This is a genomic window from Burkholderia sp. YIM B11467, from assembly GCF_052952715.1.
The window spans coordinates 283,650-340,056 of record NZ_JBQVSQ010000006.1; the positions used below are offsets into that span (position 1 = coordinate 283,650).

Annotated in this window: 50 protein-coding genes and 8 tRNA genes (2 of these 58 only partly in view); 20 read left to right on the forward strand and 38 right to left on the reverse strand. The window is 65.9% G+C overall.

Annotated features, from left to right (window positions below; all coding sequences use genetic code 11):
• Positions 1 to 735 carry the 3' portion of a lysophospholipid transporter LplT gene (gene lplT, locus ACTRWB_RS22240; protein ID WP_048248660.1) on the forward strand. 573 nt of this gene lie to the left of the window's left edge, so the window shows 735 of its 1,308 coding nt (coding positions 574-1,308); the start codon falls outside the window, past its left edge; it ends in the stop codon at positions 733 to 735.
• A gap of 58 nt (positions 736 to 793) precedes the next feature.
• Positions 794 to 1,603: a bifunctional hydroxymethylpyrimidine kinase/phosphomethylpyrimidine kinase gene (gene thiD / locus ACTRWB_RS22245; protein WP_419684324.1), complete on the forward strand. Its 810-nt coding sequence runs from the start codon at positions 794 to 796 to the stop codon at positions 1,601 to 1,603.
• An 18-nt stretch (positions 1,604 to 1,621) separates the two neighbouring features.
• Here the strand turns inward: thiD and ACTRWB_RS22250 are convergent, their stop codons facing one another.
• From ACTRWB_RS22250 to tsaB, 4 genes are read right to left on the reverse strand one after another with little or no spacing between them, the layout of a single operon-like run.
• A complete protein-coding gene (locus tag ACTRWB_RS22250; protein ID WP_446903233.1) occupies positions 1,622 to 2,587 on the reverse strand; it encodes a DUF1853 family protein in 966 nt (321 codons plus the stop codon).
• Positions 2,584 to 3,597: a uracil-DNA glycosylase gene (locus ACTRWB_RS22255; RefSeq protein ID WP_446903234.1), complete on the reverse strand. Its 1,014-nt coding sequence runs from the start codon at positions 3,595 to 3,597 to the stop codon at positions 2,584 to 2,586. Before ACTRWB_RS22255 ends, ACTRWB_RS22250 begins: the two co-directional genes overlap by 4 nt.
• On the reverse strand, positions 3,584 to 4,084 hold the full coding sequence (rimI, locus tag ACTRWB_RS22260) for a ribosomal protein S18-alanine N-acetyltransferase (protein ID WP_446903235.1): 501 nt from the start codon (positions 4,082 to 4,084) through the stop codon (positions 3,584 to 3,586). The genes ACTRWB_RS22255 and rimI overlap by 14 nt, the downstream gene beginning before the upstream one ends.
• On the reverse strand, positions 4,081 to 4,848 hold the full coding sequence (gene tsaB / locus ACTRWB_RS22265; RefSeq protein ID WP_129512449.1) for a tRNA (adenosine(37)-N6)-threonylcarbamoyltransferase complex dimerization subunit type 1 TsaB: 768 nt from the start codon (positions 4,846 to 4,848) through the stop codon (positions 4,081 to 4,083). The genes rimI and tsaB overlap by 4 nt, the downstream gene beginning before the upstream one ends.
• A gap of 147 nt (positions 4,849 to 4,995) precedes the next feature.
• On the opposite strand from tsaB, the gene ACTRWB_RS22270 reads away from it, so the two are divergent.
• The 3 genes from ACTRWB_RS22270 to aceA all read left to right on the forward strand — a co-directional run bounded on the left by ACTRWB_RS22270 (position 4,996) and on the right by aceA (position 8,870).
• Positions 4,996 to 5,265: an acyl-CoA-binding protein gene (locus tag ACTRWB_RS22270; protein WP_446903236.1), complete on the forward strand. Its 270-nt coding sequence runs from the start codon at positions 4,996 to 4,998 to the stop codon at positions 5,263 to 5,265.
• A gap of 360 nt (positions 5,266 to 5,625) precedes the next feature.
• Positions 5,626 to 7,167, forward strand: a complete 1,542-nt coding sequence (locus ACTRWB_RS22275; RefSeq protein WP_193098646.1) for a DEAD/DEAH box helicase — start codon at positions 5,626 to 5,628, stop codon at positions 7,165 to 7,167.
• A gap of 395 nt (positions 7,168 to 7,562) precedes the next feature.
• On the forward strand, positions 7,563 to 8,870 hold the full coding sequence (gene aceA / locus ACTRWB_RS22280; RefSeq protein WP_446903237.1) for an isocitrate lyase: 1,308 nt from the start codon (positions 7,563 to 7,565) through the stop codon (positions 8,868 to 8,870).
• A 210-nt stretch (positions 8,871 to 9,080) separates the two neighbouring features.
• Here the strand turns inward: aceA and ACTRWB_RS22285 are convergent, their stop codons facing one another.
• Together ACTRWB_RS22285 and ACTRWB_RS22290 are read right to left on the reverse strand one after the other, a co-directional pair.
• Entirely contained in the window at positions 9,081 to 9,515 is a 435-nt protein-coding gene (locus ACTRWB_RS22285; RefSeq protein ID WP_048248914.1) for a universal stress protein, read from the reverse strand.
• A 159-nt stretch (positions 9,516 to 9,674) separates the two neighbouring features.
• The gene (locus ACTRWB_RS22290; protein ID WP_193098648.1) at positions 9,675 to 10,580 is read right to left on the reverse strand and encodes a LysR family transcriptional regulator; all 906 of its coding nucleotides are present in this window, start codon (positions 10,578 to 10,580) and stop codon (positions 9,675 to 9,677) included.
• A gap of 153 nt (positions 10,581 to 10,733) precedes the next feature.
• Here ACTRWB_RS22290 and ACTRWB_RS22295 point away from each other — a divergent pair, with 153 nt between their 5' ends.
• Both ACTRWB_RS22295 and aceB read left to right on the forward strand, forming a co-directional pair.
• On the forward strand, positions 10,734 to 11,495 hold the full coding sequence (locus tag ACTRWB_RS22295; RefSeq protein WP_446903238.1) for a haloacid dehalogenase type II: 762 nt from the start codon (positions 10,734 to 10,736) through the stop codon (positions 11,493 to 11,495).
• A gap of 67 nt (positions 11,496 to 11,562) precedes the next feature.
• A complete protein-coding gene (gene aceB / locus ACTRWB_RS22300) occupies positions 11,563 to 13,155 on the forward strand; it encodes a malate synthase A (protein ID WP_446903239.1) in 1,593 nt (530 codons plus the stop codon).
• A gap of 125 nt (positions 13,156 to 13,280) precedes the next feature.
• Here aceB and ACTRWB_RS22305 read toward each other — a convergent pair whose 3' ends face one another.
• Positions 13,281 to 13,694: a gamma-glutamylcyclotransferase family protein gene (locus tag ACTRWB_RS22305; RefSeq protein ID WP_343495567.1), complete on the reverse strand. Its 414-nt coding sequence runs from the start codon at positions 13,692 to 13,694 to the stop codon at positions 13,281 to 13,283.
• Positions 13,695 to 13,951: 257 nt separating this feature from the next.
• Between ACTRWB_RS22305 and ACTRWB_RS22310 the strand changes: the two genes are divergently transcribed.
• Positions 13,952 to 14,830: an AraC family transcriptional regulator gene (locus ACTRWB_RS22310; protein WP_446903240.1), complete on the forward strand. Its 879-nt coding sequence runs from the start codon at positions 13,952 to 13,954 to the stop codon at positions 14,828 to 14,830.
• A gap of 27 nt (positions 14,831 to 14,857) precedes the next feature.
• On the opposite strand, the gene ACTRWB_RS22315 is transcribed toward ACTRWB_RS22310, so the two are convergent.
• From ACTRWB_RS22315 to gltX, 9 genes are all read right to left on the reverse strand, one after another.
• Entirely contained in the window at positions 14,858 to 15,322 is a 465-nt protein-coding gene (locus ACTRWB_RS22315; RefSeq protein ID WP_048248684.1) for a GNAT family N-acetyltransferase, read from the reverse strand.
• A 173-nt stretch (positions 15,323 to 15,495) separates the two neighbouring features.
• Positions 15,496 to 15,572, reverse strand: a tRNA-Asp gene (locus tag ACTRWB_RS22320).
• A 73-nt stretch (positions 15,573 to 15,645) separates the two neighbouring features.
• A tRNA-Glu gene (locus tag ACTRWB_RS22325) sits at positions 15,646 to 15,721 on the reverse strand.
• Between the two features lie 65 nt (positions 15,722 to 15,786).
• Positions 15,787 to 15,863: transfer RNA gene (locus ACTRWB_RS22330), tRNA-Asp, on the reverse strand.
• A gap of 79 nt (positions 15,864 to 15,942) precedes the next feature.
• A tRNA-Glu gene (locus ACTRWB_RS22335) sits at positions 15,943 to 16,018 on the reverse strand.
• Positions 16,019 to 16,081: 63 nt separating this feature from the next.
• Positions 16,082 to 16,158: transfer RNA gene (locus ACTRWB_RS22340), tRNA-Asp, on the reverse strand.
• 78 nt (positions 16,159 to 16,236) lie between these two features.
• Positions 16,237 to 16,312, reverse strand: a tRNA-Glu gene (locus tag ACTRWB_RS22345).
• 140 nt (positions 16,313 to 16,452) lie between these two features.
• Positions 16,453 to 16,528: transfer RNA gene (locus tag ACTRWB_RS22350), tRNA-Ala, on the reverse strand.
• 127 nt (positions 16,529 to 16,655) lie between these two features.
• Positions 16,656 to 18,065: a glutamate--tRNA ligase gene (gene gltX / locus ACTRWB_RS22355; RefSeq protein ID WP_446903241.1), complete on the reverse strand. Its 1,410-nt coding sequence runs from the start codon at positions 18,063 to 18,065 to the stop codon at positions 16,656 to 16,658.
• A 280-nt stretch (positions 18,066 to 18,345) separates the two neighbouring features.
• On the opposite strand from gltX, the gene ACTRWB_RS22360 reads away from it, so the two are divergent.
• On the forward strand, positions 18,346 to 19,272 hold the full coding sequence (locus tag ACTRWB_RS22360) for a patatin-like phospholipase family protein (protein ID WP_193098653.1): 927 nt from the start codon (positions 18,346 to 18,348) through the stop codon (positions 19,270 to 19,272).
• A 148-nt stretch (positions 19,273 to 19,420) separates the two neighbouring features.
• On the opposite strand, the gene ACTRWB_RS22365 is transcribed toward ACTRWB_RS22360, so the two are convergent.
• The 18 genes from ACTRWB_RS22365 to cysS form a co-directional block, all read right to left on the reverse strand.
• Positions 19,421 to 20,095 (reverse strand): C40 family peptidase, encoded by a 675-nt coding sequence (locus ACTRWB_RS22365; protein ID WP_048248689.1) that lies wholly within the window; start codon positions 20,093 to 20,095, stop codon positions 19,421 to 19,423.
• Positions 20,096 to 20,223: 128 nt separating this feature from the next.
• Positions 20,224 to 21,846: an ABC transporter ATP-binding protein gene (locus ACTRWB_RS22370; RefSeq protein ID WP_446903242.1), complete on the reverse strand. Its 1,623-nt coding sequence runs from the start codon at positions 21,844 to 21,846 to the stop codon at positions 20,224 to 20,226.
• The gene (locus tag ACTRWB_RS22375) at positions 21,843 to 22,940 is read right to left on the reverse strand and encodes an ABC transporter permease (protein WP_129512460.1); all 1,098 of its coding nucleotides are present in this window, start codon (positions 22,938 to 22,940) and stop codon (positions 21,843 to 21,845) included. Before ACTRWB_RS22375 ends, ACTRWB_RS22370 begins: the two co-directional genes overlap by 4 nt.
• Positions 22,941 to 22,988: 48 nt before the next feature.
• Entirely contained in the window at positions 22,989 to 24,032 is a 1,044-nt protein-coding gene (locus ACTRWB_RS22380; RefSeq protein WP_048248692.1) for a microcin C ABC transporter permease YejB, read from the reverse strand.
• Between the two features lie 52 nt (positions 24,033 to 24,084).
• The gene (locus tag ACTRWB_RS22385) at positions 24,085 to 25,968 is read right to left on the reverse strand and encodes an extracellular solute-binding protein (RefSeq protein WP_446903243.1); all 1,884 of its coding nucleotides are present in this window, start codon (positions 25,966 to 25,968) and stop codon (positions 24,085 to 24,087) included.
• 141 nt (positions 25,969 to 26,109) lie between these two features.
• Positions 26,110 to 26,469 (reverse strand): hypothetical protein, encoded by a 360-nt coding sequence (locus tag ACTRWB_RS22390; RefSeq protein ID WP_193098657.1) that lies wholly within the window; start codon positions 26,467 to 26,469, stop codon positions 26,110 to 26,112.
• Between the two features lie 344 nt (positions 26,470 to 26,813).
• A complete protein-coding gene (gene cyoD, locus ACTRWB_RS22395; protein ID WP_193098658.1) occupies positions 26,814 to 27,146 on the reverse strand; it encodes a cytochrome o ubiquinol oxidase subunit IV in 333 nt (110 codons plus the stop codon).
• On the reverse strand, positions 27,147 to 27,755 hold the full coding sequence (gene cyoC, locus ACTRWB_RS22400) for a cytochrome o ubiquinol oxidase subunit III (RefSeq protein ID WP_446903244.1): 609 nt from the start codon (positions 27,753 to 27,755) through the stop codon (positions 27,147 to 27,149).
• Entirely contained in the window at positions 27,755 to 29,761 is a 2,007-nt protein-coding gene (cyoB, locus tag ACTRWB_RS22405) for a cytochrome o ubiquinol oxidase subunit I (RefSeq protein WP_446903245.1), read from the reverse strand. The genes cyoC and cyoB overlap by 1 nt, the downstream gene beginning before the upstream one ends.
• 3 nt (positions 29,762 to 29,764) lie before the next feature.
• Positions 29,765 to 30,652 (reverse strand): ubiquinol oxidase subunit II, encoded by an 888-nt coding sequence (gene cyoA / locus ACTRWB_RS22410; protein WP_343494650.1) that lies wholly within the window; start codon positions 30,650 to 30,652, stop codon positions 29,765 to 29,767.
• A gap of 271 nt (positions 30,653 to 30,923) precedes the next feature.
• Positions 30,924 to 32,453, reverse strand: a complete 1,530-nt coding sequence (locus ACTRWB_RS22415) for a complex I subunit 4 family protein (protein ID WP_048248701.1) — start codon at positions 32,451 to 32,453, stop codon at positions 30,924 to 30,926.
• Between the two features lie 492 nt (positions 32,454 to 32,945).
• Positions 32,946 to 34,328 carry a hypothetical protein gene (locus ACTRWB_RS22420; protein ID WP_446903246.1) on the reverse strand — a complete coding sequence of 461 codons (1,383 nt, stop codon included), beginning with the start codon at positions 34,326 to 34,328 and terminating at the stop codon, positions 32,946 to 32,948.
• 204 nt (positions 34,329 to 34,532) lie between these two features.
• Positions 34,533 to 34,626, reverse strand: a tRNA-Ser gene (locus ACTRWB_RS22425).
• Between the two features lie 113 nt (positions 34,627 to 34,739).
• Complete coding sequence (locus ACTRWB_RS22430) at positions 34,740 to 35,990, reverse strand: aspartate kinase (protein ID WP_048248705.1); 1,251 nt, start codon at positions 35,988 to 35,990, stop codon at positions 34,740 to 34,742.
• A gap of 343 nt (positions 35,991 to 36,333) precedes the next feature.
• Positions 36,334 to 37,755 (reverse strand): tRNA lysidine(34) synthetase TilS, encoded by a 1,422-nt coding sequence (gene tilS / locus ACTRWB_RS22435; protein ID WP_446903247.1) that lies wholly within the window; start codon positions 37,753 to 37,755, stop codon positions 36,334 to 36,336.
• Positions 37,756 to 37,801: 46 nt separating this feature from the next.
• Positions 37,802 to 38,773, reverse strand: a complete 972-nt coding sequence (locus ACTRWB_RS22440; protein WP_048248707.1) for an acetyl-CoA carboxylase carboxyltransferase subunit alpha — start codon at positions 38,771 to 38,773, stop codon at positions 37,802 to 37,804.
• Positions 38,774 to 38,876: 103 nt separating this feature from the next.
• Positions 38,877 to 39,704, reverse strand: a complete 828-nt coding sequence (locus tag ACTRWB_RS22445) for a DNA-3-methyladenine glycosylase family protein (protein WP_193098663.1) — start codon at positions 39,702 to 39,704, stop codon at positions 38,877 to 38,879.
• A gap of 43 nt (positions 39,705 to 39,747) precedes the next feature.
• Complete coding sequence (cysS, locus tag ACTRWB_RS22450; RefSeq protein ID WP_446903248.1) at positions 39,748 to 41,145, reverse strand: cysteine--tRNA ligase; 1,398 nt, start codon at positions 41,143 to 41,145, stop codon at positions 39,748 to 39,750.
• Between the two features lie 233 nt (positions 41,146 to 41,378).
• Here cysS and ACTRWB_RS22455 point away from each other — a divergent pair, with 233 nt between their 5' ends.
• The 4 genes from ACTRWB_RS22455 (at position 41,379) to ACTRWB_RS22470 (ending at position 44,125) form a co-directional block, all read left to right on the forward strand.
• Complete coding sequence (locus ACTRWB_RS22455; RefSeq protein ID WP_164991958.1) at positions 41,379 to 42,101, forward strand: tetratricopeptide repeat protein; 723 nt, start codon at positions 41,379 to 41,381, stop codon at positions 42,099 to 42,101.
• A gap of 40 nt (positions 42,102 to 42,141) precedes the next feature.
• Positions 42,142 to 42,717 carry a peptidylprolyl isomerase gene (locus tag ACTRWB_RS22460; protein ID WP_031399425.1) on the forward strand — a complete coding sequence of 192 codons (576 nt, stop codon included), beginning with the start codon at positions 42,142 to 42,144 and terminating at the stop codon, positions 42,715 to 42,717.
• An 88-nt stretch (positions 42,718 to 42,805) separates the two neighbouring features.
• Complete coding sequence (locus tag ACTRWB_RS22465) at positions 42,806 to 43,297, forward strand: peptidylprolyl isomerase (protein ID WP_048248715.1); 492 nt, start codon at positions 42,806 to 42,808, stop codon at positions 43,295 to 43,297.
• 27 nt (positions 43,298 to 43,324) lie between these two features.
• Complete coding sequence (locus ACTRWB_RS22470) at positions 43,325 to 44,125, forward strand: UDP-2,3-diacylglucosamine diphosphatase (protein WP_419684365.1); 801 nt, start codon at positions 43,325 to 43,327, stop codon at positions 44,123 to 44,125.
• A gap of 48 nt (positions 44,126 to 44,173) precedes the next feature.
• On the opposite strand, the gene cysE is transcribed toward ACTRWB_RS22470, so the two are convergent.
• Both cysE and ACTRWB_RS22480 read right to left on the reverse strand, forming a co-directional pair.
• Positions 44,174 to 44,947: a serine O-acetyltransferase gene (cysE, locus tag ACTRWB_RS22475; protein WP_446903249.1), complete on the reverse strand. Its 774-nt coding sequence runs from the start codon at positions 44,945 to 44,947 to the stop codon at positions 44,174 to 44,176.
• 299 nt (positions 44,948 to 45,246) lie between these two features.
• Entirely contained in the window at positions 45,247 to 46,083 is an 837-nt protein-coding gene (locus tag ACTRWB_RS22480; RefSeq protein ID WP_446903250.1) for an RNA methyltransferase, read from the reverse strand.
• Positions 46,084 to 46,318: 235 nt separating this feature from the next.
• Here ACTRWB_RS22480 and ACTRWB_RS22485 point away from each other — a divergent pair, with 235 nt between their 5' ends.
• The 4 genes from ACTRWB_RS22485 to ACTRWB_RS22500 all read left to right on the forward strand — a co-directional run bounded on the left by ACTRWB_RS22485 (position 46,319) and on the right by ACTRWB_RS22500 (position 53,351).
• Complete coding sequence (locus ACTRWB_RS22485; protein ID WP_048248720.1) at positions 46,319 to 47,122, forward strand: inositol monophosphatase family protein; 804 nt, start codon at positions 46,319 to 46,321, stop codon at positions 47,120 to 47,122.
• Positions 47,123 to 47,609: 487 nt separating this feature from the next.
• On the forward strand, positions 47,610 to 49,232 hold the full coding sequence (locus ACTRWB_RS22490) for an NAD(P)/FAD-dependent oxidoreductase (RefSeq protein WP_446903315.1): 1,623 nt from the start codon (positions 47,610 to 47,612) through the stop codon (positions 49,230 to 49,232).
• A gap of 209 nt (positions 49,233 to 49,441) precedes the next feature.
• A complete protein-coding gene (gene mutS, locus ACTRWB_RS22495) occupies positions 49,442 to 52,099 on the forward strand; it encodes a DNA mismatch repair protein MutS (RefSeq protein ID WP_446903251.1) in 2,658 nt (885 codons plus the stop codon).
• A complete protein-coding gene (locus tag ACTRWB_RS22500; RefSeq protein WP_205704363.1) occupies positions 52,080 to 53,351 on the forward strand; it encodes a hypothetical protein in 1,272 nt (423 codons plus the stop codon). The genes mutS and ACTRWB_RS22500 overlap by 20 nt, the downstream gene beginning before the upstream one ends.
• Here the strand turns inward: ACTRWB_RS22500 and ACTRWB_RS22505 are convergent.
• Positions 53,331 to 53,873 carry an FKBP-type peptidyl-prolyl cis-trans isomerase gene (locus ACTRWB_RS22505; RefSeq protein ID WP_048248723.1) on the reverse strand — a complete coding sequence of 181 codons (543 nt, stop codon included), beginning with the start codon at positions 53,871 to 53,873 and terminating at the stop codon, positions 53,331 to 53,333. The genes ACTRWB_RS22500 and ACTRWB_RS22505 overlap by 21 nt on opposite strands.
• Before the next feature lie 32 nt (positions 53,874 to 53,905).
• Here ACTRWB_RS22505 and ACTRWB_RS22510 point away from each other — a divergent pair, with 32 nt between their 5' ends.
• From ACTRWB_RS22510 to ACTRWB_RS22520, 3 genes are read left to right on the forward strand one after another with little or no spacing between them, the layout of a single operon-like run.
• A complete protein-coding gene (locus ACTRWB_RS22510; protein WP_343494643.1) occupies positions 53,906 to 55,126 on the forward strand; it encodes a cupin domain-containing protein in 1,221 nt (406 codons plus the stop codon).
• Between the two features lie 56 nt (positions 55,127 to 55,182).
• A complete protein-coding gene (locus ACTRWB_RS22515) occupies positions 55,183 to 55,428 on the forward strand; it encodes a hypothetical protein (RefSeq protein ID WP_075122947.1) in 246 nt (81 codons plus the stop codon).
• The gene (locus tag ACTRWB_RS22520; RefSeq protein WP_034195863.1) at positions 55,358 to 55,621 is read left to right on the forward strand and encodes a hypothetical protein; all 264 of its coding nucleotides are present in this window, start codon (positions 55,358 to 55,360) and stop codon (positions 55,619 to 55,621) included. The genes ACTRWB_RS22515 and ACTRWB_RS22520 overlap by 71 nt, the downstream gene beginning before the upstream one ends.
• Before the next feature lie 114 nt (positions 55,622 to 55,735).
• Here the strand turns inward: ACTRWB_RS22520 and ACTRWB_RS22525 are convergent, their stop codons facing one another.
• A protein-coding gene (locus ACTRWB_RS22525; protein WP_446903252.1) for an MBL fold metallo-hydrolase crosses the window boundary here: on the reverse strand, positions 55,736 to 56,407 show its 3' portion. Its footprint extends 105 nt past the window's final position; 672 of the gene's 777 nt are visible here — the last part of the coding sequence; the start codon falls outside the window, past its right edge — the gene reads right to left on this strand; its stop codon occupies positions 55,736 to 55,738.

Sequence of the window (56,407 nt, forward strand, 5' to 3'; positions counted from 1 at the left end):
ACGGGCGCCCGCTATCCGAAGCAGGAGCGCGGCCCGGTCAAGCTCCTCACGGATTTCGCCGACTGCTTCATGGTGCTGTGGCGCGACAAGCTCGGCCAGATCTCGCTGGCGGTCACGACGCTGTTCTGGGGTGCCGGCGCGACGCTGCAGTTCATCGTGCTGAAATGGGCCGAGGTGTCGCTCGGCATGTCGCTGTCGGAAGGCGCGATCCTGCAGGCCGTGGTCGCGGTCGGCGTCGCGGCCGGCGCGATCGCCGCCGCAGCCCGGATCCCGCTGAAGAAGTCGCTGTCCGTGCTGCCCGTCGGCATCATCATGGGCATCGCGGTGATGCTGATGGCGTTCTACACGCGCGACCTGTTCCCGTCGCACTGGGCCGTGCACTTCGGCCACATGCGCATGCCCGTGTACCTGATCGTCGCGTACCTGTTCCTGATCGGCGTCGGTGCGTTGTCCGGCTACTTCGTCGTTCCGATGAACGCGCTGCTGCAGCATCGCGGCCACGTGCTGCTGTCGGCCGGCCACTCGATCGCGGTACAGAACTTCAACGAGAACCTGTCGGTGCTCGTGATGCTGTGCCTGTACGCGGTGCTCGTGTGGCTCGACGTACCAGTCGGCGTCGTGATCGTGCTGTTCGGCACGTTCGTCTGCCTGACGATGTGGCTCGTGATGCGCCGCCACCAGGCGAACCAGCGTCAGTTCGACTCGGTCGCGCTGATCGGCGAATCGCGGCACTGACGCTACACTTCCCGTTTCCGTCCGTCGGCGCCGGTCTTCGAACCGGCGCGTTGCCCTCATGACGCACCCGATACCCAACATCCTGACGATCGCCGGCTCCGATTCGGGCGGCGGCGCAGGGATCCAGGCCGACCTGAAGACGTTTTCCGCGCTCGGCGCGTACGGCGCCAGCGTGATCACCGCGCTGACCGCGCAGAACACGCGCGGCGTGACCGGCGTGCACGCGCCGGACGCCGCGTTCGTGACCGCGCAGCTCGACGCGGTGTTCGACGACATCCGCATCGACGCGGTCAAGATCGGGATGCTTGCCAACGCGGCGATCGTGCACGCGGTGGCCGACGCGCTGCGGCGTTACGCGCCGCGCTTCGTCGTGCTCGACACGGTGATGATCTCGAAGAGTTCGCACGCGCTGCTTGCGCCCGACGCCGTCGACGCGTTGCGCGACGCGCTGCTGCCGCTGGCGACCGTCGTCACGCCGAACCTGCCGGAAGCGGCCGCGCTGCTCGGCGACACGCCCGCGACCACGGAAGACGACATGGTCCGCCAAGGCCGGGCGTTGCTGCAGACAGGCGCGCGCGCCGTGCTGATGAAAGGCGGCCACCTGCCCGACGCGGCCGCGAGCCCCGACTGGCTCGTCGATGCCACGCACACCGTGCGGCTCGACGGCCCGCGTGTGCCGGTCAGCAATACACACGGCACGGGCTGCACGCTGTCGTCCGCGATTGCCGCGCTGCTGCCGCAGCAGCCCGACCTCGAAAGCGCGGTGCGCGAAGCGAAGGCCTACCTGACCGGCGCGATCGCCGCGAGCGGTCACCTCGACGTCGGTCACGGCGTCGGTCCCGTCCATCACTTCCATCGCTGGTGGTAAGCGCTCGCTGACGCGGCGTCAGCCGTCCTGCGCCGCGAATGCCTGCGCATGCGCCGGCCAGTCGTCGGGCACGACGAAGCCACGCGCCGTCTCGCGCCACGTGCCATCGCAGCCCTTCTCGTGGATGCCGATCAGTGCGGGCGCCTGACGCGTCGTCAGCACGGGCGGCAGCTCAAGTGCGGCTGCAAGCGGTTCGAGTTCGAAGCCGGCGTCGGCGGCAACCCGCCGCGGCGCGAGCCACGCAAGCCGCGGCAACACGCTCCATGCAACACCGGCACGCTGCGCGGCCGCCCACGTCGGCCACTGCGCGTGCGTCAGCCAGAAACCGCGCGGGTGATCAGGCGCGATTTCCGCGGACACCGGCGGCAACGGCACGCCGTGCGGATAGAACAGCCAGCCCTTGATGAACATCTGCGCATCGGACGGCGCACCGTAGCCGAGCAGCGCAAAGCCGTCGCGATCGCCGAGCCGCAGCTGGTGGTCGAGCAGCCGGCTGCGCTTGCGGTCGAGCCGGTCGACGAGGTTGGGCCCGACGAAGTCGGCGAGCGACGCGCCGTCGCGCACCGGTGCGCACAGATAGCACTTCACCGCGAGCTCCCAGTGCAGGCGCTGCCCGTCCGGCGCATCGACGAGAAAATCGACTTCGCCGAGCGTCCGGCCATGGCTGCGCAGCGGGAGATTGGCCGCGACGAGCTGCAGCGACGGTCCGTGCGTGAGGAAGTACTCGAGCAGGCATTCCGCATAGCGGCCGAGCCGTACGGGCCGTAGCCCGTCGAGCGCGCGGCGCAGCGGCTCAGGCTGAGCATCGAGCGCGGCGAGCCACGCTTGAACGGCCGACCATCCGGCCGCATCCGGCCACGGATGCGCGAGCGGTGCGCCGGGTGCCGCGGTAAGCAGGCTCGGGCTCGCGAGCAGCCAACCCAGATCGCGCACCGCGGCGTCACGCAGCGTATCGACGAATGCGAACGCCGCGCCGGCCGTCATTGACCGGCCGGCCCGTTCGCGTCGGCACCCGCCGCGCGCTGGAACGTGTCGCGCGCGAGGCACAGGTCGGCCCATGCCTTCGACTTGTCCTGCAGGCTGCGCAACAGGTACGCCGGGTGGTAGGTGACGATCACCGGCACGCCTTCGTACTCATGCACGCGGCCGCGCAGCGACGCGATGCTCGCGTCCGTCTTCAGCAACGTCTGCGCGGCAAAACGACCGAGCGCGACAATCAGCTTCGGCTTCACGAGCGCGACCTGGCGCTGCAGATAAGGCTCGCAGCTTGCGACCTCGTCCGGTTCCGGATTGCGGTTGCCGGGCGGCCGGCACTTGATCACGTTCGCGATATACACGTTGTCACCGCGCTGGAGCGACAGCGACTGCAGCATGTTGTCGAGCAGCTTGCCGGCCTGGCCGACGAACGGCTCGCCCTGCTTGTCCTCGTTTTCGCCGGGCGCTTCGCCGATCAGCATCCAGTCCGCTTCGCGGTCGCCGACGCCGAACACGGTGTTGGTTCGCTTCTCGCACAGCCGGCACTGCGTACAGCCAGCCACGCGCGCGGCCAGCGCATCCCAGTCGAGCACGGCAACCGGCGTTTCGGCGCGGCGCGGTTCGGCAGCCGGCACGGGATCGCCCGGCGGCGCCGCGTCGAACCACGCGAAATCGTCATCGCCGGCAGGCGGTGCGTCGTCCATCGGCGGCATCGCATCGGCCGAGGCGGCCGGCACGGGTGCGCGATCGTCCTCGGCCACACGGCGCGCCGGCGTGCCGGGCTCGCTCGACGGCGATGCATCGGCCGCACGCACGACGGACGGCGGCGCATCGTCTTGCGAAGGCGTACGCGCCGCGCGCGCCGGCCGATCGGCGGCGACCACGGAGGTGTCGCCCACCGCACCGGTTTGCGCCGCGGCGGGCGCATCGACTGCCGCGCCTTCGTCCGCGCGCTGCCCGCGCCGCACCCAGATCTGCGCGAGGCCCATTTCCTCGAGTGCCGCTTCAGCCCACGCCATGCGCGTCCCCCTCATCCTTGTTCAACGTCAGACGCATCACGATCGCGTCCTCCCGGCTGCGATGCTTCGCCGGATAGTAGTTCTTGCGCCGGCCGATCGTCACGAAGCCGAAACGCTCGTACAGATGGATCGCGCGCGTATTGGACGGCCGCACCTCGAGCAGCACGCCGTCGAGCCGCTCCGCGCGCGAAATGCGCACGGCCTCGCGCAGCAGCGCAAGCCCCGCGCCCGCGTGCTGCACGGCCGGCGCGACGCACAGGTTCAGCAGGTGCATCTCGTCCACCACTGGCATCAGCACGCAGTAGCCGACGAGCGAGCCGGTCACGTGCCGCAGGCACACGCCCAGATAGCCGTTGCGCAACGAATCCTCGAAGTTGCCGCGGCTCCACGGGAATTCGTACGCGACCTGTTCGATCGCGACGACCTCGTCGAGATCCGCGTCCGTCATCGGCGCCAGATAGCGGTCGCTCAGCAGTACGCCCGTCATCCCTTCGCTCCGCCCGTCTGCGCGGCGCGTGCCGCGACACGCTCGGCGGTCGTCTGCGCGACCTTGTCGCGCACGTATTCGGGCGCCGCCTGATCGGCCGGCACCACACGCCCGGCGCGGAACGCGCGCAGTGCGGCATGCGCGACCGCCAGCGCATGCGGCAGCGCATCGCCGTCGATCACGGCCGCGCGCGCCGCAGCCGGCAGTTGCGTGCCGAACGCGGCAGCCGCGTTTCCCGCGAGCGTGAACGGCGCATCGGGCACGCCAACGGCACCCGGCGCGTCGAGCGAGGCCGGATGCAGCGTGCGCCAGTCGCCGACGCTGTCATCCCACTCGAAATCCGCCCAGTAGGCTTCGTCCATCCGCGCGTCCAGCGCGGCAAGCACGCGCGTCGTGCCGGGCGCGCGCAGCCGCGCGTGCTCCGCGCACGCGAGCAGCGTGCCGATCGGCACGACCGGCAGCCCGCCGCCGAACGCGAGGCCCTGGGTAATGCCCGTCGCGGTGCGCAGGCCCGTGAACGAGCCGGGGCCCGCGCCGAACGCAATCGCATCGCAATCGGCGAGCGTCAGCCCTGATTCGGCGAAAAGCGCCTGGATCGCCGGCAGCACGCGGGTGCTCGACACGGCGCCCGTCTGCTCGTGGCGGACCCAGGTTTGCGGGGTGGAAATGGCGTCATCGGCTTGAGCCGAGCGCAGCAGCGCGACCGAGCAATATTCGGTCGACGTATCGATGGCGAGGAGCACTGTTTGCGTCATGGCCGACATTGTAATGCGGCGCCCCGCTCCCACGGGCGATCGGGCCCGATCTGCGCGTGCGCGCGGCGCCGGCGGTGGTTTGGAAGGATCGCTCGACCCCGCGCGGCGGTCCGCTTGTTAAGATCGCCCGACCTGAAACCCTTACGGAGACACCCGATGAGCGAACTCACCACCCAATTCGACCAGGCCCAGATCGACGTCAAGCAACTGACGGAACGACCGGGCAACCTGACCCTGCTGCGCCTGTATGCGCTCTTCAAGCAGGCAACCGACGGCGATGCCCATGGCGACAAGCCGGGCTTCACCGACATCGTCGGCAAGTACAAGTACGACGCCTGGGACGCGCTGAAAGGCACGTCGCAGGAAGCGGCGAAGCAACAATACGTCGAGCTCGTCGAATCGCTGAAGAACGGCACCGCATCCTGACCGAATCGGTCCCGCCGCAATAGGCAATCAAATCAGTGGCGCAGCGCAGCAAATTTCTTTATAATGCGGCCTGCGTCACCTCCCGCGCTCGGCTCGCAAGCCGTTCCGGCCAGACGCCTCGTAGCGTTAAGCTCCAATCCGGTTTAGAACCTGTCCCCTCCTGCTTCGACCCTCGCGGTCGTCACTTATCAGGCTGGCGGCCCCGCTCCTGAAGCGCGCCGCACCCAAAACAGCTTCTAATGCCTCATCCGCCGACTGTTCGGCGGATTGCACCCGTTTCCCGATTTGCTCGCTGAATCCGACGACTTGGGTATGCGCGATTGGCGCCGACGTTTCACCCACTGTGTTTCAAGGATTGTTATGACTTCGAGCATCAACTCCAGCCCGCTCAACGCGATCGCCGACCAGGCGCTCGGTCTCGACGACGCCGCCGTACCGGCCGCGGTCGAACCGGCGTCGGACGAGCCGAGCTTCGCGTCGCTCGGGTTGTCGCCGGAGATCGTCTCCGCGCTGGAGGCCGCCGGCTATGTGAAGCCGACGCCGGTCCAACAGCGCGCGATTCCGGCCGGCATCGCCGGCCGTGACCTGCTGGTGTCGAGCCCGACCGGTTCGGGCAAGACGGCTGCATTCATGCTGCCCGCGATCGAACGTTTCGCGCAGCTCCAGAAAACGCTGGCGCAGCAACCGCGCGCGCCGCGTGAGCCGAGCCAGGGTGACCGCCGTGTGCGCCGCCCGCAACCCGTCGCGCGCCCGAGCCTGCTCGTGCTGACGCCGACCCGTGAACTCGCGATGCAGGTCACCACGGCCGCATCGAACTACGGCAAGCACCTGAAGCGCCTGCGCACGGTCAGCATCCTCGGCGGCGTCGCCTACGGCCAGCAGCTGATGCTGCTCGCGAAGAACCCCGAAATCCTGGTCGCCACGCCGGGCCGTCTGCTCGATCACCTCGAGCGCGGCCGTATCGACCTGTCCGAACTGAAGATGCTGGTGCTCGACGAAGCCGACCGCATGCTCGACATGGGCTTCATCGACGATATCGAAACGATCGTCGCCGCCACGCCCGCGTCGCGCCAGACGATGCTGTTCTCGGCCACGCTCGACGGCAAGATCGGTTCGCTGACGAGCCGCCTGCTGAAGGACCCGGAGCGCATCGAGATCCAGCAACGCCTCGAATCGCGCGCGAACATCGCGCAGACCGTGCACTACGTCGACGACCGCGATCACAAGGATCGCCTGCTCGATCACCTGCTGCGCGACGACGCGCTCGACCAGGCGATCATCTTCACGGCGACCAAGATCGACGCCGACCAGCTCGCCGGCCGTCTCGCCGACGCTGGTTTCGAGTCGGCCGCGCTGCACGGCGACCTGCCGCAGGGCGCGCGTAACCGCACGATCCGTGCGCTGCGCGAGCGCCGCGTGCGCGTGCTGGTCGCGACCGACGTCGCGGCACGCGGCATCGACATCCCGGGCATCACGCACGTGTTCAACTACGACCTGCCGAAGTTCGCGGAAGACTACGTGCACCGTATCGGCCGTACGGGCCGCGCGGGCCGTTCGGGCACCGCGGTGAGCCTCGTGCACCACGCCGAGCAAGGCGCGCTCAAGCGCATCGAGCGCTTCGTTCGTGCACCGCTGCCGGTCAACGTGATCGAAGGTTTCGAGCCGCGCAAGGCACCTCCGCGTAACGGCGGCACCGGTGGCCGCGGCCGTCCGGGCGGTGGTAACGGCGGCGGTCGACGTTTCGGCGGCAAGCCGGGCGGCGGCAATGGCGGTAGTGGCCGCAGCTACGGCGGCGGCAATGGTGGCGGCTGGAGCGGCAAGCCGGGTGGCAGCCGTGACGGCGGCCCGCGTCGCGACGGCCAGCGCAGCGGCGGCCCGCGTCGCAGCAACTCTGCGTCGTAAGCACGCACGGGCGGCCCCTGGCCGCCCCACGGATGGCCGCCCCGCCAATCCAGACGACCGGCGCATATGCGCCGGTTTTTTTTCGCCCCGCCGCAGATTTCACGATGCGGAAAATTTTTTTGCGTCGTAAAAAATCATGTTGCGTGGCACAACATGAGCGATTGCGGGATGGGAAAATGCGTTTCTTATCCCGAAATTACAAATACAAGCAATTGATTTAAAACAATAAAAAAATTACACACTTCCTAAGAAAGCCCCTGTCTCGCTCCCGTCGATTTGCCTAGACTCTTATACAAGACTTCACGAGCCGGAATGCACCGCTCCCGGCTTCGCGAACAGCATCACCGCCGTCAGATTCGACCCATTAGGCAACACACAGCATCAAGGAGCTCATCATGTCGCGTCAGCAACAGGCACAGGAACTGCAAACGCAATGGGAAACCGATCCGCGCTGGAAGGGCATCAAGCGCGGCTACACGGCTGAGGACGTGGTCCGCCTGCGCGGCTCGATCCCGATCGAGCACACGCTGGCCAAGCGCGGCGCGGAAAAGCTGTGGCGCCTCATCAACGACGAGCCGTTCGTCAATGCACTCGGCGCGCTGACCGGCAACCAGGCGATGCAGCAGGTGAAGGCCGGCCTGAAAGCCATCTACCTGTCCGGCTGGCAAGTGGCCGGCGACGCGAACGTCGCGGGCGAAATGTACCCGGACCAGTCGCTTTACCCGGCCAACTCGGTGCCGCTCGTCGTGAAGCGCATCAACAACACGCTGACGCGCGCCGACCAGATCCAGTGGTCGGAAGGCAAGAACCCGGGTGACGAAGGTTATGTCGACTTCTTCGCACCGATCGTGGCCGATGCGGAAGCCGGTTTCGGCGGCGTGCTGAACGCGTTCGAACTGATGAAGGCGATGATCGAGGCAGGCGCATCGGGCGTCCACTTCGAAGACCAGCTCGCTTCGGTGAAGAAGTGCGGCCACATGGGCGGCAAGGTGCTCGTGCCGACGCGCGAAGCGGTCGCGAAGCTGTCGGCTGCACGTCTCGCGGCCGACGTGATGGGCACGCCGACCGTGCTGGTTGCCCGTACCGACGCCGAAGCGGCCGACCTGATCACGTCCGACGTCGACGACAACGACAAGCCGTTCCTGACGGGCGAGCGCACGGTGGAAGGCTTCTTCCGCACGAAGCCGGGCCTCGAGCAGGCGATTTCGCGCGGTCTCGCGTACGCGCCGCATGCCGACCTGGTCTGGTGCGAAACGGGCAAGCCGGATCTCGAGTATGCGAAGAAGTTCGCGGAAGCGATCCACAAGCAGTTCCCGGGCAAGATGCTGTCGTACAACTGCTCGCCGTCGTTCAACTGGAAGAAGAACCTCGACGACGCGACGATCGCGAAGTTCCAGAAGGAACTCGGCGCAATGGGCTACAAGTTCCAGTTCATCACGCTGGCCGGCTTCCATGCGCTGAACTACTCGATGTTCAACCTCGCGCACGGTTATGCCCGCACGCAGATGAGCGCGTTCGTCGAACTGCAGCAGGCCGAGTTCGCAGCAGCCGACAAGGGCTTCACGGCCGTCAAGCACCAGCGCGAAGTCGGCACGGGCTACTTCGACGCAGTGACGCAGACGGTCGAGCGCGAAGCCTCGACGACCGCGCTGCACGGTTCGACCGAAGACGAACAGTTTTTCGACGGCAAGAAGGTCGCGTAACACGCGCCAGGCGTCGCAACGATGCCGCCCCGTCTCGCGACGGCGCGGCATCGGCAACAGGACAACAATCAGGGAGGAGACGGCAGGCGCGCGATTCCGATCGCGCGACCGGCCGCGCGGCCCGCGGGCCGCCAGCAACGACGCGCGCCGGCTCTGTCCGGCGCGCCCTTTTTCCATGGCGCGACACGCATGGCCAAGGCCGGCACCGCCCTACCGATAGACGATCACCGGAATTTTCGTATGGGTCAGCACACGCTGCGTCTCGCTGCCGATCAGCAGGCTGCCGAGCCCGCGGCGTCCGTGGGACGCCATGAAGATCACGTCGCAGCCGCCGCGTTCGGCCGCCTCGATGATGCCGAGATACGGCGACGGATGCACGCTCGTCCATGTGTCGCAGGCGACGCCGGCCGCCTTCGCGGCCGCTTCGACCTCGTCGAGGTGCGCGCGCGCCTCGCGCTCGCTGCGCGCCCGGAAATCGGCAGGCGGCTCGATGATCACTTCGGAAAACGGCGAGTACGGATACTGCGGCAGGCACGCGTAGGCCGTCACGCGAGCGCTGACCGCGCGCGCCAGGTCGATCGCGCCGTCGATCGCCTTCTGCGACAGGTCGGAACCGTCGGTTGGAACGAGGATGTGCCGGAACATCGCGCCCTCCTTCGTCAATCGCACGCCGCGCGCCGCGAGCCCATCCGAGCCGGCCGCGACGCATCTGGCATGCCTGTAACGATTGTAGTGTGCGAAACCGCGCATCCGGCGCCCGAAGCGGGTTCGCCCTCATATCGGAAACGCGCGGGCACGCGCGGCCTACTCGCCCCAATAACCGGGCCGTTCGTACGTGTGCTTCAGGTAATCGAGAAACAGGCGCACGCGCAGCGGCAGGTGCCGGCGCTGCGGAAACACCGCGTGGATGCCGATCGGCGGCGCGGCGTACGCGTCGAGCACGCTGACGAGCCGGCCGGCCGCGATGTCGTCGCCGACTTCCCACCACGAACGCCACGCCAGGCCGTGGCCGGCGAGGCACCACTCGTGCAGCACCGCGCCGTCCGAGCATTCCATCGTGCCGTTCACGCGGATCGACACGACCTTGTCGTCCTCCTGGAACGCCCAGCCGCGTTGCTGGTTCGCGTTCGCCGCGAGCGCGAGGCAGTTGTGCCGCGCCAGTTCCGCGAGCGTGGCCGGCGTGCCGCGCCGCGCCAGATACGCGGGAGACGCGACGCACACGCGGCGGTTCTCGCCGAGCTTCAGCGACACGAGCGACGAGTCGGGCAGCTCGCCGAGCCGCACAGCGCAATCGAACCCTTCGTTGACGAGATCGACCATCCGGTCGGACAGGTCGAGCGTGACCGACACGTCCGGATGCTCGACGCTGAATTCCGGCACGAGCGGCGCGACGTGCCGCCGGCCGAAACCTGCCGGCGCGGAAATGCGCAGGTGGCCGCTCGCCTTGACGCCGCCGGCGGACACGCTCGCCTCGGCGTTCTGCATGTCGTTGATGATCCGCTGGCAATCCTCGAGGAACGCCGAACCCTCGAACGTCAGCGTGAGCTTGCGCGTCGTGCGCACCAGCAGCTTGACGCCCAGCCGCTCCTCGAGCGCGTCGAGGCGGCGGCCGATGATCGCCGGCGCGACGCCTTCCGCGTGCGCGGCCGCCGACAGGCTGCCTTTCGCCGCGACCGCGGCGAACGTTTCTATCTGTTTGAACCGGTCCATGACACGCAAGGACGGCGCTGCCGCCCTTCAAATAGCTTGAGCGCTCAAGATTAGGTATATGAAAGTAAAAGATCAAGTGATGATTTGCGTCTTTTTTAGCACCTACGATCACGAATAGAATCGGTCCGACCTCTGAAACTGGAGCGCAAGGCTATGTCGGCCACAACGACACTCTCCTCTCCCGACGCAATCCTCTTCGACGCATTCGGCACGTTGTTCGACGTGCGCGCGGTCGTGCCCGCGGCAGAACAGATGTTTCCCGGTCACGGGGAACGGTTGTCGCAGCTGTGGCGACGCAAGCAAATCGAATACTCGCAGCTGCGCACGCTCGCCGATCCGGCCGGCGCCCGCTATCGCCCGTTCCGGGACATCACGCTCGACGCGCTGCGGTTCGCCGCGCGCCGGCTCGGGCTCGCGCTGAACAGCGCGGCCGAGAAGCGGCTGATGGACGAATACGCCTGCCTGTCCACCTATCCCGATACGGTGCCCGCGCTGCGCAAGCTGCGCGCGCTCGAACCGCGCCCGCCGCTCGCGATCCTGTCGAACGGCACCCCGCAGATGCTCGACATCGCGATCAAGAGCGCCGGCATGTCCGGATTGTTCGATCGCGTGCTGTCGGCCGACACCGTGCGCGCGTACAAGCCGAGTCCGGCCGCCTACGCGCTCGGTACCGCCGCGTTCGGGCCGAACCCGCGCAACATCGTGTTCGTGTCGTCGAACGCCTGGGACGTCGCCGGTGCCGCGTGGTTCGGCTACACGACGTTCTGGCTCAACCGCACGGGCGCGCCCGCCGAAGAACTCGGCGTGCCGCCCGCCGGTACGGGCACCGGCATGGCCGACCTGCTCGCATTCCTCGCCACCCCGGCTCCGTCCGGCAGACCCGCAAACCGCACGCGCCCCGGCCCGGGTGCATGACGTTCGCCATGCTGCCGCCTTCCCCCTTCACCGAAACCGCAACTGACCGACCAAGGAGATGAGACTCATGAGCACCCCGATCACGCTGCCGCAAGGCATGGCGATCACCGGCGAAATCAAGCCGGGTTACGAAGCGATCCTGACGCCCGACGCACTCGAACTCGTCGCAGCGCTGCACCGCACGTTCGAACCGCGCCGCCAGGCGCTGCTGCAGGCGCGCGTCGAGCGCACGAAACGCCTCGACGCGGGCGAGCGCCCGGACTTCCTGGCGGATACCAGGGCGATCCGCGAAGGCGACTGGAAGGTCGCGCCGCTGCCGGCCGACCTGCAATGCCGCCGCGTCGAGATCACGGGCCCCGTCGAGCGCAAGATGATCATCAACGCGCTGAACTCGGGCGCCGATTCGTACATGACGGACTTCGAGGATTCGAACGCGCCGAGCTGGACGAACCAGATCGACGGCCAGATCAACCTGAAGGACGCGGTGCGCCGCACGATCTCGCTCGAGCAGAACGGCAAGTCGTACCAGCTGAACGACAAGGTCGCGACGCTGATCGTGCGTCCGCGCGGCTGGCACCTCGACGAGAAGCACGTGACGGTCGACGGCCAGCGCGTGTCCGGCGGCATCTTCGATTTCGCGCTGTTCCTGTTCCACAACGCGAAGGAGTTGATCGCTCGCGGCTCGGGCCCGTACTTCTACCTGCCGAAGATGGAAAGCCATCTCGAGGCGCGCCTGTGGAACGACATCTTCGTCGCCGCGCAGGAAGCGGTCGGCGTGCCGCGCGGCACGATCCGCGCGACGGTGCTGATCGAGACGATCCTCGCCGCGTTCGAGATGGACGAAATCCTGTATGAACTGCGCGAGCACAGCTCGGGCCTGAACGCCGGCCGCTGGGACTACATCTTCTCGGCGATCAAGAAGTTCAAGAACGACCGCGATTTCTGCCTCGCCGAGCGTTCGAAGATCACGATGACGGTGCCGTTCATGCGCGCGTACGCGCTGCTGCTGCTGAAGACCTGCCACAAGCGCAATGCGCCGGCGATCGGCGGGATGAGCGCGCTGATCCCGATCAAGAACGATCCGGAAGCGAACGACAAGGCGATGGGTGGCGTGCGCTCGGACAAGCAGCGCGACGCGACCGACGGTTACGACGGCGGCTGGGTTGCGCACCCGGGCCTCGTGCCGATCGCGATGGAAGAGTTCGTCAAGGTGCTCGGCGACAAGCCGAACCAGATCGCGAAGCAACGCGACGACGTGCAGGTCGAGGGCAAGAACCTGCTCGACTTCCAGCCTGAAGCGCCGATCACCGAGGCCGGCCTGCGCAACAACATCAACGTCGGCATCCACTACCTCGGCGCCTGGCTCGACGGCAACGGCTGCGTGCCGATCCACAACCTGATGGAAGACGCGGCCACGGCCGAGATTTCCCGTTCGCAGGTGTGGCAGTGGATCCGCTCGCCGAAGGGCGTGCTCGACGACGGCCGCAAGGTCACGGCCGAACTCGTGCGCGAATACGCAAAGGCCGAACTCGACAACGTGAAGCGTTCGGTCGGCGGCAACACGCAACCGTACGAGCACGCCGCGGCGATCTTCGAGCAGATGTCGACGTCGGAAGGCTTCACCGAATTCCTGACGCTGCCGCTGTACGAGGAAATCTGACGAAGCTGCCCGCCGCGATCGGCAGCCGGCCACGCGCCGTCACCGATCGCATGCGATGACGGCATGAAAAAAGCGCCCCGCGGGGCGCTTTTTCTTTGCGGTGCGAGCGTCTGCCGCGCGGCCGATCAGGCGGCTTCCCGCTCGCGCCGGTGCTGGACCCAGTCGCCCGACTCAATGCGCGGACGCCCGGCGACCGCGTGCGCGGCGATCGGATAATACAGGCAGGCGTACTGCCGGCCGCCGAGTTCGACGGTCACGTGTTCCGGCTTGAACAGCGAGTCGACGCCCGGATAGACGCGCTCGATCTCGTCGAGCACGGGGACGAGCTGCTCGTCGACCTCGTAGACGTCGCCCCAGACCAGCGACTTGCCGGCCGGCCCGGCGATCATCCCCGGATACGTGCCGAAATCGTACAGTTCGCCCGGCAGCGCGACCGCGCCGAGCAGCGTCGGCGCGGCAATCCCGTGCCTGGCGGCCGCATGACCGATGTCGTTGGCCTCTCCGGTTCTCAAGGTGCCGTAGACGAATACGTAGCGCATCGTGGTTCTCCTCTTCGATTCGTATGTTGCCGTGTTCGCGCGCGATTCGTGCGAAATCGCTCAAGCATGGATAGACCATCGCATCGGCCCGATGGTTCGAACCCGCACGTGCGCGCGGCCACGGCCGCCGCCGCAGATTCGCCAGGCTCCATACAAAGTTCATTTGAACACGGCATGATCGCCCGAAAAACCGCCGCATGCGCGCGCGCGGCACCTTCTAAAATAACGGCATCGCCGCCGCGCTGCCCGAACCGTCCATGAATCCGCCCGTCCCAGCCGACGTATCGAAACCATACGACGTCATCGACATCCCGCCCGAATTCGCGCCGACCGCCGTCCATCCGATGCGCGTGCGCGCCCGGCAGGTCGATGCCGGCCGCCGCATCCCGCTGCACACGCATGCGTGGGCACAGCTCGCGTACGCGTCGCGCGGCGTGCTGCGCGTCGCAACGACCGGCACGACCTGGATGGTGCCGCCGTCCCGCGCGATCTGGGTGCCGCCGCACGTGACGCACGAGGTCGTGATCGTCGAAGAGGCGTATCTGCGCACGCTGTATATCGACGAGTCGATCGTGCCGGGCGGGCTCGACGCGTGCCGGGTCGTCGAAGTGACGGGATTGCTGCGCGAGTTGATCGTCGCGCTCGACGCACGCGACCTGAGCGCCACGCGCGAACGCCTGCTGTGCGGGCTCGTGCTCGACGAGCTGAGTCACGCCGAACCGTTGCCGCTCGCGGTGCCGATGCCCGACGAGAAGCGGCTGCGCATGCTGTGCGAATCCGTACTCGCGCACCCGGCGCATGCGGAGTCGCTCGAACACTGGGCGAGCGAGGTCGGCGCGAGCACGCGCACGATTTCGCGGCTCTTCAAGCAGGAACTGGGGGTGAGCTTTTCGCAGTGGCGCCAGCAGGCATTGCTTGCGCGCGCGATCCCGCTGCTGAACCAGGGCCGCCCGCTGTCGCATATCGCGCGCGAACTCGGCTACCAGAGCCAGAGCGCGTTCTCGGCGATGTTCCGCCGCGCATTCGGCGAAAGCCCGCGCGCGTTCATGCTGCGCGGCTACGAGCACCGCGGTGCGGAAGGCCGCATCGCGGACGACGACACACCGGACGACGATGCGATCGACGCGATCGGCTGACCATCGCGTTCCGGACGCGTCAGCCGTTCAGACCGGCCGCACCATGTGACGGATCGATCCGAGTTGCGCAAGCCGCGACCCGGCGACCTGATACCCCATGCGCAAGTAGAGACGCGCGGCGGGATTGTCGACGAACACGCGCAACTGGAGTTCCTGCAGCCCGCGCGCACGCGCCCAGCGGTGCGACATGTCGAGCATGTAGGTGCCGGCGCCCTGCCCGCGATGGCCGGCCGCGATCTGCACGTCGCGGATATGCAGCGAGTCGCCCTCTTCGGTCACCCGCAGCACGCCGATGCGCTCGCCGTCGGCCTCGAGGATGAAGTTCTCGGATTCGCGCCAGCTCGCATAGAACAGGTCGCTGCGCCACACGAGCCCATGGCGCTTGTAGTAGCCGCCCATGTTGCCGTGCGTCAGCGCTTCGGCGAACGGGAAATCGCCGGGCTCCGCAGGCCGGAGCTGATACAGGAGTCGCAGGTCGGTCGGATCGAGCATCGCGCAGGGATCAGGAACGCATCCCGCCACGATATAGCGCAGTCGCGTGCGGATGCAATCGTGAATTTCTCGGAGCGGCTCGGTGCCTGAGACCCGGACGTCGCGCGCCCGGCAGCGGGCGCAACCGGAAACACAAATGAAAAAGCCCGCACAAGGCGGGCTTCTTCATTTTTTGGCGGAGCGGACGGGACTCGAACCCGCGACCCCCGGCGTGACAGGCCGGTATTCTAACCGACTGAACTACCGCTCCAGTCTTGCTACTTGCCTGGCAGGCGTCGGTTACTTCCTGCCGGCGCATCGTTTGTTCGAACGACGCCGAAATCTGGCGTCCCCTAGGGGATTCGAACCCCTGTACTCACCGTGAAAGGGTGATGTCCTAGGCCTCTAGACGAAGGGGACAACGTACTGCTTACATCTTTAATAAAAAAGCCCGTTCAAAAACGTTTTTTGAACGGGCTTCGTTCTGGCGGAGCGGACGGGGCTCGAACCCGCGACCCCCGGCGTGACAGGCCGGTATTCTAACCAACTGAACTACCGCTCCAGCTTTCTGCACCACCGCCTGCAGGACATCGTCACGTTCCTGCACGCGTTGCGACACTTCTACGAAACGCCGCTGTATCTGGCGTCCCCTAGGGGATTCGAACCCCTGTACTCACCGTGAAAGGGTGATGTCCTAGGCCTCTAGACGAAGGGGACAGCGTACTGCTTACACCTTTAATACAAAAGCCCGCTCAAAAACGTCTTGAACGGGCTTCGTTCTGGCGGAGCGGACGGGACTCGAACCCGCGACCCCCGGCGTGACAGGCCGGTATTCTAACCGACTGAACTACCGCTCCAACTTCCTTACCCAACCCGCAGGACGTCGGTTACGTTCCTGCAAGCCTCGCGACACTTCCATGAAACGCCGCTGAATCTGGCGTCCCCTAGGGGATTCGAACCCCTGTACTCACCGTGAAAGGGTGATGTCCTAGGCCTCTAGACGAAGGGGACATAATCTTTTCAGATCTGTCTGACTTTCGCTATTCACTTCTCATCAACAGCGAAGGCCGAAATTCTAACTGCTTTAGATCGTTCTGTGAAGCATTTATTACTACCGCTGCTGCTTCGCAAATCAATCCAATTTGTTCTGTTGGTGGAGGTAAGCGGGATCGAACCGCTGACCTCTTGCATGCCATGCAAGCGCTCTCCCAGCTGAGCTATACCCCCTTGCAGAACAGAAATGAGATTATATGGACCGTCTTTGAACTTGTAAATACCCTTTTTGCGATTCGAGCGAAATTTTTGCGAAGCTGCCGCGCTGTCACGCACGGACAGCTTCATTCGCATACGAACCTCAGGCCAGCGCAGCCTCGATGCGCGACACCACGACGTCGCGACCGAACAGCACGAGCACCGCGTCGATCGACGGCGTATGCGTCGTGCCCGCCACCAGCAAGCGCACCGGCATCGCGATCTGCGGCATCTTCAGCTTGTGCGTGCCGAGCGTCGCCTTCAGCGCGGCGGATACGGCCTCCTTCGTCCAGTCGGCCGCCTTCAGAGCAACGACGAGATCGGCCAGTGCCGGCCGCACCGCATCGGTCACGTGCTGTGCAAGCGCGTCGGCTTCCGGTGCCGGCACACGGTAGAACATCGTGGCGCCTTCGGCGATCTCCTTGACCGTCGTCGCGCGGTCCTTCATCAGGCCGACCACTGCGTCGAGCGCGGGGCCCGTCGCGATCGCCGCGTCGTCGATGCCGAGCGCGTCGAGGAACGGCTTCGCCAGCGCCGCAAGGCGTGCGTTGTCGGCTTCCTTGATGTAGTGGGCATTCAGCCAGCTCAGCTTGCTGTGGTCGTACTGCGCGGGTGACTTGCCAAGATGCTCGAGGTCGAACCATTCGACGAACTGTTCGCGCGAGAAGATCTCGGCGTCGCCGTGCGACCAGCCGAGGCGCGCGAGATAGTTGACGACGGCTTCAGGCAGGAAGCCCGCGTCGCGATACGCCATCACGCTCATCGCGCCATGCCGCTTGCTCATCTTCTCGCCCTGCTCGTTCAGCACGGTCGGCAGGTGCGCGTAGACGGGCGCCTCGCCGCCGAGCGCATTCAGGATGTTGATCTGGCGCGGCGTGTTGTTCACGTGGTCGTCGCCACGGATCACGTGCGTGATGCCCATGTCCATGTCGTCCACCACCACGCAGAAGTTGTAGATCGGCGTGCCGTCCGGGCGCGCGATCACGAGGTCGTCGAGCTCTTCGTTCGAGATCTCGACACGCCCCTTCACCGCGTCCTCCCAGACGACCGTACCCGTCAGCGGATTGCGGAAGCGCAGCACGGGCTTCACGCCAGCCGGCGGCTCCGGCAGCACCTTGCCGGGCTCCGGACGCCACGTGCCGTCGTAGCGCGGCTTCAGGCCGGCCTCGCGCTGGCGTTCGCGCAGCGCGTCGAGTTCCTCGGCCGACATGTAACACGGGTACGCGAGACCCTTCTCGAGCATCTGCGCGAGCACCTCGCGATAGCGGTCCATCCGCTGCATCTGGTAGATCGGGCCTTCATCGAAATCCAGGCCGAGCCATTGCATCCCCTCGAGGATCGCATCGACCGCTTCCTGCGACGAGCGCTCGACGTCGGTATCTTCGATGCGCAGCACGAACGTGCCCTTCATCTTGCGGGCGAACGCCCACGGATAAAGCGCGGAGCGGATGTTGCCGAGGTGGATGAAGCCGGTGGGACTCGGCGCGAAGCGGGTACGGACAGGACGGGTCATAAACGGTAACTCGAACGCCTGGGGCGCATGAATGATTCGACGCGGGATCGACGGCGGCAGCCCGGACAGCAACGGGGCCGGCGACACCCGGAACGGAAAAGAAGCCGGAATTATACTCGCGCCGGACATCGCGCCAAGCGCACCGCTTGCTTTATGATGTGCGCGCCGCGGCCGCCAGCCGGCGCGGCGCCGGCCGCACGGAACCCGTCGCGCGGCTGCGCTGAATCTATCGCCGCCGCGGGCCGTGTAACCCGCCGCCAAGCTGCCGGAGAACCATTCGATGTCGTCCCCTCGCCTGTCGCGCCGCCACTTCACGATCGCGTGCGCGTCCGCCAGCCTCGCCGCCTGTACGTCGTTCGGCGACAAGTCACGCCCCGACAACGCATCCAACCCCGCACAGCCGCACGAGAAGCCCGTGAAGATCGGCATCGCGCTCGGCGGCGGCGCCGCGCGCGGCTTCTCGCACATCGGCGTGCTGAAGGCGCTCGAGGCGCGCGGCATCCCGGTCGAAATCGTCGCGGGCACGAGCGCGGGCTCGGTGGTCGGCGCACTCTATGCATCGGGCATGAGCGCGTTGCAGATCAACAAGATCGCACTCGACATGGACCAGGCGTCGATCAGCGACTGGGCGCTGCCGTTCCGGTCGCGCGGCCTGCTGCAAGGCGTCGCGCTGCAGAACTTCCTGAACAAGACGCTCAACAACCGACCGATCGAGAAGATGGCGAAGCCGCTCGGCATCGTCGCGACGGATCTGCAGAGCGGTCAGCCGATCCTGTTCCAGCAGGGCAACACGGGGCTCGCGGTGCGCGCATCGTGCAGCGTGCCGTCGGTGTTCGAACCGGTCAAGATCGGCAATCGCGAATACGTGGACGGCGGCCTCGTGAGCCCCGTGCCCGCGTCGTACGCGCGCAAGATGGGCGCAAGCTTCGTGATCGCGGTCGACATCTCGGCCCGGCCGGACGGCGCGGCGACCAATAACCCGATCGAGATGCTGCTGCAGACCTTCACGATCATGGGCCAGACGATCAAGACCTACGAGCTCGACAAATACGCGGACGTCGTGATCCGCCCGAACCTCGCAGCCATGGGCGGCAGCGACTTCAACCAGCGCAATGCGGCGATCCTCGCGGGCGAGGAAGCGGTCGCGCGCATCATGCCGGAACTGCAGCGCAAGCTCGCGGCAGCGCGCGGCGTGGCTGCCGCGTAAGCGCGCGATACGCGGGACGGCGCGCGCCACCGTCCCGTGACCGCCGGAACGACGTCCGTCGCCTCGCCTGCGCCAGCCCCAAAAACAAAAAACCCTGCCACCTTTCGGTGACAGGGTTTTTTTATCCGGTCCGACCGACCGGCGAACGTCAGTTGCTGCCGTTCGCCGAATCGTCGCCGATCGTCGCGCGCACGCGCTGACGCAGATCCTCGGCCTTCATCGGGAACTCCGATTCGATCCGGCGCGCGCCGGTGAAACGCTTTTCCCAGTAGCCGCTGTCGAGATCGTCGACGCGGACGGTGCTGCCCGTCGACGGCGAATGCACGAACTTGTTGTCGCCGATGTAGATGCCGACGTGCGAGAACGTGCGGCGCATCGTGTTGAAGAACACGAGATCGCCCGGCTTGAGGTTGCTCATGCTCACCTTCTCGCCGACGCGGCTCATTTCTTCCGCACGGCGCGGCAGCGACATGCCAAGCGTGTCCTGGAACACGTAGCGCACGAAGCCGCTGCAGTCGAGGCCCGAATCCGGCGAATTGCCGCCCCAGCGATAGCGCACGCCGATCATGTTCAGCGCGCCGACGACCACGTCGCCCGCCTTGCCCGCCATGCCGGCAAGGAACGACTTCGCGCCGCCGCTCGACGGCTGCGCGCTAGTCTGCTGGAGGGAGGAAGTCGACCCGATTTGAGTCGAATTCGTGACATTCTGGTTAAAACTGCTGACTTCGTCGGCGAACGCGCCGGGAGCTGCTGCGAACAGGGCGCCGATGAACAGCCCGGCGATGGTGCGCGCGCATGCCTGGGTCAGGGATCGATGCTGCATTGGTCGATGGAATTTGCTTAAAAATCAGCTGATTGGCGGAAAATTTCGGTCGATACTAGCCAGCGCGTAATCGTTTGTCAAAACAAATTAAAAAATACAATCGAGATGGTCAGACCATTGGACACCTATCACGCTTTCCAGACCGCTTTCAACAGCTTTTGTGTGTAAGGATGTGACGGTCTCGTGAAGATATCGGTCACGTCGCCCGACTCGACGACGGCGCCGTCCTGCATCACCGCGACGCGGTGCGCCATCGCGCCGATCACCTCCAGATCGTGGCTGATGAATACATAGCCGAGGTTGTATTTCTGTTGCAAATTCGCGAGCAGTTTCAGCACCTGCTGCTGGATCGACACGTCGAGCGCGGAAGTCGGCTCGTCGAGGATCAGGATGCGCGGCTCCAGCACCAGCGCGCGCGCGATCGCGATCCGCTGGCGCTGCCCGCCCGAGAATTCGTGCGGATAACGGTGCAGCACCGTGCGGTCGAGGCCGACTTCGCGCAGTACCGCGAGCGATTTCGCGCGGCGCGCATCGGGCGGCATGTCCGGGTGATGCAGCTCGAGCCCCTCGCCGACGATCCGCTCGATCGTGTGACGCGGCGAAAGCGAACTGAATGGATCCTGAAAGACGACCTGCATGTTCGAGCGCAGCGCGGTCTGCTCGCGGCCGCGATAGGTCGACAGCGCACGCCCCTGGAATTCGATCTCGCCGCCCGCCGTCTTCTGCAGCCCGAGCAGCGCCATCGCAAGCGTCGATTTCCCCGACCCCGATTCGCCGACGATGCCGAGCGTCTCGCCCTGCCGCACCGACACCGACACGTCCGCGACGGCCGTCACGGGTACCGTGCCGAACCAGCCCGCGAAACCCGGCCGCTTGCGCGCGAACTGCACGCTCACGTGGCGCGCGTCGAGCACGACGGGCGCGATCGGCATCACGGGCGCGACCGCGCGTTGCGGACGGCTGTTCAGCAGCCGCTGCGTATACGGATGCTCGGGTTCCGCGAAGATTCGCTCGACGGGCCCGCTCTCGACGAGCCGGCCGCGCTCCATCACCGCGACGCGCTCGGCGAAGTGCCGCACGAGGTTCAGGTCGTGCGTGATCAGCAGGATCGCCATCCCGCGCTTTTCCGCTTCGTCGCGCTGCAGTTCCAGCAGCAGGTCGACGATCTGCGCGCGGATCGTCACGTCGAGCGCGGTGGTCGGCTCGTCCGCGAGCAGGAGGCGTGGCCGGCACGCGAGCGCCATCGCGATCATCGCGCGCTGCCGCTGGCCGCCCGACAACTGGTGCGGATAGCTGTCGACGCGCCTCTCGGGCTCCGCGATGCCGGTGCGCGCGAGCAATGCGATCGCGCGCTTGCGTGCCTCGGCGGCCGATACGCCGTCGTGCAGCACGATCGTCTCGCCGATCTGCACGCCGATCGTATACAGCGGGTTGAGCGCCGTCATCGGCTCCTGGAAGATCATCGCGATGTCCGAGCCGCGCAGCCCGCGCATCTCGCGCTCGCTCCTGGCCGAAAGGTCCTGCCCCGCGAAGCGGATCGTGCCGCTCACGTCGGCATCGCGCAGCAAGCGCAGGATCGACAACGCGGTCACGCTCTTGCCGGAACCCGACTCGCCGACAAGCGCAACGCGCTCGCCGCGGCCGATCTCGAGCGTCACGTCGTCCACCGCGACCGTGTCGCCGAAGCGCACCTGCAGATGTTCGAGCGACAGCAGCGGCTCGCGCTGCGTCGATACGACCGGTTCGCTCATCGCTGGCCTCCCGCCGCGCGCACCGAATCGGCGATCCGCGTGTCGAGCGCGTTGCGCAGCGCGTCGCCCATGAAGGTCAGCAGCAGCAGCGTCGCGACCAGCACGCCGAACGTCGACAGCGAGATCCACCATGCGTCGAGGTTGCCCTTGCCCTGCGCGAGCAGTTCGCCGAGGCTCGGTGTCGGCGGCGGTACGCCGAGCCCGAGGAAATCGAGGCTCGTGAGCGCGAGGATCGAGCCGCTCATCCGGAACGGCAGGAACGTGATCACCGGCGTCAGGCTGTTCGGCAGCACGTGGCGCCAGATGATCTGCCAGTTCGTGAGCCCCATCGCGCGTGCCGCGCGCACGTAGTCCTGCGTGCGGTTGCGCAGGAATTCCGCGCGCACGTAGTCGGCCAGCCCGATCCAGCCGAACAGCGACAGCAGCACGATCAGCAGCAGGAAACTCGGCTCGAAGATCGACGCGAAGATGATCAGCAAATACAGCTCGGGCAGCGAGCTCCAGATCTCGATCAGCCGCTGCCCGACGATGTCGATGCGCCCGCCGAAAAAGCCCTGCACCGCGCCCGCGGCGATGCCGAGCAGCGTGCCGATCACGGTCAGGATCAGCCCGAATTCGACCGACACGCGGAACCCGTACACGAGCCGCGCGAGCAGGTCGCGCCCCTGCGCGTCGGTGCCGAGCCAGTTCGCGCGCGACGGCGGCGCCGGGTTCGGCACGGTCGAGAAGTAGTTCAGCGTGTCGTAGTAGTAGCGGTTCGGCGGGTAGACGACAAAATTGCCGGGCGCCTCGAGCCGCTTGCGCACATACGGATCGAGATAATCGGCCGGCGTCGGGAAATCGCCGCCGAAGGCCGTCTCCGGATACGCATGGAACATCGGGAAATAGTATTGGCCGTCGTAGCGCACGACGAGCGGCTTGTCGTTCGACCACAGCGGCGCGGCGAGGCTCGCGGCAAATGCGACGAAGAAGATCACGAAGCTCCAGTAGCCGAGGCGCTGCTGCCTGAAGCGCTGCCACACGCGGCGTGCGGGAGACGGCGACACGCGTGCGCGCGCCGCGTCGATGCGGGACGACACGATGGTCCGGTTCATCGCGACCCTCGCCCGGTGACGCCGGGCATGCGGACGGTCTGTTTCATGTCAGCGCTCCAGGTTTTCGAATTGAATGCGCGGATCGACCCATACATAACAAAGGTCGGAGATCAGCTTGGTTGCGAGCCCGATCAACGTGAACAGGTACAGCGTGCCGAGCACGACCGGATAGTCGCGCCGCACGACCGACTCGTACGACAGCAGCCCGAGGCCGTCGAGCGAGAACAGCGTCTCGATCAGCAGGCTGCCCGTGAAGAACGCGCCGATGAACGCGCCCGGGAAGCCGACGATCAGCGGCAGCATCGCATTGCGGAACACGTGCTTCCACAGCACGTTGCGCTCGGAGAGCCCCTTCGCGCGCGCGGTCAGCACGTATTGCCGGCGGATCTGGTCGAGGAACGCATTCTTCGTGAGCATCGTGATGACCGCGAAGCTGCCGACGACCGACGCCGTGATCGGCAGTGCGATGTGCCACAGGTAATCGAGCACCTTGCCGACGAGCGACAGCTGCGCGAAGTTGTCCGACGTGAGGCCGCGCAGCGGAAAAAGCTGCCAGAACGAACCGCCGCCGAACAGCACGAGCAGCAGCACGCCGAGCACGAAGCCCGGAATCGCATAACCGACGAGCACGACGAGGCTCGTCGCGACGTCGAACGGCGAACCGTTGCGCACGGCCTTCGCGATGCCGAGCGGCACCGAGATCAGGTACGTGAGGAAGAACGTCCACAGCCCGATGCTGATCGACACGGGCAGCTTCTGCACGATCAGCGACCACACGCTCTGGTGGCGGAAGTAGCTGTCGCCGAGATCGAAGCGCGCGAAACGCTTCAGCATCAGCCAATAGCGTTCGAGCGGCGGTTTGTCGAAACCGTACAGCGCCTTGAGCTGCGCGAGCTGCTGCGCGTCGACGCCGGTGTGCGCACGCATCCCGAACGGCACCGCGCCCTGCTCCGTCGCGCCCTTGCGCAATTCCTGCACGGCCTGCTCGACCGGGCCGCCCGGCACGAACTGGATCACCGCGAACGTAAGGGTCAGCACGCCGATGAGCGTCGGGATCATCAGCAGCAGGCGTTTGAGGATGTAGCTCCACATAGGGCGTCGACTCGTGATCGGTAGGCGGGATTAATCGAAGGGCCGGCGCGGGTCAGTGATCGGGCTTCGCCCACCAGGTCGACACGACCCAGCCCTCGGCCGAATAGTACAGCGGCAGCGTCTGCGGATAAGCGAGCGTGCGCCGATACGCGACCCGGTGTGTCGTGCTGTACCACTGCGGGACCGCGTAGTAGCCGTGCATCAGCACGCGGTCGAGCGCGTGCGTCGCATCGAGCAGGTCGTCGCGCGACTGTGCGGTGCCGAGCGCGTGCAGCAGCGCGTCGACCGCCGGCGACTTCAGCCCGATGAAGTTGTCGGAGCCCGGCTCGTCGGCGAACTTGCTCGCGTAACGCGAGTACTGCTCGGCGCCCGGCACCTGCACGCCCGGCAAGCGGATCGTCGTCATGTCGTAGTCGAACGCATCGAGCCGCTTTTGCAGCAGCGCGTAATCGGCCGTGCGAAAACGTGCGTCGATGCCGAGCTTCGTCAGATTGCGCTGGTATGCGGTCACGACTCCTTCCATCGCACCGCCTGCATCGTCGAGGATCTCGAACGTGAACGGCTCGCCCTTCGCGTTGCGCAGCGCACCGTCGCGATAGGTCCAGCCGGCCTGCGCAAGCAGCTCGCGCGCCTTCAGCAGGTTCGCGCGCAGCGAGCCCGGCGGGTTCGTCACAGGCTGCGTGACCATCGGGCCGAACACGGTCGGGTCGAGCTGCGCGCGCAGCGGCTCCAGCAGTTTCAGTTCGCCGGCGCTCGGCGTGCCGGTCGCCTGCAGGCCGGTGTCGGCAAAATAGCTGTCGAGACGCGTGTACGCGCTATAGAACAGTTGCCGGTTCAGCCATTCGAAGTCGAATGCGAGGTCGAGTGCCTGACGCACCCGCACGTCGCGGAACAGCGGCCGGCGCAGGTTCATGAAGAAACCCTGCATGCCCGCGCCGTTGTGCTGGCGGAATTCGCGCTTGACGAGCTCGCCGCTGTCGAAACGCTTGCCGACGTCGCGCCGCGTCCAGTTGCGCGCGATGTACTCGACGAGCACATCGTATTCGCCGGCCTTGAACGCCTCGAGCCTCGCGACGCCGTCGCTGTACAGCTTGTAGACGATCCGTTCGAAGTTATTGGTGCCGATCCGCACCGGCAGGTCGGCGCCCCAGTACGCAGGGTTGCGCCGGTAGGTGATCGTGCGTCCGTTGTCGTAGCGCTCGATCAGGTACGGGCCGCTGCCGATCGGCTGTTCGAACGCGAGCTGGTCGAACGGGATGCGCGAGCCGTCCGCGCGCAACCCCCACTTGCGCGAGAACACCGGCACGCCGCCAGCGATCAGCGGCAGCTCGCGATTCGCGCTGCGGAACTCGAAACGCACGGTGGCCGGATCGACGACCACCGCCTTCGCGATCTCCGCGAAATACGCGCCGAACTGCGGCGCGGCCAGTTTGCTCTTCAGTGTATCGAACGAAAACTTGACGTCGTCGGCCGTGACGCGATCGCCGTTCGAGAAGCGCGCGCGCGGATTCAGGTGGAACGTGACCGATCGGCGGTCGGGCGCGATGTCGATGTCGTCGGCAAGCAAGCCATACGCGGACGCCGGTTCGTCCGAGCTGCCGGTCGCGAGGCTCTCGAACAGCATGTCGATGCCCGGCGCGGGGTTGCCGCGCATCGTGAACGGATTGAACTTGTCGAACGACGTCAGCCGGTTCGGGTTCGCGAGCACGAGCGTGCCGCCCTTCGGCGCGTCGGGGTTGACGTAGTCGAAATGCTTGAAGCCCGGCGGATACTTCGGCTCGCCGTACTGCGCAATGGCGTAGGCCGCGTGCGCGGCTGTCGCGGCGAACACCGCGTGCATCGCGAACACCGCGGCAACGCGGCCGGCGGCCCGTACGGCACGCAACGCGCCGAAACGGACGCGCGCGGCGGCGGCCCGGGGCGAACCCTTCGTCATAGAGGCCCTGTCGATCGAATGAGGGATGTAACGTGGGACGATTCTACCCATTCAATCGTTCGGGCCAAAAGAAAACCGCCACGCGGGCGGTTTCTTCACGAACGAACGTCGCGCACACGTCACGCGTGCGCGACGTGCCGATCAGTGCCAGCCGTTGTGGCGGCCGTTATCCCAGTGACCGCGATCGCGATCGCCGCCCCAGCCGCGGCCATGGCGGCGATACCACTCATCGCGGCCCCAGTAGCGACGGCCGTCCCAGTAGCGGTCTCCATGCCAGCCGATCACGATGGCCGGACCCGGCGCATACACGGGGGCCGGTGCGTACATGGGCGCCGGCTGATAGACGACCGGCGGCGGCGGCGCATACACGGGCGCGGGCGCGACGTAGACCGGTGCCGGCACGCCGATGTTGATCCCGACATTGACTCCCGCCATTGCTGCGCCCGACACGAGCAAGGCCGTCACACCGGTCAAGAGCGAGGCAACACGCAAGGTCTTCATGGATTCCTCTTCTGGTTGTGTCATGTGTGATTCGACTATAACGGCAAGCGCCGTCTCCGCATATTTCAAGTTTGTAAGAACTGATGCGCCGCATCGCAACGGGAAGCCTGCGCTAACGTCTTGTAACAATCGACGCCTGCCCGGCCCCGCCCGCCCTGCCACGCCGGGGCCGGGCCGATGCCGACACGCGTCCGACTCCCGTTCGCGGGCCCGCTAAGCCGGTCGTCATCGCAACACCGGATACGTCGCGCGGCGCGACTGTACCAAAACAAAAAGGCGGCACTTGCGTGCCGCCTTTTCTTCATCAACGCGCGCGGATAACGAACCCGGCGCCGCGACGCCGCTCAGCGCGACATCATGTTCATGCTGACGTTGTGCATCACCCACAGCGTGCCGACGATCAGGATCGCCGCGGTCAGCACCGTATAGCTGAACGCCATCACGTTCCAGCGCTGGCCCGACGAGCCGTTCATGTGCAGGAAGTACACGAGGTGCACGACGATCTGCACGAACGCGAGCGCGGCCAGCGCGATCAGCGACGCATGCGGCGACAGCACGCCGCCCATCACGAGGCCGAACGACGCGGCCGTGAGCAGCACCGACAGGATGAAACCGGCGACGTAGCCGCCGACACTGCCGTGCCCTTCTTCGAGTTGAGACGAATGCGTATGGGCCATTTAGATCACGCTCGCGAGATAGACAAAGGAAAACACGCAGATCCACACGATGTCGAGGAAGTGCCAGAAGAGGCTCAGGCACGTCAGGCGCCGCAGGTCGCGATCGGTCAGGTCGCCACCGCGGAACACGATCTGCCCGGCGAGCACGATCATCCATACCAGGCCGGCCGTCACGTGCAGCCCGTGCGTGCCGACCAGCGTGAAGAACGCCGACAGGAACGCGCTGCGCTGCGGGCCCGCGCCTTCCGCGATCAGGTGCGAGAACTCGCGCAGTTCCATCGCGAGAAACGCCGCGCCGAGCACGAACGTCACCGCGAGCCATGCGAGCAGCGCGCCGCGCCGCTGCTTGTACGCCGCGAGCATCGCGAAACCGTACGTGATGCTCGACAGCAGCAGCGCGGCGGTTTCCACCGCGACGCCCGGAATGTCGAACAGGTCTTTCGCGGTCGGCCCGCCCGCATACTGGTGGCCGAGCACCGCGAAGGTCGCGAACAGCGCCGCGAAGATCACGCAGTCGGTCATCAGGTACAGCCAGAAACCGAACACCGAATGCGACGGCGGATGGTCGTCGTGCTCGAGCAGGGTTGCGCTCAAGGTTTTCTGCAACATCAGTTGGCCTCCAGTTCCACGTCGTCGACCCGCGCGGCCACGCGCGTGGTCGGCTGCTTGCCTTCGATCTTCCGCACCGTCGACGCGGGGATGTAATAGCCGTCGTTATCGCGCGAGCTGTAGATCACCAGCGTCGCGACGATCCCGACGAGCCCGCCGATCGCCATCCACCAGATGTGCCACACCAGCGCGAAGCCGAGCACCAGGCTGAAGACCGCAACCACGAGGCCCGCGCAGGTATTCGACGGCATGTGAATGTCGCGGATCGACGCCGGGTTCGGCCGGCCTTCGCCGCGCGCCTTCATGTCCGTGTAGGCGTCGAGCGTGCGCACCTGCGGAATCACCGCGAAGTTGTAGTCGGCCGGCGGCGACGTCGTCGCCCATTCCAGCGTGCGGCCGCCCCACGGATCGCCCGTCGTGTCGCGGTACTCCGGCAGGTTGCGGTTGCGGATGCTGACCACGAGCTGCAGCAACTGGCACGCGATGCCGATCGCGATCAGCACGGCACCGAACGCGGCAACCAGCAGCCACGGATGCCAGGCCGGGTTGTCGTAGTGGTTGAGCCGGCGCGTCATGCCCATGAAGCCGAGCACGTAGAGCGGCACGAACGCGACGTAGAAGCCGACCTGCCAGAACCAGAACGCGGCCTTGCCGAGCTTCTCGTTCAGCTTGAAGCCGAACGCCTTCGGGAACCAGTAGTTGAAGCCCGCGAGATAACCGAACAGCACGCCGCCGATGATCACGTTATGGAAGTGCGCGATCAGGAACAGGCTGTTGTGCAGCACGAAGTCCGCGCCGGGAATCGCCATCATCACGCCGGTCATGCCGCCGAGCGTGAACGTGACCATGAAGCCGATCGTCCACAGCACCGGCGTCGTGAATTCGATCCGGCCGCGATACATCGTGAACAGCCAGTTGAACACCTTCACGCCGGTCGGGATCGCGATGATCATGGTCATGATGCCGAAGAACGCGTTCACGTTCGCACCCGAGCCCATCGTGAAGAAGTGATGCAGCCACACGAGGAACGACAGCACCATGATCGCGCAGGTCGCGTACACCATCGTCTTGTAGCCGAACAGCGGCTTCTTCGCGAACGTCGCGATGATTTCCGAGAAGATGCCGAACGCCGGCAGGATCAGGATGTACACCTCCGGGTGGCCCCACGCCCAGATCAGGTTCAGGTACAGCATCGCGTTGCCGCCGGCTTCGTTCGTGAAGAAGTGCATGCCGAGGTAACGGTCGAGGCCGAGCAGCGCGAGCGTCGCGGTCAGGATCGGGAACGACGCCATGATCAGCACGTTCGTGCAGAGTGCCGTCCACGTGAACACGGGCATCTTCATCAGCGTCATGCCCGGCGCGCGCATCTTGATGATCGTCACGAAGAAGTTCACGCCGGTCAGCAGCGTGCCGACGCCCGAGATCTGCAGCGCCCACAGGTAGTAATCGACCCCTACTCCGGGGCTGTACTGCAGCTCCGACAGCGGCGGGTACGCGAGCCAGCCGGTCTGCGCGAATTCGCCGATCACGAGCGAGATGTTGATCAGGATCGCGCTGACGGCCGTCATCCAGAAGCTCAGCGAGTTGATGAACGGGAATGCGACGTCGCGCGCGCCGATCTGCAGCGGCACGACCAGGTTCATCAGGCCGACCATGAACACCATCGCCATGAAGAAGATCATGATCACGCCGTGTGCCGTGAAGATCTGGTCATAGTGGTGCGGCGGCAGGTAGCCGGGCGCGTTGTACGCGAGCGCGAGCTGCATGCGCATCATGATCGCGTCCGCGAAGCCGCGCAGCAGCATGATCAGCGCGACGATGATGTACATCACGCCAAGTTTCTTGTGGTCGACCGTCGTCAGCCATTCCGTCCACAGCCATTTCCACCGGCCGGTGATCGTCAGTGCGGCGAGAATGCCCAGCACGGCCAGCCCCATGAAGGCGCCGGCCACCATGATGATGGGCTGATCGAACGGGATCGCCGATAGTGTGAGTTTGCCGAACATGCGTTACCCCTTCGTGCCGCAGGCGGCGTCCTTCAGGTCGAGGACGTGGCCATCGTTGTATTTCGCGATGATGTTGTGGAAGAGCCGCGGATCGACCGACGAGAAGTAGCGCACGGGCGCCTTCTCGCTCGGCTGCGCGACGGTGCCGTACACGGTCGCGTCGAGCCGGTCCGGCGACGCCTTCACCTTCTGCACCCAGGCGTCGAACTGTTCGCGCGGCTCGGCGAGCGTGCGGAACTTCATGTCGGAGAAACCGCGGCCGCTGAAGTTGGCGGACGTACCCGCGAAGTCGCCGGGTTCGTCGGCGATCAGGTGCAGGCGCGTCTGCATGCCGGCCATCGCATAGACCTGGCCGCCGAGCTGCGGGATGAAGAACGAGTTCATCACCGAATCCGACGTGATGCGGAAGTTCACCGGCGTGCCGACCGGAATCGCGAGCTGGTTCACCGACGCGATGCCGAGTTCCGGATAGATGAACAGCCATTTCCAGTCGAGCGCGACGACCTCGACGTCGATCGGCTTCACCGACGACTCGAGCGGCTTGTACGGGTCGAGCTCGTGCGTGGTCTTCCACGTGAGCACGCCGAGGAACAGGATGATCAGCGTCGGCACCGTCCAGATCACGACTTCGATCGCGGTCGAGTGCGACCAGTTCGGCGCGTAGGTTGCGTTGCGGTTCGATGCGCGATAACGCCACGCGAACCACAGCGTGAGCAGGATCACCGGCACGACGACGATCAGCATCGCCCAGGTGGACGTCGCGATCAGCGCCTTTTCGGCAGCGCCCACGCTTCCTTTCGGATTTAGTACATCTAAATTACAGCCTGACAGGCTTAGCGCCGCGCCGATTGACATCAGCGCCGACCAGCCTCTTGAAGCTCTTCTTTTCATCACACAGCCCGAGGGTCATTGAATTCGTTTGCGTATGCCCGATGCGCATTCGATCCACGAAAGTGGCCGCATCATACGTCGCGCGAGTGCGATGAAAAACCGGTGGATGCGGCAAATCATCATTGCAAAATCTGCCGTGAGACACATTGTCGCGGGGCAATTTCACGCAGCCGAACGCCGGCCCGGCGAACCCTGCGCCGGACCGCGATCGATGCGTGCGCAACGGGTGCATCGTCGTGCGATGCACCCGCCGTGCGCGACGCCTGGGCGATCAGTCGTGCGACGATGCCATGTAAGACGGCTGCGGCTGCACGGGGCTGTCCCCGGCCGGCACTTTCGACCGGCTGGCGTCTTCGATCAGCCGCGTCACGGTCGGATCGATTGCGTCGGTGAACGGCTTCGGATAGATGCCGACCATCAGCACGATCAGCGCGAGCGACCCGAACATCACGATCTCGCGACGGTTCAGGTCGGCGAGCTTCGCGATCCGCTCGCTCGAGACCTTGCCGAACACGACGCGCTTGAGCATCCACAGCGTGTACGACGCGCTGAGGATCAACGTCAGCGCCGCGATGGCGCCGATCCAGAAGTTGAAGCGGATCGCGCCCATGATGACCATGAACTCGCCGACGAACCCCGACGTGCCCGGCAGGCCGACGTTGGCCATCGCGAACAGCAGCGTGAAGGTCGCGAAACGCGGCATCACGCCCGCCACGCCGCCGTACGCGGCGATCTCGCGCTGCTTCGTGCGATCGACGAGCACGTTCACGCAAAGCAGCATCGCGCCCGCGACGAACCCGTACGACACGAGCTGCACGATCGCGCCTTCGATACCGATCCGGTTGAACAGGAACAGCCCGAGCGTGACGATCCCCATGTGCGCGACCGTCGAATACGCGAGCAGCTTGCCGAGATCGGTCTGCGCGAGCGCGATCAGGCTCGCATAGACGATCGCGAACAGCGACAGCGCGATCACGGCCGGCGCGAAGAAGTGGCTCGCGTCAGGCGTGATCGGCAGCGCGAAGCGCAGGAACCCGTAGCCGCCGAGCTTGAGCATCGCGAGCATCAGCGCGGCACCCGTCGGGCCGTCCGTGTAGACGTCGCTCAACCACGTGTGGACCGGCCACATCGGCACCTTGACCGCGAACGCGGCGAAGAAGCCGAGGAACACCAGCAACTGCGGCGCGAAGCCGAGCTGCAGCGTGCGCCACACGGCCATGTCGAACGTATGCGATTGCGCGTACAGGTACAGCATCGCCATCAGCAACAGCAGCGAGCCGGCGAACGAGATGAAGAAGAACTTCACGGCCGCGTACACGCGACGCTCCCGCCCCCACGTACCGATCAGCAGGTAAAGCGGGATCAGCGTCGCTTCGAAGAAGATGAAGAACAGCAGCCCGTCCTGTGCGACGAACACGCCGACCATCAGCCCCGACAGGATCAGGAACGACGCGTAGTACTGCGCGACACGCACCGTGACCGATTCCCACGACGCGACCACCACCACGACCGTCGTGAATGCGGTCAGCACGACGAGCCACAGCGACGCGCCGTCGATGCCGACCCGCCATCCGGAATTGAACGCCGCCAGCCAGTCACGGCTTTCGACAAACTGCATCGCGGCCGAGTGCGACTCGAAACCGGCGACCAGCGGGACGATGGCGGCAAACCCGGCCAACGCGCCGACGAGCGCGATCAGTCGAGTACGGCGTGGATGTTGATCGGAACCGGCGCGCAGCAGGCACACGCCGAACAGGATCGGAACCCAGATGGCCAGGCTCAGGAAGGGGAAATCGTGCATTTCAACAAGGCCTTGAGGATGTCGCACACTGCATTTGAGACAGGCGAAACGTAAGAAACGAAATCAAATCGTCAGGTAGATTTCGTGAATCATCGATGTTGGGAAAATGTAAAGAGGCATCATGACGAAGCTTGATGCCGCTCAATCGCGATCGGGTTAACGAGCATAAAGCGATTGATTATTTTCTGCAGCGCAACAGAGCATCGATTTTTGGGCGTCGAGCCATGCTGCTGATTTAATTGAGTAATTTTTTGTGTTCCGCGGCGACGTCCGCTGCGCAAATCGACGCAGTGCCGCAATTTTGACGTGAGCGCATCGTTCCGGAGGGTCGGAGCATGCTGGTTGAGGCTACGCGCGACGGCAATCGTCCGGCGCCTCAAACCTTACAACGATACTTTCATTTTTATTTCAATCAGCTTTGACCGATGCGGATCGAGCGAATGCCCGCTCCCCTGCTTAGGGTCGCGGCATGCATCGCTCCTGTTCCCGCCGCTAACGCTGGTGACTCAGCCGGTCCCAGACGCGCATCGTCACCGCGCGATAGTGATTGTGTTGCGCGGGAAAATGGACGAAACGGCTGTTGCGCGTCGCATAAACCGGCGATGACGCGAGCGTCATCGCATCGACGATATGGCGCGCATCGATCATGCCGGACGCCAGCATCTCCACATAGATCGCCTGCTGATCGCCGCCGCTCGCGTAGACCGACGAACGATCGCCGAAACTCTCGATTCTCGCGCAAATGCGCTCGACCAGTTCGCGCATCGGCGCGACGTTACGCACGCCGATCATGCAAGAGTTGATCGCCCAGGCCGTGTGATCGGTGCCGATCACGAAGTCGCGACCGTCGATCGTGCTGTCGATGGTCTGACTCTGGTCGATCGCCAGGATGTCCGCATCGACCCAGAACACGAACGCATGATGCGGCAGATGTTCGCGTATCAGGTGCAGCTTCGCCCAGTTCGCATTGATGCCGGCCGGCAGAAATGCGGGCGCTTCGCGATAGGCGTGGTAAGCGTAGCCGTGCCGCGTGCAGTAGCGCACGAAGTTCTCCTCGTGCAGGTCACCGTAGCCCGCGATATGCGATGTATGCAGGCTCACGAACGCCACCTGCGCGTGAGGATTCACGTGCCGCTCCGCATCGCGCGTGCGCCGCTGCGCGGCCTGCCAGGCATCAATTGCACGCGTGCGATCGCCGCGCTGGTAACGTTCGGCATCGTCGACGAGCGCGATCACATAGCGGAAGTCGTAGTCGGCTGCCGGCGCCCACCCGTCGTCCACCTGCCGCCATTCGGGCGCGTTGTGCGCAACGAGCGGCCGCACGCCAGCGATCGAGTCGATCGCGAGCCCGTCAGCCCAGATCGTCTGTACCGACGGGAAATGGCCGTTCGCGAGCGGCACGTCGAACGGCAGCGGCGGAAAGCACTCCGCAAGCAGCGTCGCCTCGCACGCATGCTGCCGCTCCGGAAGGCGCATCGCCCACTTGCCCAGCTCGACCACCAGCTTGCGCAACCGCTCGCGCACGTCGGGTACGTTGCGGAAGATCATCCCGCTTGCGGCGGGCAGTGCAGACTTCGGCGTCTGCGTGGTGACGATTGCGTCGTAACCGTGCGCGACATCGGGCAGCGCGTGCGGATCGAACACGACGGAGAACGGATCGAGCACGAGCAGCAATGCGCCCGGCTCCATCGCGACGAGCTGCGCGATGATCGTGTGGTACTTGTGCAGCACCTGCTGGCGCTCGCCGTACACGTGCATGCCGTCAACCGTCGCATGCCGGTAGCCGTGCAGCCGCGCATAACGCTCGTGGTTATCGACCAGTCCGTCGACAGGGCGATGGGAAAGAACAGTCAGAACGGAATGCGGGCTGGCCAAGAGCGTCACCTAGAGTCGTGCCAAACGATAGGTGATATGTAGCGCATTACCGCCCGCCAAGTCGAGCACTCATTGCCTTGATCGGCTGCACCGACCGAGCCGCCCGCGAACGCGATCCAGCAGCATCGAATGCGGGGCACATGCTGCCGCGGAAAAGAAAAAGCCCCGCAAGTCCGAGAACTTGCGGGGCTTTGTCACCGCTTTTGGCGGAGACGGAGGGATTCGAACCCTCGATCCAGGTTTTGGCCCAGATGCTCCCTTAGCAGGGGAGTGCCTTCGACCTCTCGGCCACGTCTCCCAAACTTTCGCTCGCACCAGGGAGGCAGTGCGACGAGAACGAAATAGTATAGGGTTTCGAACCGCGCGTCAATTTCCGTGATGCAATTTCGTCATCGCATCACGAAAATTTCATCAAGCCTGGTCGAGTTCGAACGCCTTGTGCAGCGCGCGGACGGCCAACTCCATGTATTTCTCGTCGATCAGCACCGAAATCTTGATTTCGGACGTCGAGATCATCTGGATGTTGATGCCCTCTTCCGACAGCGTGCGGAACATCTTGCTCGCGACGCCCACGTGCGAACGCATGCCGACGCCGACGACCGACACCTTCGACACCTTCGGATCGCCCTGCACCTGCTCGGCATTCACATGGCCCTTCACCTGGTTGGTGAGGATGTCCATCGCCTTCTGGTAATCGCCGCGGCCGACCGTGAACGTGAAGTCCGTCTTGCCCTCGACGCTCTGGTTCTGGATGATCATGTCGACGTCGACGTTCGCGTCGGCGACCGGGCCGAGGATCTGATACGCGATGCCCGGCTTGTCGGGCACGCCCATCACAGCAATGCGTGCTTCGTCGCGCTGGAACGCGATGCCGGAAATGACTGCCTTTTCCATGGTCTCGTCTTCTTCAAAAGTAATCAGGGTGCCCGAGCGCATTTCTTCGTCGAGCGCAATCAGCGGATCGGTCAGGCTCGACAGCACGCGCGTCTTCACCTGGAATTTGCCGGCGAATTCGACCGAGCGGATCTGCAGGACCTTCGAGCCGAGGCTGGCCATTTCCAGCATCTCCTCGAACGTCACGCGATCGAGGCGCCGCGCCTCTTCGACGACTCGCGGATCGGTCGTGTACACGCCGTCGACGTCCGTATAGATCAGGCACTCTTCGGCACCCAGTGCAGCCGCGACCGCCACCGCCGACGTGTCCGAGCCGCCACGGCCCAGCGTCGTGATGTGACCGTCCGGATCGACGCCCTGGAAGCCCGTGATGATCACGACCTTGCCGGCGTTCAGATCGGCCTTCACGCGCTCGTCGTCGATCGAGTGAATGCGCGCTTTCGTGAATGCGCTGTCGGTCTTGATCGGGACTTGCCAGCCCGCATAGCTCACGGCCTCGACGCCGATTTCCTGCAGCGCGATCGACAGCAGGCCGACGCTGACCTGCTCGCCGGTCGACGCGATCATGTCGAGCTCACGCGGGCTCGGCTGGCTCGAAATCTCTTTCGCAAGACCGAGCAGACGGTTGGTTTCGCCGGACATCGCCGAAGGCACGACCACCATCTGGTGCCCGGCCTGATGCCATTTTGCGACGCGTTTCGCGACGTTCTTGATGCGCTCGACCGAGCCCATCGAAGTGCCGCCGTATTTGTGTACGATGAGTGCCATTGTCGTTCTGAACTGGAGGAGAAACCGCACGGGCGCGCTGGGCAGGCCGCGGTGCCGTTCGGTCACGCGGCTTGTGGCTGTGGACGGACGACGAGGGAGACGGCTGGGACGCAACGCGCAAGCGTGACGGATTTTGCCCGGAAGGCCGATCAGGCCGCGCAAACCGGGTACGTCACGCGGAAAACCTGCACAAATCGCTCAAAAATCGAGCCGAGCAAACGTCCGAGCGTACCCGATAGAAGCCCGCTTGACAAGCCGCCCGCCGTGTCCGCGGCCGTTCCGGCGCTGTTTACCAAATGGTGAAAATGGGCACGCTATCGCGCCGCCGGAAGCCTGCCCGCGGTTACGCGATCAGCAGGTCGGGACGCCATTCGATCCGGCGCCACGCGCCGTCGCCGGACACCCCGCCGTCGGACCCGCCGACGTCGCGGTTCACGCCGAGCCGCGGCACGTAAATCAGCCGGTCGCCCGCGAACAGCAGCGGCACGTCGCGCTGCCAGGCAGGCACGCCGCGCTCCTGGAACAGGTTCTTCAGCGTCCGGCCCGGCCCGCCCGGCGACGTGCGCATCCGCTCGCCGCCCGCCCGGGCGCGCACGGCCAGCCGCGCGCCGCGCAGCAGCGCCTCCGGTACCGCGCCGGCGCTTTCCGCATCGGCCGGCGCGAACACGAACGTGCCGCGCCATCCCGGCAAGTGCCAGACTTCCTGCCCGTCCCACGCGAGCGCCGCTTCCGGGTGCGGCGTGCCCGTGCCGTCGTCGGCCGGTTCGGCGCTGTCGCCCGCTTCCCAGTAGACGACATCGCGATAGAGCCGCAGGCACTGCCCCGCATGGTCGACGCGCAGCGCATGGGCATCGTGCGCGGCGCGCAACTGCCGCATCATGTTGGCGAGCCGGGCGGCCGACGCGCCCGGCAAGCCGAGCCGGCGCATCCAGAAGCGCAGCAGGTTCGCGCCGCGCGTGTCGTCGAACGCGACCAGCGACTCGCGCGACAGCGCGTGCCCGTCATCGCGCGCGGCAACGGCGAAATCCAGTTCGGCCAGATCGTCGAGCAGCCGCTGCGCGGCGGCCGCATGCTGGGCCGCGCGACCGAGCGCATCGCGAAAGCCCGGGAAATGCACGGCCAGTGCCGGCAGCACATCGATGCGCAGCGCATTGCGCGCATAACGCGTATCGCCGTTCGATTCGTCGTCGATCCACGCAAGCTCGTGCTGCGCCGCATAGCGCTCAAGTTGTGCGCGCAACAGCCGCAGCAACGGACGCACGCGCTCGACGCTCACGCCGTCGGGCCGGTAACGCGGCGCCATCGCAGCAAGCCCCGCGATCCCCGCGCCACGCAACAGCTGCAGCAACACGGTCTCGGCCTGGTCGTCCGCATGCTGCGCCAGCCACAGCGTGGCCGCACCGTGACGTTCGCACATCGCGTCGAGTGCCGCATAGCGCTGCTCGCGCGCACTCGCCTCGATACCGAGGCCGCTGTCGCGCGGCACGTCGACCCGCGTCGCTTCGAATTCGACGCCGAGCCGGGCCGCGCTCGCTTCGGCATGCGCGACCCACGCGTCGGCGTTCGCGCTCAGGCCGTGATGCACGTGCAGCGCGACACAGCGCGACGCACCCGCGACACGGACGGCCGCGTCGAGCAGCACCGTGGAATCGAGGCCGCCGCTGTAGGCGATCGCGATACGCGCATCGGGCGGCATGCCGGAAAGCGCAACGCCGACCGCGTCGAGTACGACGCGGTCGGCGGAGAATTCGGTCGGTGGGATCACGAGACGGACGCGCGCGCAGCGGCGCGCGAAATGAACACGCGGCCGGTCATGCGCCCGGCGTGGTTTCCTTGAACTTGCCGTAGGCCATCAGGCGCTCGAAACGGCGCTCGCGCACCGCATCGATGCTCATGCCCTGGAACTGGCGCAGCGAATCGGCGAGCGCGCGGCGCAGCAGCGCGGCCATGCCCTTCGGATCGCGATGCGCGCCGCCAAGCGGCTCGTTGATGATCTTGTCGATCAGGCCGAGCGCCTTCAGGCGGTGTGCGGTCAGGCCCAGCGCTTCCGCTGCTTCGGGCGCCTTCGCGGCGCTCTTCCACAGGATCGACGCGCAGCCTTCCGGCGAGATCACCGAGTAGGTCGAGAACTGCAGCATCATCACGGTGTCGGCCACGGCGATCGCGAGCGCGCCGCCCGAACCGCCCTCGCCGATCACCGTCGTGATGATCGGCGTCTTCAACTCGGCCATCACGTACAGGTTGCGGCCGATCGCCTCCGACTGGCCGCGCTCTTCCGCGCCGATGCCCGGGTACGCGCCCGGCGTGTCGACGAACGTGAAGATCGGCAGCCCGAACTTCTCGGCGAGACGCATCAGGCGTTCGGCCTTCCGATAGCCTTCCGGACGCGGCATCCCGAAGTTGCGCGCCGCGCGTTCCTTCGTGTCGCGGCCCTTCTGGTGGCCGATCACCATGCACGGATGGCCGCCGAAGCGCGCGAGGCCGCCGACGATCGACAGATCGTCCGCGAACGCGCGGTCGCCATGCAGCTCGTGGAAATCGGTAAACAGTTCCGCGACGTAGTCGAGCGTGTACGGACGCTGCGGATGCCGCGCAATCTGCGAAACCTGCCACGGCGACAGGTTCGCGTAGAGGTCTTTCGTCAGTTGCTGGCTTTTCTTCGACAGCCGCTCGATTTCTTCCGAAATATCGACAGCCGAGTCGTCCTGCACGAATCGCAGCTCTTCGATCTTGGCCTCGAGTTCGGCGATCGGCTGTTCGAAATCCAGAAACGTGGTCTTCATGTGTTCGAATCCTTGGGTCTTGCGGCAGCGCGTATTCTACCCGCGCGGGCGACACTCAAAACCGGCTCTCAACTATTGATGTTTAAAACCCGATAGCCGCCGCTCAGGCGTCGGCGTCGGGCGCATCGAGGCTGCGCCACATATACCAGGTCGCGACGGTGCGCCACGGCTCCCAGTTGGCAGCGACCTCGCGCGCCTCGCTGCGCGTGACGGGTTCCCCGCTGAAATAATTAACGCTGATCGCGCGGATCAGGCCAGGATCGTCGAGCGGCAGCACGTCCGGCCGCGACAGGTTGAAGATCAGGAACATCTCGGCCGTCCAGCGGCTGATGCCGCGGATCTGCGTGAGTTCCGCGATCACGTCCTCGTCGTCCATCGACGTCCATTTGTCGACGTGCAGCGCACCCGACACGAAATGCTGGGCGAGATCGAGGATGTATTCCGTCTTGCGCTTCGACAGCCCGCATGCGATCAGCTTGTCCGCGCCGAGCCGGATCACCGGTTGCGGCGCGAGCTTCGGACAGGCGTCCTCGATGCGCGCCCACAGCGACTGCGCGGATGGAACCGAAATCTGCTGGCCGACGACCGAGCGCGCGAGCGTGACGAACGGATCGCCACGCTTCACGAGATGCGCGGGACCGAACTTCGGGATCAGTTTCTTCATGATCCGGTCGCGCTTGACGAGGTCGGCGCACGCCTTGTCCCAGTACGCTGGACGCACGATCACCTCCGCGCCGTCGGCGTCGGACACGCGCGTCTTGCGAGCCGCGTCGGCGGCCGGCAGCGTCGCCGCCGGCTGCGCATGACCGTTGAGCGCGCCGGTCGGCACGGCGCGCGTCGCGTCCGCCTTTGCCGCTGGCGCACGCTTGGCTGCCGGACGCGCGGCGACCGGGGTCGCGCGCCTGACCGGCGCTTTTCTGGCCGTTGCCATCTTGCCTCCTACCTGACGGATCGGTCAGTGGAACGCACCGCGCTCATACGCGACGCCATTCGGTCGATCCGCCCGGTTTGTCTTCAAGTGCGATACCGGCCTCGAGCAGTTCCGCCCGGATCCGATCCGCTTCGGCATAGTCTTTCGCTTGCTTCGCCGCGACGCGCGCGGCGATCTTCGCTTCGATCTCGTCGGCGGCGAGCGCGCCCGCCTGCGCGGCGCCAGACGCCTGCTGCAGGAACGCGCGCGGTTCGCGGCCCAGCAGGCCGAGCAGGCCTGCCAGCTGTTTCAGTTGCCGCGCAAGCGACGCGTCGCGCGTGCGGTTCACCTCGCCCGCCAGCTCGAACAGCGTCGCCACCGCGACCGGCGTGTTGAAGTCGTCGTTCATCGCGGCCGCGAAACGCTGCGCGTGCGGCTCGTTCCAGTCGAGCGCGAGCGTGTCGGCCTCGACATCCTTCAGCGCGGTATAGAGGCGCGTGAGCGACGCGCGCGCATCGTCGAGATGCACGTCGCTGTAGTTGAGCGGCGACCGGTAGTGCGTGCGCACGATGAAGAAGCGCATGACCTCGGCGTCGTACCGCTCGAGCACTTCGCGGATCGTGAAGAAGTTGCCGAGCGATTTCGACATCTTCTCGTTGTCGACCTGCACGAAGCCGTTGTGCAACCAGTAGTTGACGAACGTCTGGCCGGTGGCGCCCTCGCTCTGCGCGATCTCGTTCTCGTGGTGCGGGAACTGCAGATCCTGCCCGCCGCCGTGGATGTCGAAATGTTCGCCGAGCAACGTGCAGCCCATCGCCGAGCACTCGATGTGCCAGCCCGGGCGGCCCATCCCGTACTTCGACGCCCACGACGCGCCTTCCGGATCTTCCGGCTTCGCGCGTTTCCACAACACGAAATCGAGCGGATCTTCCTTCGCGTCGTTCGCGGCGACACGCTCGCCCGCGCGAAGATCGTCGAGCGACTTGCCCGACAGCTTCCCGTAGTTCGCGAACTTGCGCACCGAGTAATTGACGTCGCCGTCGGTCGCCTGATACGCGTAGCCGTTCGATTCGAGCGTCTCGATCATGCCGAGCATCTGCGGAATGAATTGCGTCGCGCGCGGCTCGATGTCGGGCCGCTGGATGCCGAGTGCGCTTTCGTCCTCGTGCATCGCGCCGATGAACCGGTCGGTCAGCGACTTGATCGTCTCGCCGTTCTCGACCGCGCGGCGGATGATCTTGTCGTCGATGTCGGTGATGTTGCGCACATACGTGACCCGATAACCGATCGCACGCAACCAGCGCTGGACGAGGTCGAACACGACCAGCATGCGCGCGTGGCCCACGTGACAATAGTCGTAGACGGTGATCCCGCATACGTACATCCGCACTTCGCCGGAATGGCGCGGCACGAAGACTTGCTTGTCACGCGCGAGCGTGTTGTAGATGCGCAGTGATTCCATAGAGATGAACCGTGAGCCGAAGGAAACCGCCCTGGCGAAGCTCGCCCAGCATGCGACACGGACGGACCATCTGCTGCGGCGCCAGGCCGAGCGTCCTCGTATCACATGGGGCGGTCAGGCTGCAAGCACAGCGGTGACGGCCACGAGAGGCAAAGAAAGACTGTCTGCGGCTCGCCGGAACGCACAGACGTTTTGTTAGAATGGCTCGGAGTATAACATTCCGATTTACGCCTATGAAACCTCATCGCGGCCGCGCGCAGAGCGCTGCGACCCTCGTTGCGACCACCGTCATGGGCGTCGCGCTGACGCTTTTCGCGGCCCCCGCGGCGCATGCGCAGAAGGCCCCGGCGACCGCCGACGGCACCCCAGAAATCGACTCGTCCATCGCCGGCAAGCAGTGGAAGCAGGCGCTCGCGCAGCTCGACGCACGCATCGCGTCGAACCCGCACGACGTGCAGGCGCAGTTCAAGCGCGGCACCGTGCTGGCCCGCCTGAACCGCGACGACGACGCGATCCAGCAGTTCGTCGCGATCACGCAGGCGTACCCCGAACTGCCCGAGCCGTACAACAACCTCGCGGCGCTCTATGCGAAGCACGGCCGCTACGACGAAGCGCGCACCGCGCTCGTCACGGCAACGCAATCGAACCCGAGCTACTCGCTCGCGTACGAGAACCTCGGCGACCTGTACCTGCGCCTCGCGGCCGAGTCGTACAAGCGCGCGCAATCGCTCGGCCGCACGAGCGGCGCGACCGCCCAGCGCCTCGCCGACCTGCAGAAGATCGTGTCGCCGCCGAAGGCCGCGCCGAACGCCCGCTCGGCCGCGCCGGCAACGCGCGACTACACCGACCGCGCAGCCGCGAACGTGAGCACCACCACGCTGCCGATGTCGCCGACGTTCCAGTTCAACGGTCCGTCGGGCGCACTGGCGGCGCCGTACGTCGCGCCGTCGCAATAAGCGGCGCGGCCTCCCTTTCCCTCCCAACCTGAGGATCGCAATGAAACGTCTGTTGCTGGCGCTTGGCGGCGCCGCCCTTCTCGCGACTGCGCCCGCGTTTGCGCAATCGGCTACCGCGCACCCCGTCGTGCAGCTGAAGACCTCGCAGGGCGACATCCGAGTCGAGCTCTACCCGGAGAAGGCGCCGAAGTCCGTCGCCAACTTCCTCGATTACGTGAAGGCCGGCCAGTACAACGGCACGATCTTCCATCGCGTGATCAAGGGCTTCATGATCCAGGGCGGCGGCTACAAGACCAACTTCGAGGAAAAGCCGACCCGCGCGCCGATCCCGCTGGAGAGCCGCAATGGTCTGAAGAACCTGACGGGCACGATCGCGATGGCGCGCACCAGCGACCCGAACTCGGCCACCGCACAGTTCTTCATCAATACGGTGGACAACAGCGGCCTCGACTACCCGAACCCGGACGGCAACGGTTATGCGGTGTTCGGCAAGGTCGTGTCGGGCCTCGACGTCGTGAAGAAGATCGAAGGCGTGGCGACGACTTCGCGCGGCCCGATGCAGGACGTGCCCGCGCAACCGATCGTGATCGAATCGGCCAGCATCGTCTCGAAGTAAGAACCTGCCGGCACGTCCGGCGACTCACGCGGCCGCGTCGCACGACCGGCCGCGTGCCATTTAAACCGCCTCATCGAAGGAATTCATCATGGTTGAACTGCATACGAACCACGGCGTGATCAAGCTCGAGCTCGACGCCGAGAAGGCACCGAAGACGGTCGAGAACTTTCTGAACTACGTGAAGAAGGGCCACTACGACGGCACCGTGTTCCATCGCGTGATCAAAGGCTTCATGATCCAGGGCGGCGGCTTCGAGCCGGGCCTGAAGCAGAAGCCGACCGACGCGCCGATCGACAACGAGGCGAACAACGGCCTGAAGAACGACAACTACACGGTCGCGATGGCGCGCACGAACGATCCGCACTCGGCAACCGCCCAGTTCTTCATCAACGTGAACGACAACGACTTCCTGAACCACTCGTCGCCGACGCCGCAGGGCTGGGGCTACGCGGTGTTCGGCAAGGTCGTCGAAGGCCAGGACGTGGTCGACAAGATCAAGGGCGTCAAGACGGGTAACGCTGGTTTCCACCAGGACGTGCCGGCCGACGACGTCGTGATCGAAAAGGCCGTCGTGGTCTGACGCGCAGCAAGTTACGGAGGCACTTCGATGTTGCAGGAGAGTCCGCCGCGAAGCGTCTCCGCGGGCGTGCCGGGCGAGCGCGAGTACGCGCAAGCCGCACGCCCGTTCCTGTTTCTCTCCGATCTGCACCTGAGCGAAGCGATTCCGAAGACGGTCGCCGCTTTCGAGCATTTCGTGAAATACACCGCCGACAGCGCCGACTCGGTGTTCATCCTCGGCGACCTGTTCGAATACTGGATCGGCGACGACATACTCGACGACGATCCGTTTGCGGCACGCATGGCCGCGCTGATGCACACGTTCTCGGAGCGCGGGATCGCGCTGTACGTGATGCACGGCAACCGCGATTTCCTGCTCGGCCGGCGCTTCATGAAGGCAGCCGGCGCGATGCTGTTGCCCGACCCTTCACTGATCATGGCGTTCGGCCAACGCATCGTGCTCGCGCACGGCGACGCGCAATGCACGGCCGACCGCGGCTATCAGGTGTTCCGCCGCTTTGCACGCAATCGGGCCGCGCAATGGCTGTTTCTCGCGTGGCCGCTGCGCTGGCGCCGCGCGCTCGCGCAGCGCATGCGTTCGAACAGCGAAGCGGGCCGGATGCGCCCTGCTTCGGCGATCTACGATGTCACGCGCGAAGGCGTGGCCGCGCTGTTCCGGAAAAGCCGCGCGGCCGTGATCATTCACGGCCACACGCACCGACCTGCGCACCACGCGGAACCGGGTGGCATCCGCTGGGTACTGCCCGACTGGGATCTCGATCACGGCACGCCGCGCGGCGGCTACCTGCGCGTCGACGCGGAAGGCATCCACGCGATGCCGCTCGACTGACGCTGCGGCTGCCGTCGCACTGACCGGCAACAGTCGGCGTTCATTTCATTACGTCTGGCGCTCGACCGCCTTGCCTTCCAGCACCGCCGACAGCCTGCGCAGGTCGAGGCGCGCCGCATCGGCGCCTTGCAGCGTTTCCAGATGCGTACCGAGCCGCTCCAGCGCCGCGACGATTTCGTCGACACGGCGGCTTTCCTTCGCCGCGTGGTCGATCAGGCCGTGAATCGCGAGCGACATCGGATCGTCCGCGTTCGGCGTGATCCCGTACGCGCAGAACGCCGCGCGTTCGGGCTGCGGCTTCGGCTGCGCCGGCATCACGATGCGCGCCGGATTGCCGACCGCCGTCCCGCCCGCCGGCACCGGCTTCACGACGACCGCGTTCGAACCGATCTTCGCGCCCGCGCCGACCGTGAAACCACCGAGCACCTTCGCGCCCGCGCCGACGATCACGCCGGCCTCGAGCGTCGGGTGGCGCTTCGCGCCGCGCGTGAGCGACGTGCCGCCCAGCGTCACGCCCTGGTAGATCGTGCAGTCGTCGCCGATGATCGCCGTTTCGCCGATCACGACACCCATGCCGTGATCGATGAACACGCGCCGGCCGATCGTCGCGCCGGGGTGGATTTCGATACCCGTCAGGAACCGCCCGGCCTGCGACGCGAAACGCGCGAGCCAGTAGCGCCTCGCACGCCAGCATGCGTGCGCGAAACGGTGCAGCACGAGCGCATGCAGCCCCGGATAACAGGTCAGCACTTCCCAGGCACTGCGAGCGGCGGGATCCCGCTCGCGAATCGTTGCAACGTCTTCGCGCAGTCTCGTGAACATGATCTGATCGGGGGAAAAAGCCGGCGCGCACCGCCGGCAATGACCGGCCGTTATCGCACCGGGTAATTTGCTTATGACGTCCGGCGATTGTAGGGCCAGTCGCGCACGGCCGCACGAGGCCGCGCGTTCACCCCGCCGGCGGCGCGGGTATTCGGGCGGGAGGCTTGCTGCTGCGGTGCTCGCGGGATATTCGGCCGGGCGCAACGCTCCCGATCCAGCGCGTCCATTCCGGCGGCCGACGCCATGCCGGGCGGTCGGGAAGCGATGTTTGAACGCCCGGTTGCCGGTACGCCAACCGCTTACGCGTCGCCGTCGGGCTTGCCCGATTTCAGCAGGATGTGCTTCGCGACACCGCGCAGGATATTGACCTCCTCGCGCTCGAGGCCGGTGCGCGCGAACAGGCGCCGCAGCCGCGGCATCAGTTTCTTCGGATTGCGCGGGTCGAGGAAATCGAGTGCGATCAACGCATTCTCGAGATGCACGTACATCCGCTCGATCTCGTCGCTCTGCGCGAGCGTGCCGACCTCGGCCGACGGTTGCGCAGACGGCTCGCTCGCCTGCTCGAGAAATGCGACGCGCAGTTCGTACGCGAGCACTTGCACGGCCTGTGCCAGGTTCAGCGAACTGTAGGCCGGGTTCGCCGGGATATGCGCGAGCGCGCTGCACTGCTCGACATGCTCGTTCGCGAGACCGGTGCGCTCGTTGCCGAACACGAGCGCGATGTCGCCCGTGCCGACCTGCGCGCACGCTTGCGTGGCGGCCGCGCGCGGCGCGAGGCGCGGCGGGCCGTATTCGCGCGTGCGTGCGGTCAGCGCGATCGACCAGTGGACGCCGGACAGCGCGTCGCCGAGCGTCGGCACGACGTGCGCGGACGCGAGGACGTCGTCCGCGCCGCTGGCCATTGCGATCGCCTCGGGGTCGCTCTGCACGTGCGGCACGCGCGGCGCGACCAGCACGAGACGCGAGAAGCCCATCGTCTTCAGCGCGCGGGCGGCCGCCCCGACATTGCCGGGATGGCTCGGCTCGACGAGCACGAAGCGGGTTGACGTAAAGCCGCCGGACGGCGCGGCGGTGTTCTGCGGGGTTTCCACTACGATACGACTCGGTTCATCAGAATGGCAGTATGGTATCGCCATCGCCCCCGCAAACCCACTCGTCCGGACGGCCAGTGGGGGTTTCCCCGCATTCCGGTCGCCTGAAACCGCCGAAAATCGGGTAAAATCATGCCTTTACGCGTCGCACACCGTGCGGCGCGGGTCGTACCCCGTTCTTTGTCAATTCGCGTCTCATCTCGCCCGGCACGCTTGCGCCGTTCCGGGCGGTTGTTCCACTTCGTGGCGGCCCGTGCCGCCGGCTACAGGATCCAGGCTCATGCATCCCATGCTCAATATCGCTGTCAAGGCTGCGCGCCGCGCCGGACAGATCATCAATCGCGCGTCGCTCGATCTCGACCTGATCGAGATCCGCAAGAAGCAGCAGAACGACTTCGTCACCGAAGTGGACAAGGCCGCCGAAGAGGCGATCATCGAGACGCTGAAGACCGCCTACCCCGACCACGCGATCCTCGCGGAAGAATCGGGCGAATCGGAGAACGAATCCGAATTCAAGTGGATCATCGATCCGCTCGACGGCACGACCAACTTCATCCACGGCTTCCCGTACTACTGCGTATCGATCGCGCTCGAGCACAAGGGCGTCGTCACGCAGGCCGTCGTCTACGATCCGAACAAGAACGACCTGTTCACGGCCACGCGTGGCCGCGGCGCGTACCTGAACGACCGCCGTATCCGCGTCGGCCGCCGCGACCGCCTGTCGGATGCGCTGGTCGGCACCGGCTTCCCGTTCCGCGAAAAGGACGGCCTCGACGCATACGCGCGCCTCTTCACCGAAATGACGCAGGCCTGCACGGGCCTGCGCCGCCCGGGCGCGGCAGCGCTCGATCTCGCGAACGTCGCGGCCGGTCGCCTCGACGCATTCTTCGAGCAAGGCATCAACGTGTGGGACATGGCGGCGGGCAGCCTGCTGATCACCGAGGCCGGCGGCCTCGTCGGCAACTACACGGGCGACGCCGATTTCCTGCATCGTCATGAGATCGTCGCCGCGAACCCGAAGATCTACGCGCAGATGATTCCGATCCTGAACCGCTACAGCCGCGTGCATCCGGCAGCGGAGTAATCGCCGCCCGCACCGCCGGTGCGGCGCGCTTCGACGGCCCGTGTCCGCTTCGTGCGGCACGGGCCGTTGGCAAAGGGGTGCCGCGTGCTTTGCATGCCGCTACCGCCCTTTTCCCTGACGGCCGGATTTGTGCGTGGCATCGATATCGATGTGCTATGTTGACCAGCATGAACGACAAGGGCGGCTATGCCCGCCTGGCGTGGCTTTCGCACCGACCGCCCGCCGGCACCGTCATGATGGAGCGACTTTCGCATCCCGATGGTTCGGCGGCGGAAAACCTTCCCCGCACAAGGGGCGCTTCATGCTCCCGTCCTGAAGTTGCCCGCGTTGTCCGGCCTGGTCAGTGTGCAGCCCCTCGTGCAGCTTGTTCCAGCGATGAATGGTTCGCGTCCGAGATGCCCGCGCGGCGAACAACGCCGCCACCAGCATGCCGGCCCCGCCTGTTTCAACACCGCCACGACGTCGTGGCGACAGCATCCGAGTACCCATGTTACGGCTAAGCGAAGTTAAACTCCCCCTCGACCATCCCGAAAGCGCGCTCGAAGCCGCGATTCGCGCGCGTCTCGCGGACCTTGGCGTGCCGGCAGACGGGCTCCTCCGTTACACCGTGTTCCGCCGTGCGCACGATGCGCGCAAGCGCTCGGACATCAAGCTGACGTACATCGTCGATGTCGAAGTCAAGGACGAAGCAGCCGCGCTCAAGCGACTCGCCGGCACCCCGCATTGCAGCGTGACGCCCGACATGGCGTACCACTTTGTCGCGAAGGCCCCCGAGCACACTGCTTTCCTGCGCCCGGTCGTCATCGGCATGGGGCCGTGCGGCCTGTTTGCAGGACTGATCCTCGCGCAAATGGGCTTCCGTCCCATCATCCTCGAACGCGGCAAGGCCGTGCGCGAGCGCACCAAGGACACCTTCGGCCTGTGGCGCAAGAGCGTACTCAACCCCGAATCCAACGTGCAGTTCGGCGAAGGCGGGGCCGGGACGTTCTCCGACGGCAAGCTGTACAGCCAGATCAAGGACCCGAACCACTACGGCCGCAAGGTGCTGGACGAATTCGTCAAGGCGGGCGCGCCGGAAGACATCCTGTATTTGAGCCGGCCGCACATCGGCACGTTCCGCCTCGTCAGCATGGTGGAGAAAATGCGCGCGTCGATCCACGAACTGGGTGGTGAAGTGCGTTTCGAAACCCGCGTCGACGACATCGAAATCGATCAGGGCAAGGTGCGCTCGCTCAAGCTCTCGAACGGGGAAACGCTCCAGTGCGACCACGTGGTGCTCGCGGTGGGCCACAGCGCGCGCGATACGTTCCAGATGCTGCACGATCGCGGCGTGTATATCGAAGCCAAGCCGTTTTCGCTGGGTTTTCGCATCGAACATCCGCAGGGGCTGATCGATCGCAGCCGCTTCGGCAAGTTTGCGGGCCACAAGCAACTCGGCGCGGCCGACTACAAGGTGGTCCACCACAGCAGCAATGGGCGTGCGGTCTACAGCTTCTGCATGTGCCCGGGCGGCACGGTGGTCGCGGCGACCTCCGAGCCGGGCCGCGTGGTCACCAACGGCATGAGCCAGTATTCGCGGGCCGAGCGCAACGCGAATGCGGGCATCGTCGTCGGCATCACGCCGGAAGACTATCCCGGCGGCCCACTGGCGGGTATTGCGTTCCAGCGCAAATGGGAAGAACGCGCCTTCGAACTCGGCGGCGGAGATTACTGCGCACCGGGCCAGCTGGTCGGGGATTTCATCGCAGGCCGGCCGTCAACGTCGCTGGGCTCCGTGGAGCCGTCGTACAAGCCTGGCGTGCGGCCGACCGATCTCAGCACCGCGCTCCCGGACTACGTGATCGAAGCAATCCGTGAAGCACTCCCCGAGATCGATAAAAAGATCGCGGGCTTCGCGATGCACGATGCCGTGCTCACCGGCGTGGAGACGCGCACTTCGTCACCGATCCGGGTTCGACGCAAGGACGACTACCAGAGCATGAACGTCGAAGGCCTGTATCCGGCCGGCGAAGGTGCGGGGTATGCGGGTGGCATCTATTCGGCAGCCATCGACGGTATCGAAGTCGCGCAAGCGGTGGCACTCAGCATGACGTCGACACACGCGTCCTGAGGCGCGGGACAGGATCGGTGCGCGACGGACCGTGAGCCGAGCGAAGCCGACTGTCGATTGTCTGCCCGCGAACGGGATCGAATCACCGTATAGGGCCGCCAGCCGCCGGACGCAATGTCCGACGGCTGGCCAAACGGCGAACTTCGCACTTGCAGGTCGGGGCCACTGGTAAACTCGGGCAACCAAAGCAACAACTTCATGCCTGACCTATGACCACGCTGTCGCCCGAAGCCTTCGCCGGCCATACTCCAATGATGCAGCAGTACCTGCGCATCAAGGCCGATCATCCCGACACGCTTGTCTTCTACCGGATGGGCGACTTTTACGAGCTGTTCTTCGAAGACGCGGAAAAGGCCTCGCGCCTGCTCGACCTGACCCTCACGCAGCGCGGCGCATCGGCCGGCACGCCGATCAAGATGGCCGGCGTGCCGCATCACGCGGTCGAGCAATATCTCGCGAAGCTCGTGAAGATGGGCGAGTCGGTCGCGATCTGCGAGCAGATCGGCGATCCGGCCACGTCGAAGGGCCCGGTCGAGCGCAAGGTCGTGCGTGTCGTCACGCCCGGCACGCTGACCGATGCCGCGCTGCTGTCCGACAAGAACGACGTCTACCTGCTCGCGATGTGCACGGGCCACAACAAGCGCGGCGTCGCGGTCAACATCGGCCTCGCGTGGCTGAACCTCGCAAGCGGCGCGCTGCGGCTCACCGAAATCGAACCCGAGCAGCTCGGCGCCGCGCTCGAGCGCATCCGGCCGGCCGAAATCCTGACGGCGGACGGCGCGACCGACGCCGTGCCGGCTGGCACGGGGGCAACCAAGCGCGTGCCGGCGTGGCACTTCGACATCGCGTCGGGCACGCAGCGCCTGTGCGACCAGCTCGATGTCGCGAGCCTCGACGGTTTCGGCGCGCATTCGCTGACGAGCGCGTGCGGTGCGGCCGGCGCGCTGCTGCTCTACGCAGCGGCCACGCAAGGCCAGCAACTGCGGCACGTGCGCAGCCTGAAGGTCGAGAACGAAACCGAATTCATCGGGCTCGATCCGGCGACGCGCCGCAACCTCGAACTGACCGAGACGCTGCGTGGCACCGAATCGCCGACGCTGTATTCACTGCTCGACACCTGCTGCACGACGATGGGCAGCCGCCTGCTGCGCCACTGGCTGCATCACCCGCCGCGTGCGTCGGTCGCCGCGCAGTCGCGGCAGCAGGCAATCGGCGCGCTGCTCGATGCGCCGGCGAACGCGAGCCTCGATGCGCTGCGCAGTGCACTGCGCCAGATCGCCGACGTCGAACGGATCACCGGGCGTCTCGCGCTGCTGTCCGCACGCCCGCGCGACCTGTCGAGCCTGCGCGACACGTTCGCCGCGTTGCCGGCGCTGCGCGAGCGCATCAGCGCGATCGTCGCGAATGCGGACGCGCTCACCCGCGTCGACGCGGCGCTCGCGCCGCCCGCCGAATGCCTCGACCTGCTGACGAGCGCGATTGCGCCCGAGCCGGCCGCGATGGTGCGCGACGGCGGCGTGATCGCACGCGGCTACGACGCCGAGCTTGACGAGCTGCGCGACATCTCCGAGAACTGCGGGCAGTTCCTGATCGATCTCGAAGCGCGCGAGCGCGCGCGCACCGGCATTGCCAACCTGCGCGTCGAATACAACAAGGTGCACGGCTTCTACATCGAGGTCACGCGCGGCCAGACCGACAAGGTGCCCGACGATTACCGCCGTCGCCAGACGCTGAAGAACGCCGAGCGCTACATCACGCCCGAACTGAAGACCTTCGAGGACAAGGCGTTGTCCGCGCAGGAGCGCGCGCTGGCGCGCGAACGCGCACTGTATGACGCGGTGCTGCAGGCGTTGCTGCCGTTCATCCCCGAGTGCCAGCGCGTCGCGTCGGCGCTCGCCGAGCTCGACCTGCTCGCCGCATTCGCCGAGCGGGCCCGTGCGCTCGACTGGGTCGCGCCGACCTTCACCGATGAGATCGGCATCGACATCGAACAGGGCCGCCACCCGGTCGTCGAAGCGCAGGTCGAACAGTTCATCGCGAACGACTGCCGGTTCGGCACCGAGCGCAAGCTGCTGCTGATCACCGGCCCGAACATGGGCGGTAAATCGACGTTCATGCGGCAGACCGCGCTGATCGCGCTGATGGCATACGTCGGCAGCTACGTGCCGGCCAGGTCGGCATGTTTCGGCCCGATCGACCGGATCTTCACGCGCATCGGTGCGGCCGACGATCTCGCGGGCGGCCGCTCGACGTTCATGGTCGAGATGACCGAGGCCGCGGCGATCCTCAACGACGCGACGCCGCAAAGTCTCGTGCTGATGGACGAGATCGGCCGCGGCACGTCGACGTTCGACGGCCTCGCGCTTGCGTGGGCCATCGCGCGCCACCTGCTTGCGCACAACACCTGCTACACGCTGTTCGCAACGCACTACTTCGAGCTGACGCAACTGCCGGCCGAATTCCCGCAAGCAGCCAACGTCCACCTGTCGGCCGTCGAGCACGGCCACGGCATCGTGTTCCTGCACGCGGTCAACGAAGGCCCGGCGAACCAGAGTTACGGTCTGCAGGTCGCGCAGCTCGCGGGTGTTCCGGCGCCCGTGATCCGCGCCGCGCGCAAGCACCTCGCCTATCTCGAACAGCAGTCGGCCACGCAGCACACGCCGCAACTCGACCTGTTCAGCGCGCAGCCGGCGATCGCCGACGATCTCGAATGCGCGGACGCACCGGCGCGGCCCGACACGCCGCATCCGGCGCTCGAAAAACTGCGCGACATCGACCCCGACGATCTCAAGCCGCGCGAGGCGCTCGACCTGCTGTACGAACTGCGCACGCTGGTCCGGTCGTACGATGCCGACGGGCTCGCGTAAGCGCATCCCGCAGGGCCTGACGGCCCGCGCCGCCGCCGCGCTCGTCGCGGCGGTGCTCGCGCTCGCGCAGGCCGGCGCGCTGGCTGCGCCGCCGAAGCGCACCACCGCGCCCTACTCGTTCGCGGTCGTGTCGGGCGTCATCAACGTACCGGCGGACGAACCGGCCGCGCAGCGGCTGCTCGATTCGATCGCGCGCGAGCGCAACCTCGCGTTCGTCGTCTATGCGGGCGATCTCAAGGGCTCGAAGGAAGCGTGCCGCGATGCGCTGTATTCGCAGCGCGGCGCGATCCTGGACGCGGCACGCGTGCCGCTCGTGTTCATTCCCGGCCACGACGACTGGATAACGTGCAATACGGCGGCCGGCGGCGGCTACGATCCGGTCGAACGGCTCGACTTCCTGCGGCAGACGCTGCTCGCCGATTCGGCGTTGCCTGACCCGGGCGCACTGCAGATCACGCGGGAAAGCGAAGTCGCACGGTTCCGGCCGTATCGCGAGAACGCACGCTGGATGCGCGACGACATCGTCTATGTCGCGCTCAACGCGCCGGCGCCGAACAACCATTTCCTGACGGCCGGCGGCCGCAACGGCGAATTCGAGGATCGCGTCATCGCGAACGGTTTCTGGATCGACCACGCGGCCGAATACGCGAAGCGGCGCGAAGCGCGCGCGATGGTGGTGATTTTCGAAGGCGATCCGCAGTTCGAGCGCTACGAACGCGCGGAGCGCTTCGCATGGCTGCGTTTCAACCGGCCGCGCGTGCGCGACGGCTTCCGTGAACTGAAACGAACGCTGGTGAAGGCGGCGGCGACGTTCCGCGGCCCGATACTGGTGATGCACGCGAGCGGCGAACCACTTGCGAACGGCTTTCTGATCGATCGTCCGCTGCGAGCCGACGACGGTGAACTGATCGGAAACGTGACGCGCGTCGCGATCGGACCGCGCCATCCGGCAAATCAGTGGGTAAAGGTGAGTGTGTCGCCGGCGAAGCAGACCATCTTCAACGTGAGCCTGCAGGAGGTGCCGAAGAACCTGCCGGTGCCGCCTGCGCTGCCGCTCGTGCCGCACGACGATGTCCCGCTGCCGCAGATGCCGGAAATTCCCGCGTTGCCGGCGCTGCCCGACTCGTCGTCGGTCGCGCCGCCACTGCAGGGCGACGGCGCCGCACCCGGCGGCGCGTCGTGGCCTGCGCCGCCCCCTGCATCGGGGCCGGCGCCCGGCCTGCCTGCAAGCTCAGTGCAGGGTGCGCCCTGACGGCGACTCGCCGTCTTCCTCTTCGTCCTCGTCGACGATTTCAAGCCCTTCCGCGCCATGCGCGTGCTCATGCTCGATTTCGTCTTCGGTGGCTTCGCGAACGTCCTGCACCGTGAGTGCGAAACGCAGCGCCATGCCGGCCAACGGGTGATTGCCGTCGAGCACGACCTTGTCGTCGGCGATGTCGGTGACCGTATAGATCAGCGAATCGACGTCCTCGTCACCGTCTTCCGGCGTGCCTTCGAACTGCATGCCCACTTCGATCGGCTCGGGAAAACGATCGCGCGGCTCGATCTTCACGAGTTCGGGATCGTAGTCGCCGAACGCGTCCTGCGGCTCGAGCTGCACTTGTGCCTGGTAACCCGGTTCCTGGCCGTCGAGTTGTTCCTCGATCTTGGGGAACGTGCCATCATAGCCGCCGTGCAGATAGACCATCGGCTCGTCGCTTTCCTCGATCAGATTGCCCTGTGCATCCGACAGCTTGTAAGTGACCGACACGACGGTGTTTTTTGCGATTTTCATCCAATTCTCCCAAATACAAGTCTCATTATACGATGCGCAACCGGTCTCAAGCCGAACCGCGGGATGCCGCTGCCGCCCCGCTCGGCGCGCCGCCTTCCGATCTTCCCACACCGCTGCTCGGCGGTCTCACGCCGGCGCAGTTCATGCGCGACTACTGGCAGAAAAAACCGCTCCTGATCCGCCAGGCGATCCCCGGCGTTGCGTCGCCGGTCACGCGCGATGCGCTGTTCGAGCTGGCAGCGGACTATGACGCGGAATCGCGGCTGATCACCCATTTTCGTAACAAGTGGCAACTAGCCCACGGTCCGTTCGAGCCGGACTCGCTGCCTGCCGTCACGCGCAAGGCCTGGACCCTGCTTGTGCAGGGGCTCGACCTGCATGTCGATGCGGCACGCGCGTTGCTCGACCGGTTCCGCTTCATCCCGGACGCGCGCCTGGACGACCTGATGATCTCGTATGCGACGGACGGCGGCGGCGTCGGCCCGCACTTCGATTCATATGACGTATTTCTGCTGCAGGTCGAAGGCCGGCGCCGCTGGCGCGTCGGTGCGCAGAAGGACCTGTCGCTGCAGCCGGACGTGCCGCTGAAGATCCTCGAAAACTTCGAGCCGAGCGACGAATGGGTGCTGGAGGCCGGCGACATGCTGTACCTGCCGCCGCACATCGCGCACGACGGCGTCGCCGAAGGCGAATGCATGACCTGCTCGATCGGCTTCCGGGCCCCTTCCGCAGGCGAACTGGGCGCCCAGTTCCTGTACTATCTCGCGGAGCGCGGCGGCCTGCGCGACGGGTGCGGCGACGACCTCTACCGCGATCCGAAGCAGCCGGCCGTCGACACGCCCGCGCAGTTGCCTCCGGCCATGGTCGAACGCGTCGCCGAGATCGTCGACGCCATCCGCTGGCGCAAACGTGACGTCGCCGAATTCCTCGGTTGTTACCTGAGCGAGCCCAAGCCGAACGTCGTATTCGACCCGCCGGCGCGCCCGCTGTCCGAGGCCGCGTTCGTTGCGCAAGCGTCGCGCCGTGGCGTGTGTCTCGACAGAAGGGCCGCATTGATGTATAACGCGCGCTCGTACTTCATTAATGGCGAGGAAGGACCACTCGAGCATGCCGAGGAATGGCTGCCCGAACTGGCCAATCAACGCCAGATGGAGGCGAAACGGTTTGTAACACTATCCCGGGCTCCCTCGATGACAGCTTTATTGCACGAGTGGTATCGTGCGGGCTGGATACGGGTCGGGGACCGGAATTAGTGTGAGTCGCCCCGTATGCCCATACGGATCAAATTCTGTATGGGAAAGACAACGTATTGACCCCGCATTTGTCGACGGTCGATAGGAAAGTGCATATAATTTCCGCCCAAGCCGTAGGGAAGATTCACGCTCTAGAAGTGCATCTCCACCAGCGGCCCAGGTCGGTGTTGGAGCACATTACCGGTATTGTTTCGCGCTGTTGCTTACCTTTAACCATAAAAGGACGTGATCATGAAGAAATCCCTCCTCGTAGCTTCCCTGTTGGCTGCTGTTGCACTGGCTGCTTGCAACAAGAGCGCTGATCAAGCTGCTTCGTCGGCTGCAAGCGACGCGGCTGCTGCCGCTTCGACGGCTGCTTCGGCAGTTGCTGGTGCTGCGAGCGATGCTGCTGCTGCTGCTTCGTCGGCAACGGCTGCTGCGAGCGACGCTGCTGCTGCAGTGGCGTCGGCTGCTTCGGCAGCGACGGCTGCTCCGGCTTCGGGCGCAAGCCAGTAAGCCTCAGCATTCAGCTGAAAAAAAACCGGCCCGAGGGCCGGTTTTTTTACGTCTGCCGTTTGCGGATCGAGCGCCCGGCAGTCGTACCGGGCCGCCGCAGCGGCCCTGCCCCGCTCATCCGAGCGTCAGCCAGTCGAACCCCGCGTCCTGCGTGGCGACGATCACATCCTCCCCGCTCGTCCCCAGCACGCCGGCAAACGCCTGGCGGGCCAGTTCCGGCAGGTTGTTCTGCTGGCTCAGGTGCGCCGCCACCAGGTGCTTGAGGCGGCTGCGTTCGAGCGATGCGAGGATGTCGGCCGCCGCGTCGTTGCTCAGGTGACCGTGGTTGCCGCCGATGCGCGCCTTCAGCGACTGCGGATAGCGGCTCGCGGCCAGCATCGCGGTGTCGTGGTTGGATTCGAGCACCAGCGCGTCACAGCCGCTCAGGACGGCCGTGATGTGCGGCGTGGCCATCCCGACGTCGGTCAGCACGCCGAGCCGGCGGCAGCCGTCCATAAAGACGAACTGGAGCGGCTCCCGAGCGTCGTGAGGGACCGTATAGGGCATCACGGCCAGATCGCGTATCGCGGCCGTCTCGTCGCCCCACAGCACGTGGAGATCGACATCGGCCTCGTCCGCGCCTACCGCGCGCGCGGTGCCCCAGCTCATGTAGAGCGGCAACGACGCACGCCGGGCAAGCGTCAACGCGCTGCCGACATGGTCGCTGTGTTCATGGGTGATGAGGATCGCATCGAGATCGTCGATGCAGAGATTCAGTCGGCCGAGACGGCGCTCGACCTCCTTGGC

Bases quoted from the DNA above. Each gene is read 5' to 3' on its own strand.
- cyoA (WP_343494650.1), bottom strand. From the start codon at position 30,652: ATGAAAAGAAGAGCTTCAAGAGGCTGGTCGGCGCTGATGTCAATCGGC.
- ACTRWB_RS22385 (WP_446903243.1), bottom strand. From the start codon at position 25,968: ATGACGAAGGGTTCGCCCCGGGCCGCCGCCGCGCGCGTCCGTTTCGGC.
- ACTRWB_RS22270 (WP_446903236.1), top strand. From the start codon at position 4,996: ATGAGCGAACTCACCACCCAATTCGACCAGGCCCAGATCGACGTCAAG.
- ACTRWB_RS22295 (WP_446903238.1), top strand. From the start codon at position 10,734: ATGTCGGCCACAACGACACTCTCCTCTCCCGACGCAATCCTCTTCGAC.
- ACTRWB_RS22285 (WP_048248914.1), bottom strand. From the start codon at position 9,515: ATGTTCCGGCACATCCTCGTTCCAACCGACGGTTCCGACCTGTCGCAG.
- cyoC (WP_446903244.1), bottom strand. From the start codon at position 27,755: ATGTTGCAGAAAACCTTGAGCGCAACCCTGCTCGAGCACGACGACCAT.
- ACTRWB_RS22445 (WP_193098663.1), bottom strand. From the start codon at position 39,704: ATGGCAACGGCCAGAAAAGCGCCGGTCAGGCGCGCGACCCCGGTCGCC.
- ACTRWB_RS22360 (WP_193098653.1), top strand. From the start codon at position 18,346: ATGTCGTCCCCTCGCCTGTCGCGCCGCCACTTCACGATCGCGTGCGCG.
- aceB (WP_446903239.1), top strand. From the start codon at position 11,563: ATGAGCACCCCGATCACGCTGCCGCAAGGCATGGCGATCACCGGCGAA.
- mutS (WP_446903251.1), top strand. From the start codon at position 49,442: ATGACCACGCTGTCGCCCGAAGCCTTCGCCGGCCATACTCCAATGATG.
- tsaB (WP_129512449.1), bottom strand. From the start codon at position 4,848: ATGTCGGCCATGACGCAAACAGTGCTCCTCGCCATCGATACGTCGACC.
- ACTRWB_RS22485 (WP_048248720.1), top strand. From the start codon at position 46,319: ATGCATCCCATGCTCAATATCGCTGTCAAGGCTGCGCGCCGCGCCGGA.
- ACTRWB_RS22415 (WP_048248701.1), bottom strand. From the start codon at position 32,453: ATGCACGATTTCCCCTTCCTGAGCCTGGCCATCTGGGTTCCGATCCTG.
- cysS (WP_446903248.1), bottom strand. From the start codon at position 41,145: ATGGAATCACTGCGCATCTACAACACGCTCGCGCGTGACAAGCAAGTC.
- ACTRWB_RS22500 (WP_205704363.1), top strand. From the start codon at position 52,080: ATGCCGACGGGCTCGCGTAAGCGCATCCCGCAGGGCCTGACGGCCCGC.
- ACTRWB_RS22520 (WP_034195863.1), top strand. From the start codon at position 55,358: ATGAAGAAATCCCTCCTCGTAGCTTCCCTGTTGGCTGCTGTTGCACTG.
- ACTRWB_RS22465 (WP_048248715.1), top strand. From the start codon at position 42,806: ATGGTTGAACTGCATACGAACCACGGCGTGATCAAGCTCGAGCTCGAC.
- thiD (WP_419684324.1), top strand. From the start codon at position 794: ATGACGCACCCGATACCCAACATCCTGACGATCGCCGGCTCCGATTCG.
- ACTRWB_RS22460 (WP_031399425.1), top strand. From the start codon at position 42,142: ATGAAACGTCTGTTGCTGGCGCTTGGCGGCGCCGCCCTTCTCGCGACT.
- cyoD (WP_193098658.1), bottom strand. From the start codon at position 27,146: ATGGCCCATACGCATTCGTCTCAACTCGAAGAAGGGCACGGCAGTGTC.
- ACTRWB_RS22470 (WP_419684365.1), top strand. From the start codon at position 43,325: ATGTTGCAGGAGAGTCCGCCGCGAAGCGTCTCCGCGGGCGTGCCGGGC.
- ACTRWB_RS22365 (WP_048248689.1), bottom strand. From the start codon at position 20,095: ATGCAGCATCGATCCCTGACCCAGGCATGCGCGCGCACCATCGCCGGG.
- ACTRWB_RS22455 (WP_164991958.1), top strand. From the start codon at position 41,379: ATGAAACCTCATCGCGGCCGCGCGCAGAGCGCTGCGACCCTCGTTGCG.
- ACTRWB_RS22440 (WP_048248707.1), bottom strand. From the start codon at position 38,773: ATGAAGACCACGTTTCTGGATTTCGAACAGCCGATCGCCGAACTCGAG.
- ACTRWB_RS22290 (WP_193098648.1), bottom strand. From the start codon at position 10,580: ATGGACCGGTTCAAACAGATAGAAACGTTCGCCGCGGTCGCGGCGAAA.
- ACTRWB_RS22315 (WP_048248684.1), bottom strand. From the start codon at position 15,322: ATGCTCGATCCGACCGACCTGCGACTCCTGTATCAGCTCCGGCCTGCG.
- ACTRWB_RS22490 (WP_446903315.1), top strand. From the start codon at position 47,610: ATGTTACGGCTAAGCGAAGTTAAACTCCCCCTCGACCATCCCGAAAGC.
- gltX (WP_446903241.1), bottom strand. From the start codon at position 18,065: ATGACCCGTCCTGTCCGTACCCGCTTCGCGCCGAGTCCCACCGGCTTC.
- ACTRWB_RS22305 (WP_343495567.1), bottom strand. From the start codon at position 13,694: ATGCGCTACGTATTCGTCTACGGCACCTTGAGAACCGGAGAGGCCAAC.
- ACTRWB_RS22510 (WP_343494643.1), top strand. From the start codon at position 53,906: ATGCGCAACCGGTCTCAAGCCGAACCGCGGGATGCCGCTGCCGCCCCG.
- ACTRWB_RS22375 (WP_129512460.1), bottom strand. From the start codon at position 22,940: ATGAACCGGACCATCGTGTCGTCCCGCATCGACGCGGCGCGCGCACGC.
- cysE (WP_446903249.1), bottom strand. From the start codon at position 44,947: ATGTTCACGAGACTGCGCGAAGACGTTGCAACGATTCGCGAGCGGGAT.
- ACTRWB_RS22505 (WP_048248723.1), bottom strand. From the start codon at position 53,873: ATGAAAATCGCAAAAAACACCGTCGTGTCGGTCACTTACAAGCTGTCG.
- ACTRWB_RS22370 (WP_446903242.1), bottom strand. From the start codon at position 21,846: ATGAGCGAACCGGTCGTATCGACGCAGCGCGAGCCGCTGCTGTCGCTC.
- ACTRWB_RS22480 (WP_446903250.1), bottom strand. From the start codon at position 46,083: ATGGCGATACCATACTGCCATTCTGATGAACCGAGTCGTATCGTAGTG.
- ACTRWB_RS22310 (WP_446903240.1), top strand. From the start codon at position 13,952: ATGAATCCGCCCGTCCCAGCCGACGTATCGAAACCATACGACGTCATC.
- ACTRWB_RS22250 (WP_446903233.1), bottom strand. From the start codon at position 2,587: ATGACGGCCGGCGCGGCGTTCGCATTCGTCGATACGCTGCGTGACGCC.
- rimI (WP_446903235.1), bottom strand. From the start codon at position 4,084: ATGACGGGCGTACTGCTGAGCGACCGCTATCTGGCGCCGATGACGGAC.
- ACTRWB_RS22430 (WP_048248705.1), bottom strand. From the start codon at position 35,990: ATGGCACTCATCGTACACAAATACGGCGGCACTTCGATGGGCTCGGTC.
- ACTRWB_RS22255 (WP_446903234.1), bottom strand. From the start codon at position 3,597: ATGGCGTGGGCTGAAGCGGCACTCGAGGAAATGGGCCTCGCGCAGATC.
- ACTRWB_RS22275 (WP_193098646.1), top strand. From the start codon at position 5,626: ATGACTTCGAGCATCAACTCCAGCCCGCTCAACGCGATCGCCGACCAG.
- ACTRWB_RS22390 (WP_193098657.1), bottom strand. From the start codon at position 26,469: ATGAAGACCTTGCGTGTTGCCTCGCTCTTGACCGGTGTGACGGCCTTG.
- aceA (WP_446903237.1), top strand. From the start codon at position 7,563: ATGTCGCGTCAGCAACAGGCACAGGAACTGCAAACGCAATGGGAAACC.
- cyoB (WP_446903245.1), bottom strand. From the start codon at position 29,761: ATGTTCGGCAAACTCACACTATCGGCGATCCCGTTCGATCAGCCCATC.
- ACTRWB_RS22380 (WP_048248692.1), bottom strand. From the start codon at position 24,032: ATGTGGAGCTACATCCTCAAACGCCTGCTGCTGATGATCCCGACGCTC.